The following is a 40,768-nucleotide window of genomic DNA, read 5'->3' as shown; positions in this document are numbered from 1 at the left end:
GTTCGCGTCCGTCTTGACCAGCTTCCAGGGCGGGTCATGGGCGTGTTGCGGACGGCCGGTTGTCGCGTGTGGGGGTGAGAATGGCTGGCATGAGTGTCGCTGCTGATGGCGTGTTGGCGCCTGCGTTGGATCGGTTGTATGCGGCGGTGGCTGGGTTGATTGATCCGGTGCAGCAGTGGCATGGCGGGCGTCTGTTGGTCGGGCCGAGCTTGTACGAGCAGTTGGTTGACGCGCTGGGCGGGTCGCGGGGTCATGGTGAGCGTCGTGCGGTGGCTGCCGGGTCTCGGTCGCCGTTGTGGGTGCCGGCGTTTGATTTACGCCGCGACATTGATGACACCGTCCGGCGGTGGTGCCCGTCAGGCGGGTCGACGCCGGGGCGGTTGCGGTCGTTGGCGGCGACCGGGTATCGGCCGCAGGACACGGCCCAGGTTGAAGACGTTGCGGTCGTTGTTGAGTCGTGGGCGGTGAGCGTCAAGGCCTTGTTGGAGCCGCAGCGGGTGAAGCACTTTTCGGTGCCGTGTCCGGCGTGTGCCGCGACTCATGTGTACCGGCGTGATCATGGTGGGGATACGGTGCGGCAGCCTGCGTTGCAGATTGTTGCCGAGCAGGGCTGCACGTGTCAGGCGTGTAAGGCGACGTGGATGCCGCAGCACTATTTGCTGCTGTGCAAGGTTCTCGGCTTCGACGCGCCGAAGGGCATTGCTGACTGGGAGCGTCCGCAGTAAATCCGCGAAACCCTTAGACATCGAAGGCCGCGCGTAGGCCGTCGTCGATTTTTCGCATCATTGGCCGCGAGAACGCCCCGCATCGCTCACGAATATCCTCTGGATAGATGAGTTCGATGTCGTCGCACAAGACACGTCCATGCACGATTTCGTTCGGGTCAATTGGGACGATTGAGTCGAGTGGTGGTTTGTTCGAGGTTGTAATACGTGCCGCCAAGGCTGTGCCGAGCGCACGGTTTCGACCGTTGTTAGAGACGATTACGTACAGCTTCGCCTCACCGACGTGCGGTAGAAATGCGGAGTAAACGGCTCCGCGGAGCATTGGCCCTTCGTTCACGCGTCGTCGGCGTGCCGTGGCCGACGACGCAAATGGCGATTTAATTGCAGGTTGTGTGCATGCTTCTGGTAGTCAGGGTCGTTGCTGAGTTGGTGGTAGCCGATTTCGTTGCGGGCTTGCTGGACCACCGTCTTGATGCCCACTCGCATCAGTGCATGCACAATGCGCTCTTCGGGTAGGTGCCTAAGCTGCTCAACCGCACACGATGTCTCATCCACACTGGCGAGAGCGAGCATTTTGAAGACGGCTGGAACCGACACCACGTCCTCGATGGCGTGGAGGTCGTCTTCTGTCAATTCAATCTCAGCGCTGCGCACCACTGGCGATTTCGAACAACCAGCCATAACACCAGTGTGTCATATCGGGCGTTGACCGCAACGAAAATACGGGTGTCCGTGGTCGTGGAAACCCCCGCTTCGAGGTCCGAACCGGTGCTGCTAGCGAATGGCTTGTGCTTTCCCAACAGAGGTCGGCCCGCCACCGAAATGACGGGCCGACCCGGTTGAGGCGCGTCAGTCGCCCATCAGAAACTCTCGCGACAAGGGCGGGTGTCCCGTGCCCGGCTCGAGGCTGAGTCGCGTCTCTGCGATGTCGCGGAACCGTGGAGGACAGTTGTCACGCAGGACCGCGTGTCGCGTGCGTTCTTTGCACACTGAGCACTTGAGTGTGGCGGTCATGCGCCACCCCGCAGGATGAAGATTGTCGTCCTCGGCGCGGTTGTCATCCAGGCGGCGGTAGCTGTCGGCGACCATTCGGAGGTTCCCGCATACGCAGCACAGAGCGCGATTCTTGGCCGCGCTCATCGTGTCACCGCCTCGTCCTCGGAGTCGACTACGTCCGCGACGGCGATCAGCGCTGCCGCGAGTGACCTTGCCTCCGTGGGTGTCAGGTGCAATGAGTCGGGCCGGTCGACCTCAACCTCGATATCGACGTCGGGCAGCTTGCCGGGCTTTTGGTAGGCCAGCACACTGACTTTCCCGCCGTCGTCGTCGTGGGAAACCGGTGTGACGTGCCATTCGCCCATACAGAACTGGTCCTCAGCGAACAGCGCGTCCGGGTGGCCGTCTCCGGCGCGGCACCACGGCGCGCACGTGATCGGCGGCGGGACCAGCCGCAACGAGGCGCTCATCGCGACGCCTCGATTCCTTCGTGGTTGTTCATCTGCTCAACCTCGTCGGCAGCGGCTGCCAGCGCAGCGGCGAGCTGGCGGGCCTGCCCGACCGAGAAGCTGTCATCGTCGATCGCGATGTTGCGCTCAATGCGCCCATCGGCATGCTGCTCGCCGTTGATCAGGACGGAGACGCTGCCGCCGTTTCCGTATTCGACGGCCCAGGAGGAGCCGGTGAAGTGGCGCAGCGACCCCGGCTCACCGCCGTTCAACGGTGGGTCTCCGATGCGCTGGTCAGGGTGATACCAGGAATCGACGCTAACAGCGCCGGCCGGCATCTGAATGTTGGCGGCGGTTGGTGTGGTGGTCATGGTGACTGTCCCCTTTCGATGCGGTTAACGGTGGACAGTCAGACGGATTCACCAGCCGCGTTCGCGCCACTCCGATAGGTGGGGGCGCTCTTCGCCAAGTGTGGTGTCGTCACCGTGGCCGGGGTAGACGATGGTGTTGTCCCCGTATCGGGCGAAGACCTTGGTTTCGAGACCCCCCATGAGTGATTCGAACTCGTCCGGGCGTGTTGTCCGTCCAGGACCGCCCGGAAACAGGCAATCACCGGTGAACAGGTGGGTGGCCTCATCGGCGCCGTCCAGCGCAAGCGCCACCGAGCCCGGGGTGTGGCCCTGCAGGTGAATCACGTCGAAGGTCAGGTCACCGATCTTGATGGTGTCGCCGTGTTCGAGGATCCGGTCCGGCTTGACCGGCAGCGGCTCGACGTCGAGTTGGTGCGCGGCGGTCGGGGCGCCGGTGGTGTCGGCGACCGCCGCCAGCGCCTGCCAGTGGTCGAAGTGCTGGTGGCTGGTCACGATCAGCGACAGTTTCGGGGCCTGCTTCTCGATCAGCTCGAGCAGGATCTCCGCGTCGTTGGCGGCGTCGATCAGCAGCGTCTCGCCGGTTCGGGAACATGTGACCAGGTAGGCGTTGTTGTCCATCGGGCCGACCGAAACCTTGACGATCGTGGCGCCGGGAAGCGTGCGCCGAGCCGCGGTCTGGGGCTCGACGTGGCCGGTGTAGTTGTCATCGACGTGTGTCATGCCTCGACTCCTCCTCGTTCCGGTCCCGCTCGTTGTCGTCTTCGGGAGGCATGAGGCCACGGTATCGGGCTTGTCGGTGGCGGCACATAACATGGGCGTGAACTGTTTTTCCGGGAGGACTGTGTCGTTGAAAGTAACCGGGCGTGGCTGACCGCCTGATCATCAAAGGGGCGCGCGAACACAACCTACGAAGCGTTGATCTTGATTTGCCCCGCGACGCGCTGATCGTCTTCACCGGGTTGTCCGGGTCGGGCAAGTCGTCGCTGGCCTTCGACACCATCTTCGCCGAGGGGCAGCGCCGTTACGTCGAGTCGCTGTCGGCCTACGCGCGGCAGTTCCTGGGCCAGATGGACAAACCCGACGTCGATTTCATCGAGGGTCTCTCGCCGGCGGTGTCCATCGACCAGAAGTCCACGAACCGCAACCCGCGCTCCACCGTCGGCACCATCACCGAGGTCTACGACTATCTGAGGCTGCTCTACGCCCGCGCGGGCACCCCGCACTGCCCGGTCTGCGGGGAGCGCATCGCCCGCCAGACCCCGCAGCAGATCGTCGACCAGGTGCTCGCCATGGACGAGGGGCTGCGCTTCCAGGTGCTCGCGCCGGTCGTGCGCACCCGCAAGGGCGAGTTCGTCGACCTGTTCGACAAGCTCAACACCCAGGGGTACAGCCGGGTGCGCGTCGACGGCGTGGTGTATCCGCTCACCGAACCGCCCAAGCTGAAAAAGCAGGAGAAACACGACATCGAGGTCGTCGTCGACCGCCTGACGGTGAAGGCCACCGCCAAACAGCGGCTCACCGATTCGGTGGAGACCGCGCTGAACCTGGCCGACGGCATCGTGGTGCTCGAGTTCGTGGATCGCGAAGACGACCATCCGCACCGCGAGCAGCGGTTCTCCGAGAAGCTGGCCTGCCCCAACGGGCACCCGCTGGCCGTCGACGACCTCGAACCACGGTCGTTCTCGTTCAACTCGCCCTACGGCGCCTGCCCCGAGTGCGTGGGGCTGGGCATCCGCAAGGAGGTCGACCCCGACCTCGTCATCCCGGATCCGGACCTCACGTTGGCCGAGGGCGCCATCGCGCCGTGGTCGATGGGGCAGACAGCCGAGTACTTCACCCGGATGCTGTCCGGCCTTGGCGATTCGCTCGGGTTCGATGTCGACACCCCGTGGAAGAAGCTTCCGGCCAAGGCGCGCAAGGCGATCCTGGAGGGCTGCGACGAGCAGGTGCACGTGCGGTACAAGAACCGCTACGGCCGGACCCGTTCGTACTACGCCGATTTCGAAGGCGTGATGGCGTTCCTGCAGCGCCGCATGGAGCAGACCGACTCCGAGCTGATGAAGGAGCGCTACGAGGGCTTCATGCGCGACGTGCCCTGCCCGGAGTGTCAGGGCACCCGGCTCAAACCGGAGATCCTCGCGGTCACGATGGCGGCGGGGCAGTTCGGCGACAAGTCGATCGCCGAGGTGGCCGAGCTGTCGATCGCGGAATGCGCTGAGTTCCTCAACGCGCTGACGCTCGGCGCGCGCGAACAGGCCATCGCGGGCCAGGTGCTCAAGGAGATCCAGTCGCGGCTCGGGTTCCTGCTCGACGTCGGGTTGGACTACCTGTCGCTGTCGCGGGCCGCGGCCACGCTGTCCGGCGGTGAGGCGCAACGGATTCGGCTGGCCACCCAGATCGGCTCCGGGCTGGTCGGCGTGCTGTACGTGCTCGACGAGCCGTCGATCGGGCTGCATCAGCGCGACAACCGCAGGCTGATCGACACGCTGATCCGGCTGCGGGATCTGGGCAACACGCTGATCGTCGTCGAACACGACCTCGACACCATCGCCCACGCCGACTGGGTCGTCGACATCGGGCCCGCCGCCGGCGAGCACGGTGGCCAGATCGTGCACAGCGGCCCGTACGACGACCTGGTGAAGAACCCGGAATCACTCACGGGCGCTTACCTTTCGGGCAAAGAAGAGATCGAGGTACCCGCGATCCGGCGCCCGGTCGACAAGAAGCGCCAACTCACCGTCGTCGGCGCGCGCGAACACAACCTACGCGAGATCGACGTGACGTTCCCGCTCGGCGTGCTGACCTCGGTCACCGGCGTCTCGGGCTCGGGTAAGTCGACGCTGGTCAACGACATCCTGGCGTCGGTGCTGGCCAACAAGCTCAACGGCGCCCGTCAGGTGCCGGGCCGGCACACGCGGGTGACCGGCCTGGACAAGGTGGACAAGCTGGTGCGTGTCGACCAGTCGCCGATCGGCCGGACGCCGCGGTCCAACCCGGCGACCTATACCGGGGTGTTCGACAAGATCCGCACGCTGTTCGCGGCCACCACCGAAGCCAAGGTCCGCGGCTATCAGCCGGGCCGGTTCTCGTTCAACGTCAAAGGCGGTCGCTGCGAGGCGTGTTCGGGTGACGGCACGATCAAGATCGAGATGAACTTCCTGCCCGATGTGTACGTGCCGTGCGAGGTGTGCCACGGCGCCCGCTACAACCGCGAGACCCTCGAGGTGCACTACAAGGGCAAGACCATCGCGGAGGTGCTCGACATGTCCATCGAGGACGCCGCCGAGTTCTTCGCGCCGATCACCTCGATCCACCGGTACCTGCAGACGCTGGTCGACGTCGGGCTCGGCTACGTCCGGCTCGGGCAGCCGGCGCCGACGCTGTCCGGTGGGGAGGCGCAGCGCGTCAAGCTGGCCTCCGAACTGCAGAAGCGGTCGACCGGGCGCACGGTCTACATCCTCGACGAGCCGACCACGGGTCTGCACTTCGAGGACATCCGAAAGCTGCTCAAGGTGATCAACGGCCTTGTCGACAAGGGCAATACGGTGATCGTCATCGAGCACAACCTCGACGTGATCAAGACCTCCGACTGGATCATCGACATGGGCCCAGAAGGCGGTGCCGGCGGTGGCACGGTGGTGGCCACCGGTTCACCCGAAGACGTGGCCCTCAACCCGGACAGCTACACCGGCCACTTCCTCGCCGAGTGCCTTGGTGTGCAACGGCCCGCGCCGAAGAAGCGCAAGCGCAGCAAGGTCAGCGCCTAGGGGAACTCACCCCGGTTTGGACAGGGGAGAGGGGAACCGCGGGCTGATCCGGACACCGTCGAGCCAGTCGGTCAGCTCGTCGGCGCGCTGCTGCAGCGCTTTGTGGGCGTCACGGCCCACGTCCTCGACAAGCCGAACCGCGACCCTGCCGTCGGCGTCCTGGAGCCAGCCTCCGACGATGCGGCCGTCGCACCAGGCGGTGGGCCCGCCGTTGCCGTTCCTGTCGAACACCTGGCTGCGGTGATCGCCCAGGTACCAGTCGCGGTCGAACCAGCCCATGGTGGTGACGTCCAGGCCGGGCAACAGCGCGCACCACGGTCCGGGTTCGGGTTCCACGTCGAGGTCGTCGGGCAGCACATAGCCCGGGGTGCCGTCGAGGTCGATCTGGACGGCGTCGAGATCGCGCAGCGCCTGGCGTGCCCAGGTCATCGTGTTGCCGAACCACCACTTGATATCGGTGACGGTGGCCGGTCCGAAACTGCGCAGCCATCGGCCCACCAGTGCGGTGCGCGCCACGTCGGAATCGGCTGCGGCAGCGCCGTTCACCCATTGCGTGGTCGCCACCCAGCGCGGTCGCGAGGTGGTCCACCCGCCCTCGTTCGGCCCGCGCATGATGTAGCCGCGCGCGGCCAGAACCGTCAAAATCCTTGGCGCCAGGGGTGTTTCACCGCCCCACCGTTTACCCGGCGCCGGGTCGTAGCTGCCAGCCAGTTCCGGCAAGGCGTTGCGCAGATCTCTGGCGTTGGTCGGCCCGTTGTCGGTCAGGTGGCGCAACACCGCCGAGCAGGCGGCGTCCAGCCAGGCCTCACCGTCGGTGCAGCCGCCGGCTTTCTTGGCGTCGGCGATGAGCCGGCGCGCTTCGTTGTCGGCGACCCGGTCGCTGGCCGCGGCCTGGACCAGCGGCAGGTCGGCGGTGCGCACCATCCACAGCGTCCGCCGCATCGCCAGGTGCTTGACCACGCGACGACGGTCGTAGAGCTCGGTGTGCACGTCGGCCACGGTGACTCCGGGCACCCGCGCCCACAACGACAGGTACGGCGTCGCCGGATCGGTGGCGTGCAGCCCGACGAGATCGCCGGTGACCGTATCGGTCGAGTCGGCCGGGGCTTTGAGAAAGTGACGTCGTGCGAGCCGGGCGCGCCGCTCGGCAACCGTGAATGAACGCATCGTCCGCTACGTCGCGTCGTCGTCCTTCATCGACTCCCGGATCGCGGCCAGCCGCTCGGCGGCCGCGCGTTGACGCTTCTCGTACTGCTCCTCGGCGCTGCGGCCCTGCGGAGTCTCGGCGGCCAACTCGGACCCGCCGATCGCGGTGCCGTAGCGGGTTTCGATCTTTTCGCGCACCGACTCGAACGTGGGAACCCCGCTGGCCGTGTAGCCGGTCTCGGCCGGGTCAGCAGCCGGAGGCGTCGGCGTCGGTTCGACGAGCTCGCCCTCGATGGCGGGTTCCGGCTCGGGTGTGGGTTCGTCGGGTGAGTCCGGCATGCGCCCACCGTACTCTGCCGCGAACGTTCCTTACCGCTCGAAACTTGGCCGAATTCTCGAGCGGTAAGGAACGTTCGTCGGTGTGGAGGACTAGCGCGGTTTGGCCAACGGGAACGGCAACGTCTCACGGATGCTGCGCCCGGTGATCAACATGACCACCCGGTCGACGCCCATGCCCAGCCCGCCCGTCGGGGGCATCGCGTACTCCATGGCCTGCAGGAAGTCCTCGTCGAGCTCCATCGCCTCGGGGTCACCACCGGCGGCCAGCAGCGACTGCTCCTGCAGCCGCCTGCGCTGCTCGACCGGATCGGTCAATTCGCTGTACGCGGTGCCCAGCTCCACCCCCCACGCCACCAGGTCCCAGCGTTCGGCGACGCCGGCGATGCTGCGGTGCGGACGGGTCAGCGGCGACACCGACGTCGGAAAGTCCTTGTAGAAGGTCGGCTCCTCGGTGCGGTCCTCGACGAGGCGCTCATAGAGTTCCAGCACCACCGCACCGGCGTCCCAGTGCGTCAGATAGGGGATGCCGGCCGCGTCGCACAGTTTGCGCAGCGTCGCCAGGTCGGTGTCGGGGCCGATGTGGTCGCCCAGCGCCTCCGACACCGCGTCGTGCACGGTCTTGACCGTCCACGTCCCGGAGATGTCGACCGGCTCCAGCGTCCCGTCGTCGTCGCGGGGGCGCAGAAACACCTGCGCGCCGTTGGCGGCCTGCGCGGCGGTCTGGATCAGCTCCCGGCATCCGTCGATCCAGACGTGGTAGTCCGCGTGCGCCTGGTACGCCTCCAACAGCGTGAATTCGGGGTTGTGGCTGAAGTCCACCCCCTCGTTGCGGAAGGCGCGGCCCAACTCGAAGACCCGCTCGACCCCGCCGACGCACAACCGCTTCAAGTACAGCTCCGGGGCGATGCGCAGATACAGATCCAGGTCGTAGGCGTTGATGTGGGTGAGAAACGGTCGCGCGTTCGCCCCGCCGTGGATCTGCTGCAGGATCGGCGTCTCGACCTCCAAAAACCCCTTGGCCACCAAGGTTTCGCGAATAGCGTGCAGGACATTGCTGCGCGCCCGGATCAGGTCGCGGGCCTCGTTGTTGATCGCCAGGTCGACGTACCGCGCGCGCACCCGGGCCTCCTGGTCGGTCAGACCCTTCCATTTGTCGGGCAGCGGCCGCAGGCACTTTCCGGTCAGCCGCCAGCTGTGCACCAGCAGCGACCGGGTGCCGTTGCGGCTGTAGCCCATCACGCCGGACACCGCGATCAGGTCACCCAGATCGATCGCGTGGGTGAAATCCGCCGTCGAGCCGGCCTCGAGCACCGAATTGTCCAGCAGCAGTTGAACTTCCCCGGACCAGTCCCGAAGCTGCGCGAACAGCACCCCGCCGTAGTCGCGCAGCCGCAGCACACGACCCGCGACGGTCACGGCGGTGTCGTCGCCGGCGTCCAGCGCCTTGGCGATCGTGTGGCTGGGCTGCTGACCGACCGGATACGGGTCGACGCCGCTGTCCTGCAGCGCTTTGAGTTTGGCCATCCGGACCCGCACCTGTTCGGGAAGCCGCGCCCGGCCGTTGTCGGGCAGGTCGGCCTGCAGGTCGTCGACGTCGGGGGCGCTGCCGTCGGTGTTCAGCAGCCCCGACTCCAGCAGGTTTTGCGGTGCGGCGATGTGCTGGCCGGTGTGGGGTTGGGCGTGGCGGCGCGAAAACGGCAGCACCAGAAAGCCTTCGGCGATCACCGATGCGACGCCGACGCGCGGGACCAGGCGGGCGTCGTCGTAACAGGCGTAGCGCGGCACCCATTGCGGCTGGTACTTCATGTTCGACCGGTACAGCGTCTCGAGCTGCCACCACCGCGAGAAGAACACCAGCAGCCACCGCCACAGCCGCGCGACCGGCCCCGCGCCGAGCTGAGCACCCTGCTCGAACGCCGACCGAAACATCGCGAAGTTCAACGAGATACGCGTCACCCCAACGGTTTCGGACTGCATGCACAGTTCGCTGACCATCAGCTCGATGGTGCCGTTGGGTGACTGCGGTGAGCGACGCATCAGGTCCAGTGAGACGCCGGTGGTGCCCCACGGCACCAACGACAGCATCGCCACCACGCGATCATTCCCGCCCGACCCCCCGGCGTCGTTCTGGACCGCCTCCACGAGAAGACAATCGCCGTCGGCCGGGTCGCCGAGCCGGCCCAAAGCCATCGAGAAGCCGCGCTCGTCGTCGGTGTCGCGCCAGGCGTCGGCCCGCTCGATCACCCGCGCCATCTCGGCACCGTCGATGTCGCGGTGCCGACGGATCCGGACGCCGACGCCGGCGCGGCGCGCCCGCGTCACGGCCTGACGCACGGCCCGCATGTCGGGTCCGGAGAGCCGGAAGTCCTCGGGATGCAGGATGGCCTCGTCGCCGAGCTGCAGCGCGTTGAGGCCGGCGGCGCGAAACGCCTCGGCCCCCGCGGAGCTGGCGCCCATCACACCGGGCGCCCAGCCGTACGTCTCGCACAGCTGCAACCAGGCGGCGATGGCCGCTTGCCACGCCTTTGGATCGCCGACGGGGTCACCGCTGGCCAGGCAGACGCCGACCTCGACGCGGTAGGAGATGGCCGCGCGGCCGTTGGGCGCGAATACCACGGCCTTGTCGCGGCGGGTGGCGAAGTAACCCAGGGAGTCGTTCTTGCCGAACAGTTCGAGCAGCCCGCGGATCGCCGACTCGTCTTCACCGGTGAGCGCGTTCTCGGCGCGTTGGGACTGGAACAGCACGACGGCCGCGGCCATCAGCGCGAGCGCGCCGAACAGCCCGAGCATCGCGTCGACGAAGACGTGCGGTTGGCCGGCGAAGTACGACGCGTCCGCGCCGGCGAACGCGCTGACCCGGTTCAGCGCGTACCAGAACCGGTCGTCGGGGGCCAGCGTTCCGGGAAACGCCTGCAGCAACGCCCATCCGATCGCGGTGCCGACGGCCATCCCGACGATCAGGGTGGCGGCGGCCTTCACCAGCGCCCCGCGGCGGACCTTCGCCCAGAACTCGCGCCGGGCCAGCACCAGGAACAGGATCGCCACGATGTGGAAGACCAGCCCAATGACCTCGCCGATCTCCTCCATCACCGTCTCGTCGCCTGCGACGAGGTCCCCGATGTTCCAGCCGATCGCGGCCAACAGGTAGCCGATCAGGATCCACCAGGCGATGCGTTTGCGGGCCGCCAGCGCAGCGGCCAGCAGCGCCAGCACGAACGCCCAGGCGAAGCTGGTATCGGGGAAGTTGAAGATGTACTCGTTGACGAACTCGCGCGGCACCCTGATCAACGAGCGGATCGCGGGGGAGACGCTGGCGATCAGGGACAGGGTGGCGATGACGCCGACGGTCCACCCGGCTGCCGCGGGCACCCACCGGTGCCTGGAACTGGAGCGGGCGGCGAGGGTGGGGCTGGCAACCGTCATAGGCCGCGAGAATATTCGCTCGACCTGGAAATTTCGTGCGACGCGCTACCGCACCGGACCCGTGTATTTCTCCCCGGGGCCGTGCCCGGGTTCGTCGGGGGCGGCGCTGGATTCCCGGAAGGCCAGCTGCAGCGTCTTCAGCCCGTCGCGGACCGGGCGGGCGTGCGGTCCGAGATACTCTGCCGAGGCGGTGACCAGCCCGGCCAGCGCGGTGATCAGCCGGCGCGCCTCGTCGAGGTCGCGGTGCGGGCTCTCGTGCGGGTCGTCGGCGGACAGGCCGAGCTTTTCGGCCGCTGCGCTCATCAACATGACCGCCGACCGGGTGATCACCTCCACCGCGGGGATTTCGGCCAGCTCGCGAACCGGAACGGCGTCGGAGGCGGCGCCGTCCGGCGGAGTGTCAGGAACCTCGGTCATCCCTGCTAGACTGGCATACGCGACCGTCCCGGCATACGCCAGGGACAGCAAGTGGAGTCCCTCTCCCACCGTTGGCCTCGGAGACTATCCGACGGCTCAGCGGTCCGGTCAGGCGTCACCGACGCCTGTTCTGGTCGGCATCGGGCCCTGCTTTGAGCAGGGCTTTTCTGTTCGACGAGCAGAACGATGACGGGGTCCGGGCCTCCTCGAGGACAACATAGGAGGGCCCATCAGCACTGAGACCCGCGTCAACGAGCGCATTCGAGTACCTGAAGTCCGCCTGATCGGACCAGGTGGCGAGCAGGTAGGCATTGTGCGCATCGAAGACGCTCTCCGCGTCGCCGCGGACGCCGATCTCGACCTTGTCGAAGTTGCCCCGAACGCCAGACCTCCGGTCTGCAAGATCATGGACTACGGCAAGTACAAGTACGAGACGGCGCAAAAGGCGCGCGAGTCTCGCAAGAACCAGCAGCAGACCGTCGTCAAGGAACAGAAGCTCCGTCCCAAGATCGACGACCACGACTACGAGACCAAGAAGGGCCATGTGGTCCGGTTCCTGGAAGCGGGGTCGAAGGTCAAGGTGACGATCATGTTCCGCGGACGCGAGCAGTCGCGGCCCGAACTGGGATACCGACTCTTGCAACGGCTGGGCGCCGACGTCGCCGATTACGGCTACGTCGAGACGGCCGCCAAACAGGACGGACGAAATATGACGATGGTGCTGGCCCCGCATCGCGGCGCGAAGACTCGCGCCAAGGCGGCACACGATGCGGACGCACCGCCCGCGCAGCGCGCAAGCGGTGCAGCACAGACCGAGCAACGATAGAACTGAGGACCCAATGCCCAAGGCGAAGACCCACAGCGGCGCTTCGAAGCGTTTCCGGCGCACCGGAACCGGAAAGATCGTGCGTCAGAAGGCCAATCGTCGACACCTGCTCGAGCACAAGCCGTCTACCCGCACCCGTCGGCTGGCAGGCCGCACCGAGGTGTCGGCGAACGACAAGAGCCGCATCAAGAAGATGCTCAACGGCTGACCACGCCCGACACCTGTACGACCACCAACGATTAGGAACACTCTCATGGCACGCGTAAAGCGCGCAGTCAACGCTCAGAAGAAGCGGCGCACGATCCTCAAGGCATCCAAGGGTTACCGCGGTCAGCGCTCACGGCTGTACCGCAAAGCCAAAGAGCAGCAGCTGCATTCGTTGGGCTATGCCTACCGTGACCGGCGTGCCCGCAAGGGCGAGTTCCGCAAGCTGTGGATCTCCCGGATCAACGCCGCGGCCCGCGCCAACGACATCACCTATAACCGGCTGATCCAGGGCCTGAAGGCCGCCGGCGTCGAGGTCGATCGCAAGAACCTCGCCGAGATCGCGGTGAGCGATCCGGCCGCGTTCACCGCGCTGGTCGACGTCGCCAGGGCCGCGCTGCCTGAGGACGTGAACGCGCCCTCCGGAGAGGCCGCCTGACGCTCACCGAGCGCTCCGCTCGGGTGGCGGCGGCGGTCAAACTGCACCGCCAGATCGCACGACGACGCGCCGCGCGCTTCCTCGCCGAAGGGCCCAACCTCGTCGAGGCGGCGTTGCGGCGCGGACTCGTCTCGGAGGTCTTCGCCACCGAATCCGCGATGGGCCGGTTCGGCTCGATGCTGGCCGACGTCCCCGTGCACCTGGTCACCGAGCGCGCCGCAAAGGCGTTGTCGGACACCGTGACACCGGTCGGCCTGGTCGCGGTGTGCACCATGCCGCAGACGACGCTCGCCGACGTCCTGGTGCAACCGCGGCTGGTCGCCGCCGCGGTGGGCATCTCCGAACCCGGTAACGCCGGCACGCTGATCAGGGTGGCCGATGCGATGGGCGCCGACGCGGTGGTGCTGACCGGAAACAGCGTCGACCCGTACAACGGCAAGTGCCTGCGCGCGTCGGCGGGCAGTATCTTTTCGGTGCCGGTGGTGTCCGAGGCCGACGCGCGGGTGACGCTGCAGTCCTTGCGGGAAGCCGGATTACAGGTGTTGGCGACCACCCTCGACGGTGAGATGTCGCTGGAGGATCCCGCCCTGTCACTGCGGAAGCCGACGGCGTGGCTGTTCGGACCCGAGGCGCACGGTCTGCCGGCCGAGTTGGCCGCACTGGCCACCCACCGGGTGCAGATACCGATGCCCGGCAACGCCGAGAGCCTCAACGTGGCGTCGGCCGCGGCGATCTGCCTCTACCTGAGCGCACGGGCTAGCCGCCGTTGAGCAACCCCCGTGCCACGTGGGTGATCTGCACCTCGTTGCTGCCGGCGTAGATCATCAGCGATTTGGCGTCGCGCGCCAACTGCTCGACCCGGTATTCGGTCATATAACCGTTGCCGCCGAACAGCTGCACGGCGTCCATCGCCACATCGGTCGCGGCCTGCGAGCAGTACCACTTGATCGCCGAGGCCTCCGACAGCGAAATCGAATAACCCTTCTCGCCGGCTTCGATCACCCGGAACAACATGTTGCGCACGTTCATTCGGGCGACTTCCATGTTGGCCAGCTTGAGCTGGATGAGCTGGAACTGCGCGATCTCCTGGCCCCAGAGCTTGCGGTTCTTGGCGTAATCGACACACAGCCGCAGGCATTCCTCGATGACACCCAACGCCATCGCGGCCACGCCGATCCGCTCGGCGGAGAAGCTCGACCGCGCGCTGGCCCGCCCGTCGGAAGCACCGCTGGCCCCATCTCCTTCGGTCTCACCGAGCAGCCGATCGCGGCCGAGGCGGACGTTGTTGAAGAACAGCTCACCGGTGCGCGATGAGTGAATACCCATCTTGCGGAACGGCTTTGACTGCACAAAGCCCTCCATCCCGCGGTCCAGCACGAACGGCAACACCTTGCGGTCGCGCTTGTCGACACCGGGTTCGTCGAGTTTGGCGTACACCACGACCACGTCGGCGTCGGGCCCGTTGGTGATGAAGGTCTTCTGACCGTTGAGGATGTAGTCGTCCCCGTCGCGCGTGACATAGGACTTCATGCCGCCGAACGCATCAGAACCCGAATCGGGTTCGGTGATGGCCCACGCGCCGACCTTCTCGTAGGTGACCAGCTCGGGCAGCCAGCGTTCCTGCTGGGCCAGGGTGCCACGGCTCATGATCGTCGGCACGGTCAGACCCAGGCTGACGCCCATGCCGGTGACGACGCCCATGCACACCCGGCACAGTTCGCTGACCACGACGAAACCCATCCCGCCGGAACCGCCGAGCACGCTGCCGCCGCCCGACTCGCCGGACGACTCGCCGCCGTCGCGCAGCCGGGCCAGCCGCTTGTTGAGCGATTCGCGAGCCATATCGGCGATACCGAACGTCGCGAACAGCTTGCGGATGATGGGGTAGGGCTCCATCTCGCCGCTTTCCAGCGCGTCGACGTGGGGACGAATCTCCTTGTCTACGAACTCACGTACGGCATCGCGGACGGCAAGGTCGACATCAGACCATTCGAGCATGCAGTCATGCTGCCTTACCGGATTTTTGCCCGCGCCCCCGGGCCGGTCGACGCAAACCCGCCAGCGAGAACGTGGTATGCACCAGTGAGCCGGCACGGTCCAGCAGCGACTTGTGCTGCGGCACGTAGTGCATCGGCAGACCACGCCGGTCCGGCGGCGGCGCCATGAACCCGGGCGCCTCGACCAGCGGCGCGTCGGGAGGCAGTTTGCCCTGGGCGCGACGGTAGGCCGACAACGCCCGCGGGTGCAGCCGGATCTCTTCGGGCACCGCGACGAACGCGAACTCCACCAACTTGCCGAACAGACGCAGCAGCACCTCGTCGCCGGGGGTCCAGCGCATCCCGGCCTTCTCCCGCAACGCCTCGTCGAACAACCCGGCCGCGATCCAGCGCTGCGCGCCGACCATCGGTTTGAAGATCTGGTCCCACATCGGCGTGGGCATCAGCACGAACCACGGTTTGGGGATGCGGATGTCGAAGATGTCCAGGGTGGCGCGGTTGACCTCCAGCTCGTCGCGGCACTTGGCCTCCCAGTACACCTGGAAGTCCTCCCAGGTCTCGGGGACCGGGCGCATGCTCATTCCGTACATCCGGTACCACTGCACGTGTTCTTCGAACAGCTGGCGTTTCTCGGCTTCGGTCAGCCCGCCGCAGAAGTACTCGGCCGTCTTGATGATGAGCATGAAGAACGTGGCGTGGGCCCAGTAGAAGGTCTCGGGGTTCAGTGCGTGGTAGCGGCGGCCTTCGGCGTCGACGCCTTTGATGTCGTGGTGGTAGCTCTTGATCTGCGCGCCGGTGTCGGCGGCGCGCTCGCCGTCGTAGACCACGCCCATGATCGGGTACACCGAGCGGGCCACCCGCTGAAGCGGTTCGCGCAGCAGGATGGAATGGTCCTCGACGCCCGCGCCGAGTTCGGGGTACATGTTCTGGATCGCGCCGATCCACACCCCGAGCATGCCGGTGCGCAGGTCACCGAAGTACTTCCACGTCAGCGAATCGGGCCCGAGCGGGTCTGCGGCCGCATCTGCGTTCGTGATCGTTGTCATCCCGGTCATCGCTGCCTCGCTGCAATCCAGTACCGACGGTTTCACCTCACGATAATGTTGACAACGTTTGTTGTCTATGATTTGCCGGGCGCGTCGGCCGATGCGTTACCGAGCGGCGACTGATGCGCCACAACCGCGTGATCAGGGCGGTCGCCGGCGGTTTCGCAAAGCGGAGGCCGGCTTCGCTCGCGGGAAATTGCTCGGCGACCGACGGCCCGCTTAGGCTGGCGACGTGGATCGCGAGCCGTTCGACGAACGAGCCGACGACACCCGCGAACCCGCAGCCGATGTGGAACTGCGGCGCCCGACCGGACCGTTGCGCTGGCTTATGGAGACCAATCACCATCCGGGCGTCGTCGCGTTTCTGCGGCGCACCCGGCGTGCGCTGCCTGGTGACCCCGAGTTCGGCGATCCGTTGTCGACGGCAGGTGAGGGCGGTCCACGGGCCGCCGCCCGCGCCGCCGACCGCTTCCTGAACCGCGATGCGGCCACCCGCGAGGTCAGCCTCGGGGCGCTGCAGGTATGGCAGGCCCTGACCGAGCGGGTCTCCGGTTCCCCCGCCAACCGGGAGGCGACGCTGGTCTTCACCGACCTGGTGGGCTTCTCGTCGTGGTCGCTGACCGTCGGCGACGGCGCCACGCTGCAACTGCTGCGGCGGGTGTCCCAGGCGGTCGAGCCCCCGCTGCTGGAAGCCGGCGGACACATCGTCAAACGCATGGGCGACGGCCTGATGGCGGTGTTCGCCGACCCGACGACGGCGGTGCGCGCCGCGATCGCGGCCCGCGAGGCCGTCAAAACCGTTGAGGTGGACGGCTATACCCCGCGGATGCGGGTCGGGGTGCACACCGGATATCCGCAGCGCATCGGGTCGGACTGGCTGGGCGTCGACGTCAACGTCGCCGCGCGCGTGATGGAGCGCGCCACCAGGGGCGAGCTGGTGGTCTCGCAGAGCACCCTGGAGCGGATCTCCGACGAGGATTTCGAATCGCTTGGTGTCGAGGCCAAACGCCTGCGCAAGCAGGTGCTGATGGCCAAACAGGACGGCGTCCCGGCCGATCTCGACATGTACCGGCTGCGCAAGCGGCGCCGGCGGGCCGCCGACGGCGATACGCCGGGGAGCTAGCGATTCGGGCGTCGCCTATGATCGCCGGGTGGCTGATCAGCCCGTAGACCTGTCCCAAGACGCGCTGACCGAGGTCGTCGGCGCGGCTCGGCGCGCCTTCGCTCAGGCCGCCGACCTCGACGCGCTCGCGCGCGCGAGGACCGCGCACCTCGGCGACCGTTCACCGGTGGCGCTGGCCCGGCAGTCGCTTGGCGCGCTGCCCAAGACCGATCGCGCCGACGCCGGCAAGCGGGTCAACGTGGCCCGCGGTGAGGTGCAGCAGGCCTACGACGAACGGCTCGCGGCGCTGCGCGCCGAACGCGACGCGGCGGTGCTGGTCGCCGAGCGCATCGACGTCACGCTGCCGTCGACCCGGCACCAGATCGGCGCCCGTCACCCGATCACGATCCTGGCCGAGCACGTCGCCGACGCCTTCGTCGCGATGGGCTGGGAGCTGGCCGAGGGCCCGGAGGTCGAGACCGAGCAGTTCAACTTCGACGCGCTGAACTTCCCGCCCGACCATCCGGCCCGCAGCGAACAGGACACCTTCTATATCGCGCCGGAAGGGTCGCGTCAGGTGCTGCGCACCCACACCTCGCCGGTGCAGATCCGCGCGCTGCTGGAGCGTGACCTGCCGGTCTACATCGTCTCGATCGGGCGCACGTTCCGCACCGACGAACTCGACGCCACCCACACCCCGGTGTTCCACCAGGTCGAGGGGCTCGCCGTCGACAAGTGCCTGACCATGGCCCATCTGCGCGGCACGCTGGATGCGTTCGCCCGCTCGCAGTTCGGCCCCGCGGGGCGGACCCGGTTCCGGCCGCACTTCTTTCCGTTCACCGAACCGTCCGCCGAGGTCGACATCTGGTTCGAGGACAAGAAAGGCGGCCCCGACTGGGTGGAGTGGGGCGGCTGCGGCATGGTCAACCCGAATGTGTTGCGCGCCTGCGGCATCGACCCCGACGTCTACTCGGGGTTCGCCTTCGGCATGGGGTTGGAGCGAACCTTGCAGTTCCGCAACGGCATTCCGGATATGCGCGACATGGTCGAAGGTGACATCCGGTTCTCGTTGCCGTTCGGGGTAGGGGCCTGATGCGGCTGCCGTACAGCTGGCTGCGCGACGTCGTCCGGGCCGGCGCCCCGGGCTGGGACGTTGGTCCCGACGAACTCGAGCACGCCCTGATCCGCATCGGCCACGAGGTCGAAGAGGTCATCCCCGTCGGCCCGGTCAGCGGGCCGCTGAGCATCGGGCGCGTCGTCGAGATCGAGGAACTCACCGAGTTCAAGAAACCGATCCGCGCCGTGAAGGTCGACGTCGGCGAAGCTGGGCCGCGCGATATCGTCTGCGGCGCAACGAACTTCGCCGTCGACGATCTGGTCGTGGTGGCGCTGCCGGGCGCCACGCTGCCGGGCGACTTCACGATCGGCAGCCGAAAGACCTACGGGCGCACCAGCGACGGCATGATCTGCTCGGCCGCCGAACTGCGCCTCGGCGTCGACCACACCGGCATCATCGTGCTGCCGGCGGGCACCGCCGAACCGGGCGCACCTGCCGCCGACGTGCTCGGCCTCGACGACGTCGTGTTCCACCTGGCCATCACCCCCGACCGCGGCTACTGCCTGTCGGTGCGGGGGCTGGCCCGCGAGATCGCCAACGCCTACGACCTCGACTTCGTCGACCCCGCCGACGTGCCCGCGCTGCCCGCCGACGGTGAGGCGCTGCCCGTCACCGTGCAGCAGGGCACCGGCGTCCTGCGGTTCGGCCTGCGTCCGGTCTCCGGCATCGACCCGGCCGCCGTATCGCCGTGGTGGCTGCAGCGCCGGCTGCTGCTGTCGGGGATCCGCGCCATCTCACCGGCCGTCGACGTCACCAACTACGTGATGCTCGAACTCGGCCACCCGATGCACGCCCACGACCGCAGCCTGATCACCGGCGGCTTCGCGGTGCGCTTCGCCAACCCGGGGGAGACGGTCGTGACGCTCGACGACGTCGAACGCAAACTCGATCCCGGTGACGTGCTGATCGTCGACGACGTGGCCACCGCCGCGATCGGCGGTGTGATGGGCGCGGGCACCACCGAGGTGCGCGACAGCACCACCGACGTCCTGCTGGAGGCTGCGGTGTGGGATCCGGCGGCGGTGTCGCGCACCCAGCGGCGCCTGCACCTGCACAGCGAGGCCGGCCGGCGCTACGAGCGCACCGTGGATCCGGCGATCTCGGTCGCCGCGCTGGACCGCTGTGCCGGACTACTCGCCGAGATCGCCGGCGGCGCCGTACAACCCACGCTGACCGACTGGCGCGGTGACCCACCCCGCGACAACTGGTCGCCGCCGCCGGTGCGCATGGCCGTCGACCTGCCCGACCGCACCGCGGGCATCGCGTACCCGCCGGGCACCACCGAGAAGCGGCTCACCCAGATCGGCGCCGGCGTCGTCGCCGCCGACGGGGAGGTGACCGTCGTGCCGCCGAGCTGGCGGCCCGACCTGCGTCAGCCGGCCGATCTGGTCGAAGAGGTGCTGCGGCTGGAGGGGCTCGAGCAGATCCCGTCGGTGCTGCCGCTGGCGCCGGCCGGGCGCGGTCTGACCGCGCTGCAGAAGCGCCGCCGGGCCATCGGAAAAGCGTTGGCGTTCAACGGCTACGTCGAGGTGCTCCCGACGCCGTTCCTGGCGGCCGCGGTGTTCGACCAGTGGGGCCTGCCCGCCGACGACCCGCGACGCTCGACCACCAAGGTGCTCAACCCGCTGGAAACCGACCGCCCGCACCTGGCGACCACGCTGCTGCCGGGTCTGCTGGAGGCGCTGAACCGCAACGTGTCGCGCGGCGCGGGCGATGTGTCGCTGTTCGCGATCGCGCAGGTCGTGGAGCCCACCGCGCAGACCCGCCCGGTCGAGCGGATCGCGACCGACCGACGCCCCACCGACGACGAGATCACCGCGCTGGACGCCTCGCTGCCGCGGCAGCCGCAACACGTCGCGGCGGTGCTGACCGGACTGCGCGAAGCCGTCGGGCCGTGGGGACCCGGCCGGCCCGCCGAAGCCAGCGACGCGTTCGAGGCCGTGCGGCTCATCGGCCGGGTGACCGGGGTCGACCTCGTGCTGCGGCCCGCGCAGCACCTGCCGTGGCACCCCGGGCGGTGCGCCGAGGTACTCGTCGGCGACATCGTCGTCGGCCATGCCGGGGAACTGCACCCCGCGGTGCTCGAGCGCTCGGGGCTGCCCAAGCGCACCTGCGCCGTCGAACTCGACCTCGACGCGGTGCCGGTCGTCGAGAGGCGTCCGGCGCCTGCGGTGTCCCCGTTCCCGGCGGTGTTCCAGGACGTCAGCCTCGTGGTCGACGCCGACGTCTCGGCCCAGAGCGTCATCGAGGCCGTGCGCGAGGGTGCGGGCCCGCTGGTCGAGGACGTGCGCCTGTTCGATGTCTACGCCGGGCCGCAGATCGGGGAGGGCCGCAAGTCGCTGACCTTGGCGCTGCGGTTCCGCGCCCCCGACCGCACGCTCACCGAGGACGAGGCCAGCGCCGCGCGCGAGGCGGCGGTGCAGGCCGCGGCCACCCGCGTCGGCGCCGTGCAGCGGGGGTAGATTTCCCCCGCGAGCAGACAGAGAATGTTGTTCCTGAGGCGGCTTTCGCACGCTTCTGCGGCTGCTCGGCGATAATGAGTTTGCATACCTCTGCATAACCATGCAGAATTGCCGGCATGGTTTCTGTGGCTGTGGCCGGTGCCAGCGGATACGCCGGCGGAGAGATTCTGCGACTCCTATTGGGTCACCCCGCCTACGCCGACGGACGGCTGCGCATCGGCGCGCTGACCGCCGCGGCCAGCGCGGGCACCTCGCTGGCCGAACACCACCCGAACCTGTTACCGCTGGGCAACCGGGTGCTCGAGGCCACCGACGCAGACGCGCTGAGTGGCCACGACGTGGTCTTTCTCGCGCTGCCGCACGGGCACTCCGCGGCGCTGGCCGACCAACTCGGCCCCGATGTGGTGATCGTGGACTGCGGCGCCGACTTCCGGCTAACCGACTCCAGCGCATGGGAACGGTTCTACGGTTGCGCGCACGCGGGCAGCTGGCCCTACGGGCTCCCCGAGTTGCCTGGCGCGCGGGAGCGGTTGCACGGCGCCAAACGCATCGCCGTGCCGGGCTGCTATCCGACCGCCGCGCTGCTCGCGCTGTGGCCGGCGATCGCCGAGGACCTCATCGAGCCCGCGATCACCGTCGTCTCCGTCAGCGGCACCTCCGGGGCGGGTCGAGCCGCAAAGACCGACCTCCTGGGCTCTGAGGTGATCGGGTCGGCGCGGGCCTACAACGTCGGCGGCAAGCACCGCCACACCCCCGAGATCATCCAGGGGCTCAAGTGCGTCACCGACAAGGACGTGACCGTCTCGTTCACCCCGGTGCTGATCCCGGCCTCGCGCGGGATCCTGGCCACCTGCACCGCACGCACCAGCGCACCCCTTTCGCAGATCCGGGCGGCCTACGAAAAGGCTTACGACGATGAGCCGTTCGTCCACCTGCTGCCCGAAGGGCAACTGCCCAAGACCGGTTCGGTGCTGGGCAGCAACGCCACACAGCTGGGCATCGCGATCGACGAGGACGCCCAGACGTTCATCGGTATCGCGGCGATCGACAACCTGGTCAAGGGCACCGGCGGGGCGGCCGTGCAGTCGATGAACCTCGCGTTGGGCTGGCCGGAGAGCGAAGGGCTTTCGGTCGTGGGTTTCGCGCCGTGACCGGCACGTCGACACAGAGCCGGCTCGTACGCACCCAGGGGGTCACCGCTCCCGCGGGTTTCCGGGCGACGGGAATCGCCGCCGGCATCAAGGCATCCGGCGCCCTGGATCTGGCGCTGGTGTTCAACGAGGGCCCCGACTACGCGGCCGCCGGGGTGTTCACCCGCAACCAGGTGAAAGCCGCGCCGGTGCAGTGGTCACAGCAGGTGCTCACCACCGGCCGGCTGCGGGCGGTCATCCTCAACTCCGGGGGCGCCAACGCCTGCACCGGCCCGCAGGGGTTCCAGGACACCCACGCTACGGCCGAGGCCGTCGCGACCGCGCTGTCGGACTGGGGCACCGAGACCGGCGCGATCGAGGTCGCCGTCTGCTCCACCGGGCTGATCGGCGACCCGCTGCCGATGGACAAGGTGTTACCCGGAGTCACCGAGGTGGTCCACGAGATGGCCGGCGGGCTCACCGGCGGCGAAGAAGCCGCGCGCGCCATCATGACCACCGACACCGTGCCGAAACAGGTGGCGCTGCATCACCCCGCCAACTGGACGGTCGGCGGAATGGCCAAGGGCGCGGGCATGATCGCGCCGTCGCTGGCGACGATGTTGTGCGTGCTCACCACCGACGCCGTCGCGGACGCGCCCGCACTCGATGCGGCGTTGCGCAAGGCCGCCGCCCAGACGTTCGACCGGCTCGACATCGACGGCAGCTGTTCGACCAACGACACGCTGCTGCTGTTGGCCTCCGGCGCCAGCGCGATCACCCCGAGCCAAACCGAACTCGACCACGCGGTGCTGCGGGTGTGCGACGACCTGTGCCAACAACTTCAGGCCGACGCCGAAGGCGTGACCAAGCGCATCAGGATCACCGTGACCGGCGCGGCGTCGGAGGCCGACGCGCTCACGATCGCGCGTATCGTCGCCCGCGACAGCCTGGTCAAGACCGCGCTGTTTGGTTCGGACCCGAACTGGGGCCGCGTGCTCGCCGCCGTCGGCATGGCGCCGTTTCCCCTCCAACCCGATCGGATCACAGTGTCGTTCAACGGCTTTCCAGTATGCGCGGAGCTCACGGGGCTACCCGGCGCGCGCGACGTCGACCTGTCCGGCGAGGAGGTCGACGTCACCGTCGACCTCGGCGTCGGCGCCGCGCAGGCCACGGTGCGCACCACCGACCTGTCCCACGCATACGTCGAAGAGAACTCGGCGTACAGCTCATGAGCATCGAAACCCCGCTCAAAGCAAAGGTGTTGGCGGGCGCGCTGCCGTGGCTCAAACAGATCCACGGCAAGATCGTCGTGGTCAAGTACGGCGGCAATGCCATGACCGACGACGTGCTGAAGGCGGCGTTCGCCGCCGACATGGTTTTCCTGCGTAACTGCGGCATCTACCCCGTGGTGGTGCACGGCGGTGGACCGCAGATCACCGCGATGCTCAATCGGCTTGGTATCGAAGGTGATTTCCGCGGCGGCTTCCGGGTGACCACACCCGAGGTGCTCGACGTCGTGCGGATGGTGCTGTTCGGCCAGGTTGGCCGAGAGCTCGTCAACCTCATCAACGCGCACGGGCCGTACGCGGTCGGTCTCACCGGTGAGGATGCCCAACTGTTCACCGCCGTGCGCCGCAACGTCACCGTCAACGGCGTCGCCACCGACATCGGGCTGGTCGGTGACGTCGAGAGGGTCGACGCCGACGCGCTGCGCGACCTGATCACCGCGGGTCGCATACCGGTGGTGTCCACGATCGCCCCCGACAGCGACGGCGTGGTGTACAACATCAACGCCGACACCGCCGCCGCGGCGCTCGCCGAGGCGTTGGGCGCCGAAAAGCTCGTCGTGCTCACCGACATCGAAGGCCTCTACACCCGTTGGCCCGACCGCGATTCACTGGTCAGCCAGATCGACGTCGCCACGCTCGCCGAACTGATGCCGACGCTCGAGGCGGGCATGGTGCCCAAGATCGAAGCCTGCATGCGCGCCGTATCGGGCGGTGTGCCCAGCGCGCACGTCATCGACGGCCGCGTGGAGCACTGCGTGTTGGTGGAACTGTTCACCGACGAGGGGACCGGAACCAAGGTGATTCCAGCGTGACGCTACTGGACAGATGGCAGACGGTGATGATGAACAACTACGGCACTCCGCCGCTCGCGCTGGTCAGCGGTGACGGCGCGGTGGTGACCGACGCCGACGGCAACTCGTATGTGGACCTGCTCGGCGGGATCGCGGTCAACATCCTCGGGCACCGCCACCCCGCGGTGATCGACGCGGTCACCCGCCAGCTCAACACGCTGGGCCACACGTCGAACCTGTACGCCACCGAACCCGGCGTCGCGCTGGCCGAGGCGCTGGTGGGGCTGTTGGGCGCCGGACCGGCGAAGGTGTTCTTCTGCAATTCGGGCACCGAGGCCAACGAGGTCGCGTTCAAGCTCACCCGGCTCACCGGACGCACCAAACTCGTTGCCGCCGAGGGTGCTTTCCACGGCCGCACGATGGGCTCGCTGGCGTTGACCGGTCAGCCGTCCAAACAGGCACCGTTCGCGCCGCTGCCCGGCGACGTGACCCACGTGCCGTTCGGCGACGTCGACGCGTTGGCCCGCGTCGTCGATCACGACACTGCCGCGGTGTTCCTCGAGCCGATCATGGGGGAGGGCGGCGTGGTGGTGCCGCCGGCCGGCTACCTGGCGGCCGCCCGTGAGATCACCGCCAAGCACGAGGTGTTGCTGGTGCTCGACGAGGTGCAGACCGGGATGGGCCGCACCGGAACGTTTTTCGCCCATCAGCACGACGGCATCGTGCCCGACGTGGTGACGCTGGCCAAGGGCCTCGGCGGTGGGCTGCCGATCGGGGCGTGCATCGCGGTGGGTGCCACCGCCGACCTGATGACCCCCGGCCTGCACGGCAGCACGTTCGGCGGCAACCCGGTGTGCACCGCCGCCGCAGTGGCGGTGCTGCGGGCGCTGGCCGACGAGGACCTGCCCGGTCGCGCCGACGTGCTCGGCAAGACCATCACCTCGGGCATCGAGGAATTGGAGCATCCGTTGGTCGACCATGTGCGCGGACGCGGCCTGTTATTGGGCATGGTGCTCACCTCGGCGGCGGCCAAGGCCGTCGAGGCGACCGCACGCGACGCCGGGTTCCTGGTCAACGCCGCCGCCCCGGAGGTGGTGCGGCTGGCTCCGCCGCTGGTCATCACCGACGAGCAGGTCGGCGCCTTCCTCAGCGCACTGCCTGCCGTGCTGGACACCGCCGCGAAAGCCGCGTCATGACACGGCATTTCCTGCGCGACGACGACCTGACGCCCGAGGAACAGGCGCAGGTGCTCGCCTTGGCGGCCGAGCTGAAAAAAGAGCCGGTGAAACTGCGCCCGCTGGAGGGGCCCCGCGGGGTGGCGGTCATCTTCGACAAGAACTCCACCCGCACCCGGTTCTCCTTCGAGATGGGCATCGCCCAACTCGGCGGGCACGCCGTCGTGGTCGACGGGCGCACCACCCAGCTCGGCCGCGACGAGACGCTGCAGGACACCGGCCGGGTGCTGTCGCGCTACGTCGACGCGATCGTGTGGCGCACCTTCGAGCAGGACCGGCTGACCGCGATGGCCGAGGGCGCGACGGTGCCCATCGTCAACGCGCTCTCCGATGAGTTCCACCCCTGCCAGGTGCTCGCCGATCTGCAGACGCTGGCCGAGCGCAAGGGCGCGCTGGCCGGGCTGCGGCTGTCCTACTTCGGCGACGGCGCCAACAACATGGCCCACTCGTTGATGCTGGGCGGGGTGACCGCCGGTGTGCACGTCACGATCGCCGCGCCGAGCGGGTTCGAGCCGCACCCGGATTTCGTTGCGGCCGCGGAGAAACGGGCGGCGCAGACGGGCGCGACGGTGACCGTCACCGATGACGCCCGCCGCGCCGCCGACGGCGTCGACGTGCTGGTCACCGACACCTGGACGTCGATGGGGCAGGAGGGCGACGGCCTCGACCGTATCGGACCGTTCCGCCCGTACCAGCTCAACGCCGAGCTGCTCGGGCTGGCCGACCGCGACGTCGTTGTGCTGCACTGTCTTCCGGCGCACCGCGGCCATGAGATCACCGACGAGGTGATCGACGGCCCGCACAGCGCGGTGTGGGACGAGGCCGAGAACCGGCTGCACGCCCAGAAGGCACTGCTGGTGTGGCTGCTGGAACGGAGCCGCCCATGACGTCGGCAGCCACCAGGGCCGGCAGGCAGGCCCGCATCATCGCGATCCTGTCGTCGCAGTCGGTGCACAGCCAGACCGAGTTGGCCGCGATGCTGGCCGACGAGGGAATCGAGGTGACGCAGGCGACGCTGTCGCGCGACCTCGAGGAACTCGGTGCGGTCAAGCTGCGCGGCGCCCACGGCGGCGTCGGCGTATACGTGGTGCCCGAGGACGGCAGCCCGGTGCGCGGCGTTTCCGGTGGCACCGAACGACTCTCACGCCTGCTGGCCGAGCTGCTGGTGTCGACCGACGCCAGCGCCAACCTCGCGATCCTGCGTACGCCGCCCGGTGCGGCGCACTACCTCGCCAGCGCGATGGACCGCGCGGCGCTGCCGTACGTGGTCGGTACGGTCGCCGGGGATGACACCATCCTGGTGATCGCGCGCGAGCCCATGACAGGGGCCCAGCTGGCAACGAAGCTTGACAGCATCCAACAAGGAGGAGATTAGGTATGCCACAACCGGGGCCCGAACGCGTCATCCTGGCGTATTCCGGCGGTCTGGACACCTCGGTGGCGATCAGCTGGATCGGCAAGGAGACCGGCCGCGAGGTGGTCGCCGTGGCGATCGACCTCGGCCAGGGCGGCGAAGACATGGAGGTCGTCCGGCAGCGGGCGCTGGACTGTGGCGCGGTCGAGGCCGTCGTCGTCGACGGCAGGGACGAATTCGCCGAGGAGTACTGCCTGCCCGCCGTCCAGTCCAATGCGCTCTACATGGACCGCTATCCGCTGGTGTCGGCGCTGAGCAGGCCGCTGATCGTCAAACATCTGGTGGCGGCGGCGCGCGAGCACGGCGGCGGCACCGTCGCGCACGGATGCACCGGCAAGGGCAACGATCAGGTTCGGTTCGAGGTCGGATTCGCCTCGCTGGCACCGGATCTGCAGGTGTTGGCCCCGGTCCGCGACTACGCGTGGACGCGGGAGAAGGCGATCGCGTTCGCCGAGGAGAACGGGATCCCGATCAACGTCACCAAGCGGTCGCCGTTTTCGATCGACCAGAACGTGTGGGGCCGGGCGGTGGAGACCGGCTTTTTGGAGCACCTGTGGAATGCGCCCACCAAGGACGTCTTCGAGTACACCGAGGACCCGACCGTCAACTGGAGCACCCCCGACGAGGTGATCGTCGGCTTCGAGCGCGGGGTGCCGGTGTCCATCGACGGCAGGCCGGTCACCGTGCTGCAGGCCATCGAGGAACTGAACCGCCGCGCGGGCGAGCAGGGTGTGGGCAGGCTCGACGTCGTCGAGGACCGGCTGGTCGGGATCAAGAGCCGCGAGATCTACGAGGCGCCGGGGGCGATGGTGCTCATCACCGCACACACCGAACTCGAGCACGTGACGCTGGAGCGCGAACTCGGCCGGTTCAAGCGCGGCACCGACCGCAAGTGGGCGGAGTTGGTGTACGACGGCCTGTGGTACTCGCCGTTGAAGACCGCGCTGGAGGCGTTCGTCGCCAACACCCAGGAGCGGGTCTCCGGTGAGATCCGGATGGTGTTGCACGGCGGGCACATCGCGGTCAACGGCCGGCGCAGCCAGGAGTCGCTGTACGACTTCAACCTCGCCACCTACGACGAGGGCGACACGTTCGACCAGTCCGCGGCGCGCGGTTTCGTGCAGATCCACGGCCTGTCGTCGAGCCTCGCCGCGCGCCGAGACCTCGGCATCCAATGACTCACCATCCGCGCGTGGGCCCACGCGCAAGCTGGGGACGTGCGCGTCTGAGGGCGACACGCCACGCAGAATCGAGAGTTTCCGCACGCTCGCGAGCCGTCGAGTGAGCACCAACGAGGGCTCGCTGTGGGGTGGGCGGTTCGCCGACGGCCCGTCGGATGCGCTGGCGGCGCTGAGCAAGTCCACGCATTTCGACTGGGTGCTGGCGCCGTACGACATCCAGGCGTCCAAGGCCCACGTGCAGGTGCTGTTCTCCGCCGGCCTGCTGACCGGCGAGCAGCGCGACGGGCTGCTGAGCGGGCTGGACCGGCTGGCCGCCGACGTCGCCGACGGCAGCTTCGCACCGCTGCCGGCCGACGAGGATGTGCACGGCGCGCTCGAACGTGGCCTGATCGACCGGGTGGGCCCGGACCTCGGCGGTCGACTGCGGGCGGGTCGATCGCGAAATGACCAGGTGGCCACCCTGTTTCGGATGTGGCTGCGCGACGCGGTCCGCCGTGTCGCCGACGGTGCGCTCGCGGTCGTCGACGCGTTGGCCGCGCAGGCCGAAGCCCATCCGGCCGCGATCATGCCCGGCAAGACGCATCTGCAGTCCGCGCAGCCCGTGCTGCTGGCCCACCACCTGCTCGCCCACGCCCATCCGCTGCTGCGCGACGTCGACCGGCTCGCCGACTTCGACAAGCGCACCGCGGTGTCCCCGTACGGATCCGGGGCGCTGGCGGGTTCATCGCTCGGCCTGGACCCCGACGCCGTCGCCGCCTCACTCGGGTTCGACGCGGCGGCCGACAACTCGATCGACGCGACCGCCTCCCGCGATTTCGCCGCGGAGGCGGCGTTCGTGCTCGCCATGATCGCGGTCGACCTGTCGCGGCTCGCCGAGGACCTCATCCTCTGGAGCACCACCGAATTCGGCTACATCACACTGCACGACTCCTGGTCGACGGGCAGCTCGATCATGCCGCAGAAGAAGAACCCCGACATCGCCGAGTTGGCGCGCGGTAAATCCGGCAGGCTGATCGGCAACCTCACCGGACTGCTCGCCACGCTGAAGGCCCAACCGTTGGCCTACAACCGCGACCTGCAGGAGGACAAGGAGCCGGTGATCGACTCGGTCGCCCAGCTGGAGCTGTTGCTGCCCGCGACGGCCGGCATGGTCGCCACCTTGGTTTTCGACGTGGACCGGATGGCCGAACTCGCCCCGCTCGGCTACACCCTGGCCACCGATATCGCGGAATGGCTTGTGCGCAAGGGCGTTCCGTTCCGGATAGCACACGAGGCCGCGGGTGCGGCGGTGCGCGCCGCGGAGACACGCGGCGTCGGCCTGGAGGAACTCGCCGACGACGAGTTCGCCGCCATCCACCCCGAGCTGACCCCTCAGGTCCGCGAGATTCTCAGCATCGACGGTTCGGTTAACTCCCGCGAGGCCCGCGGTGGCACCGCGCCTGTCCGGGTCGCCGAGCAGCTCGACGTCGTGCGGGCGACCGCCGACCGGCTGCGGTTACAGTTGAGGCGATGACTGCACGGATCACCTTCGTATCCGGTGGCGAGACCTGCGTCGGCTATCTCTACGGTGACCACACCGCCGACCCGCGCACCTGCGTCGTGATGTGCCAGGGTTTCGGCGGAACCCAGGACACTCCGGCGTTCACCGCCAACGCCAACGATTTCGCCAAAGCAGGGCATCTGGTGCTGACCTTCGACTACCGCAACCTCGGCGAAAGTTCCGGGCTACCACGCCAACTGGTCGATATCACCGGTCAGCTCGACGACATCGCCGCCGCGGTGGCCTACGCCCGCCACCATCCCGGCGTCGACCCCGACCGGATCGTGCTGTGGGGTACATCGCTGGGCGGGGGACACGTGGTCACCGCCGCCGCGCGAGATCCACGCATCGCCGCGGTGATCGCCCAGATTCCCTACAACGGATTTCCCAAGAAGGTCGAGGGCCGTTCGACAGCGACGGCGTTGCGGGTCCTCAAGGCCATGGTGCTCGACACCGCGCGCGGCGCACTGCACCTGTCGCCGTCGTACATCAAACAGGTCGGCCTACCCGGTGAGCTCGCCGTCATGGCCAGCGCCGAGGCGCAGCAGACGATCGACGAGATGACGAGCGCCACTTGGCGCAACGAAGTGGCCCCACGGTCGTTACTGGACATGTGGCGCTACAAGCCCGGCGACCACGCGCGCTTCGTCCAGGCCCCGGTCCTGGTGTGTATCGGCAAGCACGACAAGGAAACTCAAGAAGCCGATTCCGCACAGCTCGCCGAAGACGCACCGCACGGCGAGCTGCGCACGTACCCGTATGCGCATTTCGACTTCTACCGCGACGACGTCCGCAGGCAGGTGCTCGCCGACCAGCTCGCGTTTCTGTCCCGGGTGCTCGCGACTTAGTCGTCGTCGTTGCAGATCTTGACTTCCAGGCGCCCGTCGTCGACTTCGACCTCGAGGTCGAGTTCCTCAGCGCCTCTGCGGAATGCGATCTCGACCTCGTCGGGTTCCTCGTCGTCGACGCGGTGCGTCCAGCCCTCCGCCGGGGTGACCGTGCCCAGGGTCAGCCGGCCGTCGGCGAAGGTGACGTCGGCCGAACCCGCGTCGAACACCTGGTAGCGCCCGTCGGGGGCCGGATCGATGCGTACGCACTGATCGCGCGCCGGTCGAGCGGGGGCGGCAGCCCCGGTCTGGGGCGCCTGTTGTTCGGTCGTCGCAGCGTCGGGCGACGTCGTGGCGACCGGGGCCGGTTCGGTGACGGTCACCGTGGACTGGGGTTCGTCGGACGAACCGCATGCCGGCAGGAGCAGAACAGCTCCCGCAAGGGCGGTGATGCCGATTGATCTGCTGTACATGGCGCCACCCTACGTGTCGTCGGCGGCGGCCAGCCAGGCCTCTTCCAGCGAATGTTTGCGCTCCAGCAGCTCCTGCAATTCGGTGTTGAGCTCACCGACGCGCACGTGGTCGGCGCCCGCGTCGGCCATGGCCAGGTGCAGCTTCTCGACGCGGGCGTCGAGTTTCTCCAGCTGGCCCTCGATGCGAGCCATTTCCTTGCCCGTCCGGCGTTGACGGGCCGCCTCGGTCTCGCCGCGCGTCGGCTCCGCACGCTCCGTTGGGGAGGCCGCGGCAGCCCGGTCGGCCAGGTACTGCTCGATGCCGCCGGGCAGCAGATCGCACCGACCGCCGCCGGTCAACGCGTAGGTGACGTCGCTGACCCGCTCGAGGAAGTACCGATCGTGGGTGACGACGATCAGCGTGCCGGGCCAGCCGTCGAGGTAGTCCTCGATGACGGTCAGCGTGTCGATGTCGAGATCGTTGGTCGGCTCGTCGAGCAGCAGCACGTTCGGCTCGTCGAGCAGCAGCCGCAGAAACTGCAACCGGCGTCTTTCCCCGCCGGAGAGCTCACCGACCCGGGCGGTGAGCTTGTCGCCGGTGAACCCGAAGTCACGCAGCAACGTCTCCGCGCTGATCTCCCTGCCGCCGGCCAATTCGGCGACCCGGCGCCGATTTTCGACCGCGTCGAGCACCCGCTCGGCGCCGTTCACCTCGGCTATCGCCTGGCTGAGATAGCCGATCTGCAGCGTCGCGCCGCGTTTGATGGTGCCAGCCGTCGGCTCCAGCTGCCCGGCCAGCAGACGCAGCACCGACGTCTTGCCGGTGCCGTTGACACCCACCAGCCCGATGCGTGCGCCGGGCCCGATGGACCAGTCGATGCCGTCCAGGACCACGTGCGGGCCGACCTCCAGCCGCACCCGGTGCAGATCGAAAACGTCCTTGCCCAGCCGGGTGGTGGCAAAGCGTTGCAGCACAAGGGAATCCCGCGGTGGCGGCTCGTTGGCGATCAACTCGTTGGCCGCCTGGATGCGGAACTTGGGCTTCGATGTCCGCGCGGGCGGGCCCCGCCGCAGCCAGGCCAACTCTTTGCGCATCAGGTTCTGTCGCCGCGCCTCCACCCCGGCCGCCAGGCGCATCCGCTCGGCACGGGCCAGCACGTACGCCGCGTAACCACCGTCGTAGCCGTCGACCGTCCCGTCGTGCACCTCCCATGTCCTGGTGCACACCGCGTCGAGGAACCACCGGTCGTGGCTGACCACCACCAGCGCCTTGGCGCGGCGCGCGTTGAGATGTTCGGCCAGCCATCCGATCACCTCGACGTCGAGATGGTTGGTGGGTTCGTCGAGCACGAGCACGTCGTGGCCGGCGATCAACACCTTGGCCAGCGCGACCCGGCGCCGCTCGCCGCCGGAGAGCCGGGCCACCTCGCTTTCCAGCGCGACGCCCGAGAGCAGGTGGGTGACGACGTCGCGGGTGTGCGGATCGGCGGCCCAGACATGATCGGGGCGCCCGCCGAGGATGACGTCGCGGACCGTGGTTCCGGTGAAATCGTCGCCCTGGCGCAGATAACCCACCGACAGGCCCGACGTGTGCGTGACGCGCCCCGAATCGGGTGGCCGCGCCAGCGTCAGCACCTGCAGCAACGTGGTCTTACCGTCGCCGTTGCGGCCGACGACACCGATGGCGTCGCCGTCATCGATACCCAGGCTGACCTCGTCGAGCAAGGTGCGGGTGCCGTAGCTGACGGTGGCGCGCTCGACGTTGATCAGATTCGGCATCAGCCGCGATGATATGTCGACCCCATGCCATGATGACCACGGCGATTGTCGGGGCAACGGGGACTAGAGCAGCTGAAGGGGAGTGGGGCGTGGTGGACCTGTCCGCGATAACCAAGCCGGTCGGCCGGCTGGTGGCCACCGCGCAAAACGGCCTGGAAGTGCTGCGCTACGGCGGTTTGGAAACGGGGTCGGTGCCGTCGCCGTTCCAGATCATCCAGAGCGTTCCGATGTACCGGCTGCGACGCTATTTTCCGCCCGACGCACGGCCCGGAGCAAAGCCGGCGGGAGCGCCGGTGCTGATGGTGCACCCGATGATGATGTCGGCCGACATGTGGGACGTCACCCGCGACGACGGCGCCGTCGGCATCCTGCACCGGGCGGGCCTGGACCCGTGGGTGATCGACTTCGGATCCCCGGACAAGGTCGAAGGCGGCATGGACCGCAACCTGGCCGACCACATCGTCGCGCTCAGCGAGGCCATCGACACCGTCAAAGAGGTCACCGGTCGCGACATCCATCTGGCCGGCTACTCCCAGGGCGGCATGTTCGCCTACCAGACCGCGGCGTACCGCCGCTCCAAGGACCTTGCGAGCATCGTCGCGTTCGGCTCACCGGTCGACACCCTCGCCGCTCTTCCGATGAACCTGCCGCCGAGCCTGGCCCCGGCGGCCGCGGACTTCATGGCCGACCATGTGTTCAGCCGCATCGACATCCCGGGTTGGTTGGCGCGCACCGGTTTTCAGATGCTCGATCCCCTCAAGACCGCGCAGTCGCGGCTGGAGTTCCTGCGCCAGTTGCACGACCGCGAAGCGTTGCTGCCGCGCGAACAACAGCGCCGCTTCCTGGCTTCCGAAGGCTGGATCGCCTGGTCGGGGCCCGCGATCGCCGAACTGCTCAAACAGTTCATCGCGCACAACCGGATGATGAGCGGCGGCTTTTCCATCCACGGTGACCTGGTCACGCTGTCCGACATCGACTGTCCGGTGCTGGCTGTCGTCGGTGAGGTCGACGACATCGGCCAACCCGCATCGGTGCGCGGGATCAAGCGTGCGGCCCCGAGAGCGGATGTCTACGAATTCCTCATCCGGGCAGGACATTTCGGTCTGGTCGTCGGGTCCAAGGCGGCCGGCCAGACATGGCCGACCGTCGCACAGTGGGTGAGGTGGATCGAGGGCGTCGGTGAGCTGCCCGACGATGTGGCGCCGATGGCACTGCAGCCCGAGACACCCTCCAGCGGGGTTTCGCTCAGCTCCCGGGTGGCCCACAGCACCGCGGCCGCCACCGAGATGATCTTCGGCCTGGCGCAGACGGCCGCCGACGCGCTCGTCGCGGCCAACAAGTCGGCTCGCACGCTGGCCATCGAAACCGCGCGCACACTGCCCCGGCTGGCCCGGCTCGGCCAGATCAACGACCACACCCGGATCTCGTTCGGCCGGATCATGTCCGAGCAGGCCCGCGACCTGCCCAACGGGGAGGCCCTGCTGTTCGACGGCCGGGTACACACCTACGAGGCGGTGGATCGCCGCGTCAACAACGTGGTGCGCGGTCTGATCGGCGTCGGGGTGCGCCAAGGCGCGCGGGTCGGGGTGCTGATGGAGACCCGCCCCAGTGCGCTGGTCGCGATCGCCGCGCTGTCGCGACTGGGCGCGGTCGCGGTGCTGATGCCGCCCGACGCCGACCTGCCGACCGCAGCCCGGTTGGGCGCGGTGTCGGAGATCATCGCCGACCCGAGCAGCCTGGACGCCGCCCGGCAACTGAACATGCGGGTGCTGGTGCTCGGCGGTGGCGAGGCGCGGGACCTGAACGTGCCCAGCGACGCCGACGTCGTCGACATGGAGAAGATCGATCCCGACGAGGTCGACCTGCCCGGCTGGTACCGGCCCAACCCCGGGCTGGCCCGCGACCTCGCGTTCATCGGGTTCAGCTCGACCGACGGGGAACTGATCGCCCGCCAGATCACCAACTACCGGTGGGCGCTGTCGGCGTTCGGCACCGCCTCGGCCGCCAACCTCGGCCGCGCTGACACCGTCTACTGTCTGACCCCGCTGCACCACCAGTCCGGGCTGCTGGTCGCGCTGGGCGGAGCGGTCGTCGGCGGTTCGCGGATCGCGCTGTCGCGGGGCCTGCGACCCGACCGGTTCGTCAAGGAGATCCGCCAGTACGGCGTGACCGTGGTGACCTACACGTGGGCAATGCTGCGCGACGTCATCGACGATCCGGCATTCTCCTTGACGGGCAGCCATCCCGTGCGGTTGTTCATCGGCTCGGGTATGCCGACCGGGCTGTGGGAGCGTGTCGTCGACGTGTTCGCGCCCGCACGGGTCGTGGAGTTCTTCGCCACCACCGACGGACAGGCGGTGCTGGCCAACGTCTCCGGCGCCAAGATCGGCAGCAAGGGCAGACCGCTGCCCGGTGGCGGCGACATCGAGTTGGCGGCCTTTGACGCCGAGGACAACCTGATCCTCGAAGACGAGCGCGGCTTCGTGCGCAGAGCCGAGACCGACGAGGTCGGTGTGCTGCTCGCCCGTCCGCGCGGCCCGATCGACCCGACGGCGTCGATCAAGCGAGGCGTCTTCGCGCCCGCCGACACGTGGGTTTCGACGGAGTTCTTGTTCCGCCGCGACGAGGACGGCGACTACTGGCAAGTCGACAACCGCGGCGCCCTCATCGACACCGCGCGCGGCATCGTCTATTCCTCGGTCGTCAACGACGCCGTCAGCCGGCTGGGCGCGGTCGACCTTGCGGTGACCTACGGTGTGCCGGTCGACGGGGGACAGTTGGCCGTCACGGCGCTGCAACTGTGTCCCGGCGGCAGCATCCCGTCGGCGGATCTGTCCGAGGCGCTCTCGGATCTGGTGGTGGGCAACCCGCCCGACATCGTGCACGTGGTCAACAAGATGACGCTGTCGGCGTCGTACCGGCCCCTGGTCATCCCGTTGCGCGAACAAGGCATCCCCAAAGCGGCGCGTAACGCCTGGTACCTCGATCCCGATACCCATCGGTACAAGCGATTGACCGTCGCGGTGCGCGCGGAGATCGCCGGTGGGCAGTAGCGACGGAAGTGCCGGATGGCAGGTGCGCTGTTAGGCTCCCGCTGGCGGCACGCGTCGCCGGGTCGGGCAATCGCGGCACCGCACTGGAGGTTTGATGACATCGCAGGCCGGTTCCAACCGCGACCTCTGGCGTCGCCTCGTGGTCACGCCGGTGGCCGCCGGCGCGATGGTCGCCGGCATGTTGTCGGCTGCGGCGACAGCGGGTGCCCAGCCGACTGAGCCGACGACCGAACCCACCGCCACCGAGACGCCGACAGCGGCGGCCGAAGATGCGCCGCGCTCATGTACCGGGGACGACTGCAGTCGCGGGCAACCGGAACCGGAGAAGGTGTCCGCCGATCGGGTGCTCATGCAGATCTATACCGAGTATGCGCAGGGTGACGGCGGCGGGCAGGTGTCCAAGCTCATCGACGACGCGGTGAAGCTGCGCAGGCAGGGTTTCCGCCCGTCCAACTTGAACGCCGAGGCGCTCGCCAATGCGCTCGAGTATCGGCCGAACCAGACCCCGCTGGTGGAGGCGCTGAAGAACACCATCGCCTACCAACGCAAGCTGCAAGCGCAGGCCGCCCTGACCGCGTCGCAACAGGGGCCCGTGGCTGGTCCGGTGCCCGTCATTCCCGGCACGACCATGCCGGTCGGTTAGCGTCGTGGCACTCGACGAAAGGCTGCTCGACATCCTGGTCTGCCCCCAGGACCGCGGTTCACTTCTGTTGGTGGAGAACGAGTTTCTGTACAACCCGCGGCTTCGGCGCGCGTACCGCATCGACGACGGCATCCCGGTGCTGCTCATCGACGAGGCCGTCGCCATCGACGACGACGCCGAACACCAGCGCATGCTGGACCGGGCGTCAGGCCAGTCCCGGTAGGTCACCGGTGAGGTAGCGCTGCAGGGTGGGCGCGATGGTGTCGACGATCTGCTCCACCGGCAAGGACTTGAACGGCTCCAACTCCAGGATGTAGCGGGCCATCACCACGCCCACCAACTGGCTGGCCACGAACTGCACACGGATCCGACCGCTACCGGGCGGGTTGTCAACGCGTGAACCGACCTCCGCCACGATGACTTCCTGCAGAAACGACCGGAACAGGCTCACGTCGCCGCCGGCCAGCGTAGAGCGCAACGTGGCGATGAACCCCTTGCCCGCCTCCGAATCCCACAGCGGCAGAACGAGTGACGGCAGGGTGTGCCCGATCTGTTCGACGGGCACCTGGCGGAGCGGGCCGATCACCTCCATCGGGTCGATCGGGGTCTGGATAGCAGCGCCGAAGAGTTGGGTTTTGGTGCCGAAATAATGGTGTACGAGCGCGGGGTCCACCTTGGCGCCGGTGGCAATCGCGCGGATGGATGTCTTGTCGAAGCCGTTGCGGGCGAACAGGTCCCGTGCAGTGCTGAGAATCCGTTCCCGGGTGTCTGACGCCCCTGGTGGCCGGCCGGGACGTTTGCGCTCGGCTTCGGCGGTCAACTCAGGGTGTCCGTCGCCGCAGGGTCGCCGCCGCCAGGCACAGTGCCACGACCGCGCAACCGATTACGATGACGATGTCGCGCAGCGCGACACCGCTCAGCTCCGGGTGCGCGCCGACCTCCCGCAGAGCCTCCAGCGCATAGCTGGCGGGCATCACATTGCTGATCCATTGCAGCCACTCCGGCATTGTGCCCCGTGGCACGATGATGCCGGCAAGCAGCAGCTGCGGCACCATCACCAACGGGATGAACTGCACGGCCTGGAACTCGGTGCGGGCGAATGCACTGCACAGCAGCCCGAGCCCGACGCCGAGGATGGCGTTGACGATCGCGATCACGAACACCCAGGCCGGGCTGCCTGCAGTGTCGAAGCCGAGCAGCCAGAAGGCGACGGCGCAGGCCAGGCTGGCCTGGATCGCCGCAGCGATCGAGAACGCGGTGCCGTACGCGCCGAGCAGGTCCAGCCGGCGCAGCGGCGTGGTGAGGATGCGTTCCAGCGTTCCCGAGGCACGTTCGCGCTGCATGGTGATCGAGGTGATCACGAACATCACGAACAGGGGGAACAGGCCGAGCAGGATCAGGCAGGCGTTGTTGAAGCCCGACGTCGCGCCAGGTGCGGTCGGGATGTTCTCGAACATGAAGTACATCAGCGTGATGATGACGATCGGCACCACCAAAATCATCGCCACGCTGCGGTGATCGCCGGTCAGCTGCCGCAGGATCCGCGTGGTGGTGGCCAGATAGGCCCGCGGGCTCAGCCGGCCGCGGGGCTGGCGGCTGCGGTGCTGTGCGTGATGACGGACAGAAACGCTTGCTCCAGTGACTGACATCCCGTGTCCTCTCGTAGCTTGGTCGGTGTGGTGTGCGCCAGCAGGCGCCCGTCGCGCATCAGCAGCAGGTCGCCGCAGTGGTCGGCCTCGTCCATCACGTGACTCGACACCAGCAGCGTCGTGCCGCGATCCGCGAGCTGGCGGAACTGGCCCCACAGGTCGGCCCGCAGGACCGGGTCAAGCCCGACAGTGGGTTCGTCGAGCACGAGCAGATCGGGGCGCGAGACCAGCGCGCAGGCCAGCGACGCCCGGGCGCGCTGACCGCCGGACAGGTTGGCGCACAAGGCGGTTCGATGATCGTCGAGGCCCACGGCTGCGACCGCTTCGTCGGCCGCCTCCGAACCGGTGCCGTACAGCGCGGCGAAGTAGTGGGCGTTGTCGATGACGCGCAGGTCGTCGTAGATCGTGGCGTGCTGCGTGACGTAGCCGACGCGGTTGCGCAGTTCGGCCGAGCCCGCTGGACGGCCGAGCACCGTGACCGTTCCACCCGCGGTGATCTGGGTGCCGACGACGCAGCGCATCAAGGTGGTCTTACCGCAGCCCGACGGTCCCAGCAGCCCGGTGATCGTGCCGCGGGCGACGGCGACCGTGACGTCGTCGAGGGCGACGCGCTTACCGCGGATGACGCGCAGGCCGCGGATGTCGATGGCCGGTTCGGCGGTGCCTGCCGCCAGAAATTCATCAGACAATGAAGTCATCATGTGTTGAATATGCTCCCCGCTGGGGGCGGTGTCAAGGGTCACCGGCAGAATCCCTCGGATGAGCGCCGAGCTGTTGTCCACCGATCCGCTCACCGCGGCTCGCCGGTTACTCGGGGCGACGCTGATCGCGCGGGAAACCAGCGCTATGATCGTGGAGGTCGAGGCTTACGGTGGCCCCGCCGACGGCCCGTGGCCGGACCCCGCCGCGCATTCGTTTCGCGGGCCGGGTCCACGCAACTGGGTGATGTTCGGACCCGCCGGGCGGCTCTACACCTATCGCAGTCATGGCATCCATGTGTGCGCCAACGTGGCGTGCGCCACCGACGGTGTGGCGGGCGCGGTGCTGCTGCGGGCGGCCGCGGTCGAGTCCGGCCACGAGGTGGCGCAGATCCGGCGCGGCGAGTCGGTGCGGCCTGCCGCATTGGCCCGCGGGCCCGGAAACCTGTGCTCGGCGATGGGAATCACCATGGACGACAACGGGCTTGACCTGTTCGCTCCGAAGAGCCCTGTCCAGTTACAGCTCTGTGAAGAGCATCCTGCAGCCGAAGGGCCGCGGGTCGGGGTGAGCAAGGCCGCCGACCGGCCGTGGCGTCTTTGGCTCGCGGGTCGACCAGAGGTATCGCTGTATCGGCGCAGCCCGCGGGCACCGGCTCCCGGCCTAAGCGATTAGTGCGAGAAGATCGAAGCCGTGACTTCTGCGGGTACGACCATTCTCGACGAGCTCGAGTGGCGAGGGCTGGTTGCCCAATCGACCGATCGTGACGCACTGGCGGCGGAGCTGGCCAAGGGGCCGATCACCGTCTATTCGGGGTTCGACCCGACCGCACCGAGCCTGCACGCGGGACATCTCATTCCGTTGTTGACGCTGCGGCGGTTTCAGCAGGCGGGTCATCGGCCGATCGTGTTGGCCGGCGGCGCCACGGGGCTGATCGGCGACCCCCGCGACACCGGTGAACGTACGTTGCACACCGCAGGCACGGTCGCCGAGTGGGCCGAACGCATCCGCGGCCAACTCGAGCGGTTCGTCGAGTTCGACGATTCGGCGACCGGCGCGGTAGTGGCGAACAACCTGTCGTGGACGGAGCCCCTGTCGGCGATCGAGTTCCTGCGCGACATCGGCAAGCACTTCTCGGTCAACGTCATGCTCGACCGCGACACGGTCCGGCGCCGCCTGGATGGCGAAGGCATCTCCTACACCGAATTCAGCTACATGCTGTTGCAGGCCAACGACTACGTCGAACTGCATCACCGGTACGGATGCACGCTGCAGATCGGCGGGTCCGACCAGTGGGGCAACATCATCGCCGGGGTGCGGTTGGTCCGCCAGAAGGACGGTGCGACGGTGCACGCGTTGACGACGCCGTTGGTCACCGACTCCGAGGGCAAGAAGTTCGGCAAGTCGACCGGCGGCGGCAGCCTGTGGTTGGACCCGGCGATGACAAGCCCATACGCCTGGTACCAGTACTTCATCAATACCGCGGATGCCGATGTGGTCCGCTATCTGCGTTGGTTCACGTTCCTGACGTCCGAAGATCTGGCCGAGATGGAGCAGATAACCGCCGAACGTCCGCACGAACGGGCCGCGCAGCGCCGGTTGGCGCGCGAACTCACCACGTTGGTGCACGGCCAAGCGGCCACCCGCTCGGTCGAGCTTGCCAGCCAGGCGCTGTTCGGCCGCGCGGATCTGGCGGACCTGGACGAGCCGACGCTCGCGGGGGCGTTACGGGAAGCGTCGGTCGCGGCGTTAAAGCCGGGTGGGCCTGACACGATCACCGACTTGTTGGTGGCCAGCGGCCTGGCGCCGAGCAAGGGCGCGGCGCGGCGCACCGTCGCCGAGGGCGGCGCCTACGTCAACAACGCCCGCATCGACAGCGAGAGCTGGGCGCCGCAGCCGTCGGACTTCCTGCACGGCCGATGGTTGGTGCTGCGTCGGGGCAAGCGGAATTTCGCCGGCGTCGAACGCGTTGGATGACGTGTCAGGCTCTGTGCGGGGAATAAGTTCCGCGCCGTTGTGGTTGAGCCTGTTGTGTGAGTCGACGCATCCGACGATGCGCACGGTAGGTGACGAGCGAAAGACACGCCCTATCAGGCCATTTGACTCCACGAATTCCCTCACGTAACTTGTTGATTCGTCGCTGCGACACGGGCCTAGCCCGAAGAGCGCGGCGGATCCCAGAGGGAATCCCCACTTCGGTGGGTTCCTGAGTGTCCGCACTACGAGTACGCGGCTTTTAGCCGTGGGCTTACTGCGCGGTCAC

At 68.2% G+C, this 40,768-nt stretch carries 39 protein-coding genes; 23 read left to right on the top strand and 16 right to left on the bottom strand.

Annotated elements, in window-relative coordinates; translation table 11 throughout:
- Positions 1 to 89 precede the first annotated feature (89 nt).
- A complete protein-coding gene (locus ABQE93_RS26805; RefSeq protein ID WP_448411860.1) occupies positions 90 to 725 on the top strand; it encodes a DUF7341 domain-containing protein in 636 nt (211 codons plus the stop codon).
- Positions 726 to 738: 13 nt separating this feature from the next.
- Here ABQE93_RS26805 and ABQE93_RS26800 read toward each other — a convergent pair whose 3' ends face one another.
- The 5 genes from ABQE93_RS26800 to ABQE93_RS26780 form a co-directional block, all read right to left on the bottom strand.
- Positions 739 to 1,047, bottom strand: a complete 309-nt coding sequence (locus ABQE93_RS26800) for a type II toxin-antitoxin system PemK/MazF family toxin (protein ID WP_448411858.1) — start codon at positions 1,045 to 1,047, stop codon at positions 739 to 741.
- Between the two features lie 11 nt (positions 1,048 to 1,058).
- Entirely contained in the window at positions 1,059 to 1,406 is a 348-nt protein-coding gene (locus ABQE93_RS26795; protein ID WP_448411856.1) for a hypothetical protein, read from the bottom strand.
- A 455-nt stretch (positions 1,407 to 1,861) separates the two neighbouring features.
- Positions 1,862 to 2,191, bottom strand: a complete 330-nt coding sequence (locus ABQE93_RS26790) for a DUF6907 domain-containing protein (RefSeq protein ID WP_448411854.1) — start codon at positions 2,189 to 2,191, stop codon at positions 1,862 to 1,864.
- Positions 2,188 to 2,541, bottom strand: a complete 354-nt coding sequence (locus tag ABQE93_RS26785) for a hypothetical protein (protein ID WP_448411853.1) — start codon at positions 2,539 to 2,541, stop codon at positions 2,188 to 2,190. Before ABQE93_RS26785 ends, ABQE93_RS26790 begins: the two co-directional genes overlap by 4 nt.
- A 48-nt stretch (positions 2,542 to 2,589) precedes the next feature.
- Positions 2,590 to 3,261: an MBL fold metallo-hydrolase gene (locus tag ABQE93_RS26780; RefSeq protein WP_448411851.1), complete on the bottom strand. Its 672-nt coding sequence runs from the start codon at positions 3,259 to 3,261 to the stop codon at positions 2,590 to 2,592.
- A 143-nt stretch (positions 3,262 to 3,404) separates the two neighbouring features.
- On the opposite strand from ABQE93_RS26780, the gene uvrA reads away from it, so the two are divergent.
- A complete protein-coding gene (gene uvrA, locus ABQE93_RS26775) occupies positions 3,405 to 6,308 on the top strand; it encodes an excinuclease ABC subunit UvrA (protein ID WP_448411849.1) in 2,904 nt (967 codons plus the stop codon).
- A 6-nt stretch (positions 6,309 to 6,314) separates the two neighbouring features.
- Here the strand turns inward: uvrA and ABQE93_RS26770 are convergent, their stop codons facing one another.
- The 4 genes from ABQE93_RS26770 to ABQE93_RS26755 form a co-directional block, all read right to left on the bottom strand.
- On the bottom strand, positions 6,315 to 7,475 hold the full coding sequence (locus ABQE93_RS26770; RefSeq protein WP_448411847.1) for a winged helix DNA-binding domain-containing protein: 1,161 nt from the start codon (positions 7,473 to 7,475) through the stop codon (positions 6,315 to 6,317).
- Between the two features lie 6 nt (positions 7,476 to 7,481).
- On the bottom strand, positions 7,482 to 7,793 hold the full coding sequence (locus ABQE93_RS26765) for a hypothetical protein (protein WP_448411845.1): 312 nt from the start codon (positions 7,791 to 7,793) through the stop codon (positions 7,482 to 7,484).
- Between the two features lie 90 nt (positions 7,794 to 7,883).
- Positions 7,884 to 11,216 (bottom strand): bifunctional lysylphosphatidylglycerol synthetase/lysine--tRNA ligase LysX, encoded by a 3,333-nt coding sequence (lysX, locus tag ABQE93_RS26760; RefSeq protein WP_448411844.1) that lies wholly within the window; start codon positions 11,214 to 11,216, stop codon positions 7,884 to 7,886.
- A gap of 45 nt (positions 11,217 to 11,261) precedes the next feature.
- Complete coding sequence (locus tag ABQE93_RS26755) at positions 11,262 to 11,633, bottom strand: DUF1844 domain-containing protein (protein ID WP_448411842.1); 372 nt, start codon at positions 11,631 to 11,633, stop codon at positions 11,262 to 11,264.
- Positions 11,634 to 11,862: 229 nt separating this feature from the next.
- Between ABQE93_RS26755 and infC the strand changes: the two genes are divergently transcribed.
- Genes infC through ABQE93_RS26735 form a run of 4 tightly spaced genes read left to right on the top strand, consistent with a single transcriptional unit; the run spans position 11,863 to position 13,872 of the window.
- Entirely contained in the window at positions 11,863 to 12,459 is a 597-nt protein-coding gene (gene infC, locus ABQE93_RS26750) for a translation initiation factor IF-3 (protein WP_448411866.1), read from the top strand.
- 13 nt (positions 12,460 to 12,472) lie between these two features.
- Positions 12,473 to 12,667: a 50S ribosomal protein L35 gene (gene rpmI, locus ABQE93_RS26745; protein ID WP_163904918.1), complete on the top strand. Its 195-nt coding sequence runs from the start codon at positions 12,473 to 12,475 to the stop codon at positions 12,665 to 12,667.
- A 45-nt stretch (positions 12,668 to 12,712) separates the two neighbouring features.
- Positions 12,713 to 13,102 carry a 50S ribosomal protein L20 gene (rplT, locus tag ABQE93_RS26740; RefSeq protein WP_448411840.1) on the top strand — a complete coding sequence of 130 codons (390 nt, stop codon included), beginning with the start codon at positions 12,713 to 12,715 and terminating at the stop codon, positions 13,100 to 13,102.
- A 23-nt stretch (positions 13,103 to 13,125) separates the two neighbouring features.
- Positions 13,126 to 13,872 carry a TrmH family RNA methyltransferase gene (locus tag ABQE93_RS26735; protein WP_448411838.1) on the top strand — a complete coding sequence of 249 codons (747 nt, stop codon included), beginning with the start codon at positions 13,126 to 13,128 and terminating at the stop codon, positions 13,870 to 13,872.
- Here the strand turns inward: ABQE93_RS26735 and ABQE93_RS26730 are convergent.
- Positions 13,859 to 15,100, bottom strand: coding sequence for an acyl-CoA dehydrogenase family protein (locus ABQE93_RS26730; RefSeq protein WP_448411837.1), 1,242 nt, complete (start codon positions 15,098 to 15,100; stop codon positions 13,859 to 13,861). The two genes, ABQE93_RS26735 and ABQE93_RS26730, sit on opposite strands and share 14 nt — an antisense overlap.
- Positions 15,101 to 15,104: 4 nt before the next feature.
- The gene (locus ABQE93_RS26725) at positions 15,105 to 16,154 is read right to left on the bottom strand and encodes an oxygenase MpaB family protein (RefSeq protein ID WP_448411864.1); all 1,050 of its coding nucleotides are present in this window, start codon (positions 16,152 to 16,154) and stop codon (positions 15,105 to 15,107) included.
- Between the two features lie 223 nt (positions 16,155 to 16,377).
- Here ABQE93_RS26725 and ABQE93_RS26720 point away from each other — a divergent pair, with 223 nt between their 5' ends.
- The 12 genes from ABQE93_RS26720 to ABQE93_RS26665 all read left to right on the top strand — a co-directional run bounded on the left by ABQE93_RS26720 (position 16,378) and on the right by ABQE93_RS26665 (position 30,254).
- Positions 16,378 to 17,268 carry an adenylate/guanylate cyclase domain-containing protein gene (locus tag ABQE93_RS26720; protein ID WP_448411835.1) on the top strand — a complete coding sequence of 297 codons (891 nt, stop codon included), beginning with the start codon at positions 16,378 to 16,380 and terminating at the stop codon, positions 17,266 to 17,268.
- Positions 17,269 to 17,296: 28 nt separating this feature from the next.
- A complete protein-coding gene (pheS, locus tag ABQE93_RS26715) occupies positions 17,297 to 18,340 on the top strand; it encodes a phenylalanine--tRNA ligase subunit alpha (RefSeq protein WP_448411834.1) in 1,044 nt (347 codons plus the stop codon).
- Entirely contained in the window at positions 18,340 to 20,826 is a 2,487-nt protein-coding gene (pheT, locus tag ABQE93_RS26710) for a phenylalanine--tRNA ligase subunit beta (protein WP_448411832.1), read from the top strand. Before pheS ends, pheT begins: the two co-directional genes overlap by 1 nt.
- 116 nt (positions 20,827 to 20,942) lie before the next feature.
- A complete protein-coding gene (gene argC / locus ABQE93_RS26705; RefSeq protein WP_448411830.1) occupies positions 20,943 to 21,977 on the top strand; it encodes an N-acetyl-gamma-glutamyl-phosphate reductase in 1,035 nt (344 codons plus the stop codon).
- Positions 21,974 to 23,188, top strand: coding sequence for a bifunctional glutamate N-acetyltransferase/amino-acid acetyltransferase ArgJ (gene argJ / locus ABQE93_RS26700; RefSeq protein ID WP_448411828.1), 1,215 nt, complete (start codon positions 21,974 to 21,976; stop codon positions 23,186 to 23,188). Before argC ends, argJ begins: the two co-directional genes overlap by 4 nt.
- Positions 23,185 to 24,057, top strand: a complete 873-nt coding sequence (argB, locus tag ABQE93_RS26695) for an acetylglutamate kinase (protein ID WP_448411827.1) — start codon at positions 23,185 to 23,187, stop codon at positions 24,055 to 24,057. The genes argJ and argB overlap by 4 nt, the downstream gene beginning before the upstream one ends.
- A 26-nt stretch (positions 24,058 to 24,083) precedes the next feature.
- Entirely contained in the window at positions 24,084 to 25,232 is a 1,149-nt protein-coding gene (locus tag ABQE93_RS26690) for an acetylornithine transaminase (RefSeq protein ID WP_448411862.1), read from the top strand.
- Positions 25,229 to 26,158 carry an ornithine carbamoyltransferase gene (gene argF, locus ABQE93_RS26685; protein ID WP_448411825.1) on the top strand — a complete coding sequence of 310 codons (930 nt, stop codon included), beginning with the start codon at positions 25,229 to 25,231 and terminating at the stop codon, positions 26,156 to 26,158. The genes ABQE93_RS26690 and argF overlap by 4 nt, the downstream gene beginning before the upstream one ends.
- Positions 26,155 to 26,646 (top strand): arginine repressor, encoded by a 492-nt coding sequence (locus ABQE93_RS26680; protein WP_448411823.1) that lies wholly within the window; start codon positions 26,155 to 26,157, stop codon positions 26,644 to 26,646. The genes argF and ABQE93_RS26680 overlap by 4 nt, the downstream gene beginning before the upstream one ends.
- A 2-nt stretch (positions 26,647 to 26,648) precedes the next feature.
- Positions 26,649 to 27,863 (top strand): argininosuccinate synthase, encoded by a 1,215-nt coding sequence (locus ABQE93_RS26675; protein WP_448411821.1) that lies wholly within the window; start codon positions 26,649 to 26,651, stop codon positions 27,861 to 27,863.
- 103 nt (positions 27,864 to 27,966) lie between these two features.
- A complete protein-coding gene (gene argH, locus ABQE93_RS26670; RefSeq protein WP_448411819.1) occupies positions 27,967 to 29,379 on the top strand; it encodes an argininosuccinate lyase in 1,413 nt (470 codons plus the stop codon).
- On the top strand, positions 29,376 to 30,254 hold the full coding sequence (locus ABQE93_RS26665; protein WP_448411818.1) for an alpha/beta hydrolase: 879 nt from the start codon (positions 29,376 to 29,378) through the stop codon (positions 30,252 to 30,254). The genes argH and ABQE93_RS26665 overlap by 4 nt, the downstream gene beginning before the upstream one ends.
- Here ABQE93_RS26665 and ABQE93_RS26660 read toward each other — a convergent pair.
- Positions 30,251 to 30,706: a hypothetical protein gene (locus tag ABQE93_RS26660; RefSeq protein WP_448411816.1), complete on the bottom strand. Its 456-nt coding sequence runs from the start codon at positions 30,704 to 30,706 to the stop codon at positions 30,251 to 30,253. The genes ABQE93_RS26665 and ABQE93_RS26660 overlap by 4 nt on opposite strands.
- A gap of 9 nt (positions 30,707 to 30,715) precedes the next feature.
- A complete protein-coding gene (locus tag ABQE93_RS26655) occupies positions 30,716 to 32,464 on the bottom strand; it encodes an ABC-F family ATP-binding cassette domain-containing protein (protein ID WP_448411814.1) in 1,749 nt (582 codons plus the stop codon).
- 32 nt (positions 32,465 to 32,496) lie between these two features.
- Here ABQE93_RS26655 and ABQE93_RS26650 point away from each other — a divergent pair, with 32 nt between their 5' ends.
- From ABQE93_RS26650 to ABQE93_RS26640, 3 genes are all read left to right on the top strand, one after another.
- Entirely contained in the window at positions 32,497 to 35,517 is a 3,021-nt protein-coding gene (locus ABQE93_RS26650) for an acyl-CoA synthetase (protein ID WP_448411813.1), read from the top strand.
- Positions 35,518 to 35,611: 94 nt separating this feature from the next.
- Complete coding sequence (locus ABQE93_RS26645; RefSeq protein ID WP_448411811.1) at positions 35,612 to 36,160, top strand: hypothetical protein; 549 nt, start codon at positions 35,612 to 35,614, stop codon at positions 36,158 to 36,160.
- A 4-nt stretch (positions 36,161 to 36,164) separates the two neighbouring features.
- A complete protein-coding gene (locus tag ABQE93_RS26640; protein WP_448411809.1) occupies positions 36,165 to 36,383 on the top strand; it encodes a Trm112 family protein in 219 nt (72 codons plus the stop codon).
- On the opposite strand, the gene ABQE93_RS26635 is transcribed toward ABQE93_RS26640, so the two are convergent.
- Genes ABQE93_RS26635 through ABQE93_RS26625 form a run of 3 tightly spaced genes read right to left on the bottom strand, consistent with a single transcriptional unit; the run spans position 36,366 to position 38,510 of the window.
- The gene (locus ABQE93_RS26635) at positions 36,366 to 36,980 is read right to left on the bottom strand and encodes a TetR/AcrR family transcriptional regulator (protein WP_448411808.1); all 615 of its coding nucleotides are present in this window, start codon (positions 36,978 to 36,980) and stop codon (positions 36,366 to 36,368) included. The genes ABQE93_RS26640 and ABQE93_RS26635 overlap by 18 nt on opposite strands.
- Position 36,981: 1 nt before the next feature.
- Positions 36,982 to 37,809 (bottom strand): ABC transporter permease, encoded by an 828-nt coding sequence (locus tag ABQE93_RS26630; protein ID WP_448411807.1) that lies wholly within the window; start codon positions 37,807 to 37,809, stop codon positions 36,982 to 36,984.
- A complete protein-coding gene (locus ABQE93_RS26625; RefSeq protein ID WP_448411805.1) occupies positions 37,734 to 38,510 on the bottom strand; it encodes an ABC transporter ATP-binding protein in 777 nt (258 codons plus the stop codon). The genes ABQE93_RS26630 and ABQE93_RS26625 overlap by 76 nt, the downstream gene beginning before the upstream one ends.
- 58 nt (positions 38,511 to 38,568) lie before the next feature.
- On the opposite strand from ABQE93_RS26625, the gene ABQE93_RS26620 reads away from it, so the two are divergent.
- Together ABQE93_RS26620 and tyrS are read left to right on the top strand one after the other, a co-directional pair.
- Positions 38,569 to 39,180: a DNA-3-methyladenine glycosylase gene (locus tag ABQE93_RS26620; RefSeq protein WP_448411803.1), complete on the top strand. Its 612-nt coding sequence runs from the start codon at positions 38,569 to 38,571 to the stop codon at positions 39,178 to 39,180.
- 18 nt (positions 39,181 to 39,198) lie between these two features.
- Positions 39,199 to 40,482: a tyrosine--tRNA ligase gene (tyrS, locus tag ABQE93_RS26615; protein WP_448411801.1), complete on the top strand. Its 1,284-nt coding sequence runs from the start codon at positions 39,199 to 39,201 to the stop codon at positions 40,480 to 40,482.
- Positions 40,483 to 40,768: the final 286 nt, after the last annotated feature.

The organism is Mycolicibacterium sp. XJ662 (genome assembly GCF_053484035.1).
This window is presented reverse-complemented; position numbering and strand designations above follow the sequence as displayed.

Bases quoted from the DNA above. Each gene is read 5' to 3' on its own strand.
- ABQE93_RS26795 (WP_448411856.1), bottom strand. From the start codon at position 1,406: ATGGCTGGTTGTTCGAAATCGCCAGTGGTGCGCAGCGCTGAGATTGAA.
- ABQE93_RS26675 (WP_448411821.1), top strand. From the start codon at position 26,649: ATGCCACAACCGGGGCCCGAACGCGTCATCCTGGCGTATTCCGGCGGT.
- ABQE93_RS26645 (WP_448411811.1), top strand. From the start codon at position 35,612: ATGACATCGCAGGCCGGTTCCAACCGCGACCTCTGGCGTCGCCTCGTG.
- ABQE93_RS26730 (WP_448411837.1), bottom strand. From the start codon at position 15,100: ATGCTCGAATGGTCTGATGTCGACCTTGCCGTCCGCGATGCCGTACGT.
- argC (WP_448411830.1), top strand. From the start codon at position 20,943: ATGGTTTCTGTGGCTGTGGCCGGTGCCAGCGGATACGCCGGCGGAGAG.
- ABQE93_RS26755 (WP_448411842.1), bottom strand. From the start codon at position 11,633: ATGACCGAGGTTCCTGACACTCCGCCGGACGGCGCCGCCTCCGACGCC.
- ABQE93_RS26650 (WP_448411813.1), top strand. From the start codon at position 32,497: ATGACCACGGCGATTGTCGGGGCAACGGGGACTAGAGCAGCTGAAGGG.
- ABQE93_RS26660 (WP_448411816.1), bottom strand. From the start codon at position 30,706: ATGTACAGCAGATCAATCGGCATCACCGCCCTTGCGGGAGCTGTTCTG.
- ABQE93_RS26655 (WP_448411814.1), bottom strand. From the start codon at position 32,464: ATGCCGAATCTGATCAACGTCGAGCGCGCCACCGTCAGCTACGGCACC.
- argF (WP_448411825.1), top strand. From the start codon at position 25,229: ATGACACGGCATTTCCTGCGCGACGACGACCTGACGCCCGAGGAACAG.
- lysX (WP_448411844.1), bottom strand. From the start codon at position 11,216: ATGACGGTTGCCAGCCCCACCCTCGCCGCCCGCTCCAGTTCCAGGCAC.
- ABQE93_RS26780 (WP_448411851.1), bottom strand. From the start codon at position 3,261: ATGACACACGTCGATGACAACTACACCGGCCACGTCGAGCCCCAGACC.
- ABQE93_RS26680 (WP_448411823.1), top strand. From the start codon at position 26,155: ATGACGTCGGCAGCCACCAGGGCCGGCAGGCAGGCCCGCATCATCGCG.
- ABQE93_RS26665 (WP_448411818.1), top strand. From the start codon at position 29,376: ATGACTGCACGGATCACCTTCGTATCCGGTGGCGAGACCTGCGTCGGC.
- ABQE93_RS26765 (WP_448411845.1), bottom strand. From the start codon at position 7,793: ATGCCGGACTCACCCGACGAACCCACACCCGAGCCGGAACCCGCCATC.
- ABQE93_RS26785 (WP_448411853.1), bottom strand. From the start codon at position 2,541: ATGACCACCACACCAACCGCCGCCAACATTCAGATGCCGGCCGGCGCT.
- ABQE93_RS26620 (WP_448411803.1), top strand. From the start codon at position 38,569: ATGAGCGCCGAGCTGTTGTCCACCGATCCGCTCACCGCGGCTCGCCGG.
- ABQE93_RS26625 (WP_448411805.1), bottom strand. From the start codon at position 38,510: ATGATGACTTCATTGTCTGATGAATTTCTGGCGGCAGGCACCGCCGAA.
- ABQE93_RS26800 (WP_448411858.1), bottom strand. From the start codon at position 1,047: ATGCTCCGCGGAGCCGTTTACTCCGCATTTCTACCGCACGTCGGTGAG.
- argB (WP_448411827.1), top strand. From the start codon at position 23,185: ATGAGCATCGAAACCCCGCTCAAAGCAAAGGTGTTGGCGGGCGCGCTG.
- ABQE93_RS26725 (WP_448411864.1), bottom strand. From the start codon at position 16,154: ATGACCGGGATGACAACGATCACGAACGCAGATGCGGCCGCAGACCCG.
- ABQE93_RS26770 (WP_448411847.1), bottom strand. From the start codon at position 7,475: ATGCGTTCATTCACGGTTGCCGAGCGGCGCGCCCGGCTCGCACGACGT.
- rpmI (WP_163904918.1), top strand. From the start codon at position 12,473: ATGCCCAAGGCGAAGACCCACAGCGGCGCTTCGAAGCGTTTCCGGCGC.
- ABQE93_RS26805 (WP_448411860.1), top strand. From the start codon at position 90: ATGAGTGTCGCTGCTGATGGCGTGTTGGCGCCTGCGTTGGATCGGTTG.
- pheT (WP_448411832.1), top strand. From the start codon at position 18,340: ATGCGGCTGCCGTACAGCTGGCTGCGCGACGTCGTCCGGGCCGGCGCC.
- rplT (WP_448411840.1), top strand. From the start codon at position 12,713: ATGGCACGCGTAAAGCGCGCAGTCAACGCTCAGAAGAAGCGGCGCACG.
- ABQE93_RS26690 (WP_448411862.1), top strand. From the start codon at position 24,084: ATGATGAACAACTACGGCACTCCGCCGCTCGCGCTGGTCAGCGGTGAC.
- ABQE93_RS26630 (WP_448411807.1), bottom strand. From the start codon at position 37,809: ATGTCAGTCACTGGAGCAAGCGTTTCTGTCCGTCATCACGCACAGCAC.
- ABQE93_RS26790 (WP_448411854.1), bottom strand. From the start codon at position 2,191: ATGAGCGCCTCGTTGCGGCTGGTCCCGCCGCCGATCACGTGCGCGCCG.